The sequence below is a fragment of the Bradyrhizobium sp. P3_C3 genome, assembly GCF_056402655.1.
The window spans coordinates 165,085-218,225 of the sequence record NZ_JBFUGY010000008.1 but is presented as its reverse complement, the minus strand read 5'-3'; the positions used below and the strand labels follow the sequence as shown (position 1 = coordinate 218,225).

Genomic DNA, 53,141 nt, shown 5'->3' with positions numbered 1-53,141 from the left:
CGGCACGAATGTAGTGATGGAGCGACGAGTATGGCCAATCAGCCGGCGACGCGACGAGCCTATGCTTGACCGGATTGAAATGGATGTAGTCCGTGCAGCGCTCGAAATCGGCTTCGTCTCGAACGGTGTGCTCCCAAAATCGCCTCTGCCATAGCGCAAACTCGCCGCGGTGATTGCGAGCGATCGATGCATCGGAGGCGGCCAACCGACGTGTAAAGAGACTCTTGATGCGTCGCCACCGGCCGGGAAAATCCGAGTCATCTTCCGGCAGTGTCATGATGACGTGAAGGTGGTCGGGCAGGATGACGATGGCATCGACCGTGAATGGTCTTTCGGCGCGTGCAACACGAAATGCGGCGCGCAGCTTGTCGACATGATCGACTAACGCAGATGACCTGCGATCATCCAGTGTCACGGTGAAGAAGAAGGTCCCGCCGGGAACGAAATTTCTCCGATAGCGCACCATGCGATAGGTTTCCCGGATTTCGCTTCGCTCCATCCGGGCTACGGGAACGCGGTGAGGGTTCGTAGCCCGGATGGAGCGCGGCGCAATCCGGGGTTGGTGCCGCACGGAAGCTTGTGCGATGCGGATGGTCTGGCCCCGGATTACGCTTCGGTTCATCCGGGCTACAACTAAATCGAGAGAGTTGCAATGAACTCGCGGGATGGGCGCGACCGGCGCTCATCCGTTGTGGCCCTCAATCGCTATCGCAAAATCTCGCGTAGCACCTCGCCATCGACCTGGTGCGGTCTGACGCCCAGAATCTGCATGATGGTCGGCGCGACGTCGAGATTGTGCATGCGTCGGATCGTGGTGTTGTTGCGGATCTGCGGGCCGGCGGCGATGAAGGTCGCGCTCATCACCGGCAGCTTGGGATCGTGGCCGTGGGCACCGTAGAAATTGGGCATCGACAGCGTGGTCGTCGCCGCATTGAACGGAGCATCGCCGAGCCGGGCGACGCCGGGGCTCTGGATGCCGTCGAAATTGTACCCCGCGGCCATCAGCGCGAATACGTCGCCAAAGTCCTGACCGATGGTCTTGCTGGTGCACTGTCCGAGCCCGGCCTCGCATTGTAGCGGGCGGGTCTCGACCACCGTGAACAGCCGCCCGTCCTCGAGCGAAGCGTTGAATTTGGGGTTGGGATCGACGGCATTCCTCACGGCCTCGGTGATCTGCGTCACCAGCGACTTGTAGGTGGCAGGATCGACGGTGCCACCCTGTTCGCGCTGTTGCAGGTTGACGTAGATGTTGGCCGCCGGACCGGAGGTGCGGATAGCCACCTTGGTGGTGTCGATGCCGGCGTTCTTCAGGATATTGGCCATGCTGACCGAGGTGTGGAACGGCGCAAAGCCGTGGTCCGACACGACGATGACGTTGCTGTCCGGCCCTGCGGCATCGGCGATCCGCTTCACCGCCCTGTCCGCGGTCTGATAGGCGAAGCGAATGTAGGACTTGTAGCGGGCGACCTTGGCTGCATCCTGGTTGGCCCCGATCGAGTTCGGGTCCTTCGGGTTGGTGCCCTGGCGCGGGTCGGTGAGCAGGAACTGATGCTCGGAGCCGTCGGGCTGCTCGATATAGACCATCACGAGATCGGCGTCGGGATTGTTCAGGATGGCGCGCTCGCCGATATCGGCCTGATAGCGCACGAAGGTCTTGACCATGTCCTCGAACATCGCCTCGATCTCGATGTCCGGGAAATTGGTGAAGCCCGGGCTCAGCCGTTCCGGAATGCGGAAGTCGGCCTGCGGACGCCAGAAGCCGATAGTGTTGTTGATGTCGTCGACGTCGGTCAGGACCGGTGCGTTGCGCGGAATGAAGTTGGCGCCGTAACGGGCGAAGCGCACCACCGAGAGATCGGGCGCGAGCTGCGAGACGAAGTAGGCCGCACCGACCTTGGCGCCGCTGCCGTCGAAGAAGAACGGCGCGTTCTCGCCACCGAACTTCGCATAGGCCGGTCCGGTCGCCGGGGGCTTGAACGGTCCAGCCGTAATGCCGCGCGTGGCGTCGAAGAACACAAGCGTGTCGTAGTTCACCCTGCTGTCATTGGTGGTGTCGAGCGCCGCTACCCGGATCGCGTATTTAATGTCCTGGGTAGCCGCGTTGGCGCAGGTTGCGGTCGGAGCGGATGCGCATGAGAACGTCTCGATCGGCGCGGAGGTTGCCAGCACCGGGCTGAAAGAGAAGCGGCCAGCCGCCTGGAGGGCCGCGGCCACGGCCGGATCGGCGGCGAAGTCCGCCGATGTGAGCGAAAAGCCCTGGGCGCCGATACCGCCGAATGCGCCGAACGGCACGGTGTAGTCGGTGATGCGGATCGGCTGGGCCGGTTGCACCACCGTGCCGTTGATCGAGATGTCGGCGCCGTCGCCGCCCGGCCACGTCGCAGTGACGACTTTCCTGCCCTGCTGGCGCAGTTGCACCCACAGCGGCAATGCCGTCGGACGCGGCGAGGGCCCGAGCGGGCTCTCGCGATAGCCGCCGATCGGCGCGGCGAAACCGCTGAGGCTCGACGTAGCCGGCCCGACGATCGCCTGGAAGGTGTTCGAGGGAATGTCGTTGTGGACGGCGGTCGAGCCGGTGGCGATCTCGATATGCGAGACGGCGGTAAGCGACGGCGACGCCGTGATGTTTTGCTGCGCCACCGCGCCATGGCGGCTCAGCCGCGCCAGCGCGCCGTCGCGCGGCAGTACGCCTTCGTCGATAAATTGCTGGATGAAATCGGGCTTTGCACCGTCGAGCGAGATGACGACTACCGGCGGCGAGCGGTGTCCGTGATGATGGTCGCGATCGTGGTCGCGATCCCTGGAATTGTCGAAGCCGCGGTCGCGGCCGTTGTCGTCCTGATCGGCGTGCGCCGGAATTGCGGTGCCGGCCAGCGATGCGGCGAGCGATATCGACGAGATCAGGGAGAAGAACGCTTTCATGTCCACGTGGTGCCCCATGTTTCTTGCTGCGCAACCTGCGCGGGTTTGACCTGGAATGACGCGGGGATTATCGGGCGTGGCCCACGACGCGCGTGTGACGCCTCGGCGACGTGTGTGCGTCGTTGAGATAACGCGGCGTAGCTGTGGTCACGTCACACCGAGATCAAGGTCCCGGCCGCACAGGCATGCGCAAGCCTCGCGCAACCCTCACGGGCGATGGTCCGTTCGAGAGCGAAGGTTGCGGAACGGGGCATGATCACCAAACTGAAAGAGATTTCCGCGGCGCCTCTGCCGTGCAAGATCTGCAGCGCAGAGGCCGCACTGTTCGGCGTGGTCGACTTCGCCAAACACTGCAATGAAGCGCGCGGCAGGCGGCTGCCGCTGTTGGGGAAGCCGGTCTATTACCACCGCTGCCAAGGCTGCGGGTTCCTGTTCACCGATGCATTCGACGACTGGAGCGAGGCGAACTTCAAGACCGAGATCTATAACGACGATTATATCGAGGTCGATCCCGACTACAGGGAGGCCCGGCCGGCCAGCTGCGCAAAACTGGTGCAGGATCTGTTTGGAGCCAGCAAGGCCGAGTTGCGCGTGCTTGATTATGGCGGCGGTGGCGGCCTGCTGAGCACGACATTGCGCAGCTCCGGATTCCTGGAGGCGGAGACCTTCGATCCCTTCGTGGCCGATTTCTCGCGGCCGCCGCAGGGGAAATTCGATATCGTCACCTGCTTCGAGACGCTGGAGCACATGCCCGATCCGACGGCTGGCATCGCCGCCATCGTCTCGAGCACAAAGGAGACCGGACTCGTGCTGTTCTCCACGCTGCTGCAGCCGCCTGATTTCGAGGCGCACGGCGTCAATTGGTGGTATGTCGGCCCGCGCAACGGTCACGTCTCGATCTTCAGCCGTGCAGCGCTTGTCCGTGCCTGGCAGAACCACGGCTATCTGACCGCCTCCTTCAACGACAATCTGCACATGGCCTTCCGCTCGCTGCCCGGATTTGCCCAGCATCTGCTGAAGCAGGCCTGAGCGGCGGCCGGCGCGTCTTGAACGCGGTGGTCTTGCCCGCTACGTTTCCTCCCAAAAAGGGAGCGAACAACCATGAAGCAACTCCGGATCGGCGACATCACCATCGATGCGGTGATCGAGCGGGAAGGGCCGTGGCGGCGGCCGCAGGATTTCTTCCCGGCCTATGACGAGGGCGTGTTCGCCCGTCATCTGCCGACGATGGAGCCGGAGGTGTTCGATGCCGCGCGCGGCATGATGGTCATCACCTACCAGACGTTTGTCGTGCGCACGCCGCGCTACACCATCCTCGTCGACACCTGCACCGGCGAGGACAAGGGCCATCCGCCGCCGTTCGACTTTCCCGGCAAGGAGCGCTGGCGCAACGAATTGTTCGCGCTCGGCATCTCTTTCGAGCAGATCGACTACGTCTTCTGCACGCATCTGCACATCGATCACACCGGCTGGAATACGACCTTGCGCGACGGGCGCTGGGTGCCGACGTTTCCGAATGCGAAGTACGTCTTTCACAAGGGCGAGTACGCGGCCTGGGAGGCAGAGAATGCCAAAGGCAACAACCCGCCCGGCACCGTCTTCCGCGACAATTGCCTGCCGATCGTCGAGGCCGGGCAGGCGCTGCTGGTGGACGACGACTACGCGCTCGATGACACCGTCACGCTGACGCCGACGCCGGGGCACTCACCCTGTCATTGCTGCGTGAATATCTTTTCGAGGGGTAGCCGCGCGGTGGTGGCGGGCGATCTCATGCATCACCAGATTCAGTGCCGCGAGCCGGACTGGTCGGCGAAGCCGGATTGGGATGCCAGGCAGTCGGCGGTCTCGCGGCGAAAGTTCTTCGCCTCCGTTGCGGACACCGACACGCTGATCCTGCCGATCCATTTTCCGGCGCCGACGGTCGGGCTGATCAAGCCGCTGGATGGGGCGTTCGACTATCGGTTCAAGCGGGATTAGGCCTGTACGCCCAAATCAGTCCTTTCCCGCCGTATTGATCACGGCCCGGCCGCCGTCGATATATGAAATTGGCGACCATTATCGAACGATTTCAAGCGTGACATTGACCACGCCGATCTTGATCATTCCAAGGGCTTGGGCCGCACCCGATGTAACGTCGATGATGCGTCCATGAACAAATGGACCACGGTCATTGACTCTCACGATCACGGACTTTTTGTTCAAGACATTAGTCACGCGCAGGCGCGTTCCGAAAGGCAAGGACGGATGCGCCGCATGCAGCGCATGCTTGTTGAACCTCTCGCCGCTCGCGGTCATCTGATCTTCCGAGTAGAAACTCGCAAGCCCGAACAGTGGGGTTTCCCTTCTGGGATGTTTTTTATGAAATGCATGCTGATGGTTGCTCTTCCGATGCGTTGCTCGCCGAATGTCGCCGTGAGCTTTCGGGCCTTGCCCCGCTGCGCGCTGACGCCGTCGCGGTGATTTCGTGGCAGGCGAGGGGAGGTCGTTGGCGTTTGGCGAACCATTTGCGTCGCGGGTGTGGTCATGCACTTCCCGCGGCGTTGCGCCAGGGACAATCGCCGACTTCGTCATTCGACTGAACTTCGCATGTGCAGCTTCAATTCCACCATCGAATGCGATGCATGATGCAGCAATCGCGGTAGCAGCGAGCAGTGCAGGTTGACCGCTCCATCGTTTCATGATGGCCCCCCCCAGCGCCTCAGCTGGTTGGAGTAGTTCGGTTCCAGGAATTGCCGGCTTTGACATATGTCAACGTTGCCGTGGAAGGCAGCGGAGTTGCCATTTCGGTCAGCGCCCAGCCGACGCGCAACGAGAATTTGCCCAACTGCCCGCACATCGCCGCAAAGAACAGCCGCTGGCCTTGGGGAAGCCAGCGGCTCTGGCATCCCGCAAACCAATGGTGCAGGGCGCGTAGAGGTGGGCCGTGCGGCCCACCGAGATCAGATGCCAAGCGCGCTGGAGATTTCGCCGAGGGTTGCTTTCTCGGCGTCGCTGACCTGAACACCCCCGCCGAACCACCCTCCGCCTTCCGATGCAGCCTCAGCCGTCTTTTGACTAATCTGACGCAGCCAGCCCTTGAAAGCCGCGGCATCATCCGGAGCTTTCGCAGCAAGCAGCGCCGTGACTTCATGCAACGATGCGATTGTCTTGGTCTTGATCTCGGCCGGCGTGCTCTTGCCGAGCTCTGCCTTCAACCCGTCATGAGCCGCGGCCCGGCCGTCGCTCGTCTGGAAGTCGGCGACCACAGCCTTTACCAAGGGGTTGGCATTGGGATCGGTGGCCGCCTGGGCGAGCGCGGTGCCGCCAGCAAATGATTCCTTCAGAAGGCCAAACAATCCGCTCGGTTCGGCAGCCGTAATGGCCATTCCAGCATTCATCGGGCTTCTCAGGAGGAGCGCCCATTCATCCTTGGTGAAACTGGTCTTGTCGGCCATGGAGTCTTCTCCTTTCATCTTGCAGGACGGGAGGCTGGGAAACACGTCCCGTCCTGAAGTGTGGCGAGTTTATTGCGTGTGACGTCTCTGGCTTTCAGGCTTTCGCCAACTGGTCGAGCTTGGCACGAAGATTGTCGATCACTGGCTTTGCGATCGTGCCGGCCGGTGTCGCCGAGACCTTGTCGCACATCTGATTGATGGCCGGCGCCGCCGCGACGATCAGCTTGGCAAGCGCGCGTCGTGCTTCCGGAGAAAGCTTGGCGGCTCGCGCCGTAACGCCATCCAGCTGTGAGATGGCGTCGTTGATCTTCGGCAGGGCCGCCTGCGCGCTAGCTTCATCGGTGATGGTCGGCAGTTGAGCCTGCAGCGTACCAAGGGACGAATTGACCTGGTTCGCCAGATTCACGCCGTCAACGGTCAAATCCGCGGGCGCCATGCCCACAGTTCCGGCTGAGGGCCGCGTAACGTTTGTACTCTGAGCGACCGTCTGCTCGGTCGGACGCTGAAGCGCATATATGGCAAGTCCGGCAACGATAACGAGCGCGGCGAGCCAATATGGCCATTGCGTCCGGCCGGCGGCCATGGCGGCCTGGCTCGCGCCAGTAGCGCCGGAAACGCCGGCGATCCGGCTCCCTGTGGCGGCGGCCGTGGCCATTCCACTGCGTGCCTTGTCGATCAGGCCCGCGGCGCCGAGTTGATCACTGAGGCCCGATGGAATCGCCGCCATGATCTGATCTTTCTGCGAGCGCAGAAGCGACGCCAGTCCGTTTGCATCCATCCCGGCGTCATTCTGCTGCTTGCCGAGCATACCCAGGACCAGCGGCCCGACCACGGCGAGTAACGACTTGCCGCCGCCAGCGCCCATTCCCGCGAAACTGCCGATCGCCTGGGCCATGGTATCCATGGTTCGGCCTCCAAGCAGTCCGGACAACATGCTTGAACCCGTCTGAGCCAGGTCCGGGGCGCCGGCGTTGCGCAACATATCCAAGGGATTGCTGCCTTGCTGTTGTGACAGCAGTTTTGACAGTTGATTGGCGCCGGCCGGGGTTCCGACCAGATCCGACAGGCTGGCCAGTATTGTCGGGATGGCCGCTATTGCGGCCTTCTGCGTCGCGCTTCGGTCCATCCCAAGAAAGGAGGAAATCTGCGCAATGACTTCAGGGGTCAGGAGCTGTTGTGCAGCTGAAATGAGATTGACGGCCATGGCGGTCTCTCCACTACGTTGCAGGTCTGTTGGTTGCCCCCTAATTCGCGAATTTGATGTGACAGGCGTCGATGGTTCCGAACGTCGCCTATCGCCCAAGTTGAGATTGCATCGATAGTTCGACTCCTTGATCCAGATCAAAGGTCTTCGGTACAGGGCAAATGCGAAGAGTTCGGCGCGAGATATCCAGTGCGCTGCGGCCCATCAGGCGGACCTGGTTGAGAGGCATCGATGTTTCGCTGACGGGCCAGGATTGGCTATCGGCTCCGAGCACCGCAATGCCCGCTAGCGGGCATGATGACGCGCAGTGGGATTGTACCAGAAGACAATTGTTCGTCGCGCGGACATCCACGTTACTGGCAGTGCGCGGGTGGGCTGCGGTCCGCGCCTCGATGACGGTCCCGGAACCTCACACTCAACCCAAGTCCGGGGCCGTCGTTTGGATCATCCAAATTGATCAGAAGGATCGTCGACCGCGTATCGAACTTCGCCAGTTTCTTGCTCGCAAGCCCTGGATGCGGGCGCGCGGCGCTAGCTTGCCCGCGCTGCGGATGTGAAGCCTCCCGCGAGAACGTTCAGCGGGGACGAGCTAGGGGATGCTCTCACCTGATTTGCGAGCAATGCGGAAAGACCAGTGATATTGCAGGATGGCGGCTGCAGGGGCTTTCCGAGCAAGGCTCAGGGCCACTTATCGGATGAGCTATGTCCGCCGGCCCGGGGCGAGCGCTGAGGTGCCGATATGGGCGCGACGGAATCGTTCCCCGCTTTCGTCGAGCGACGACGCAGGAGCTATGAAGCGTCGCAAGGCGTCTCCTGTCTCCACATGAGCGGCGGTCGAACCGGAAAGCTTGGATGATCCATTTGGAGGAGACGGCGATGCGGATGCTCCGTTGGCTAATTCTGGGCAGTGCGGCGATCCTGGCGATCGCCTCGGCTACAGCCCAAACTTACGATCCCAGCCACCCCGTCTGCCTTCAGAGATGGGAGTGGGGTGGCAGCACCTATTTCGAATGCGCTTATACGTCATGGGATCAGTGCCGAGCGTCGGCGATCGGACTTTCCGCGATGTGCGTGGAGAACCCGTATTGGCAGCAACCGCAGGCGAGGCGATCAGGCGGCCGCTTGCGTTCATCAACCCCATACTGATGCGCCCGACGACAGTCTGCCAAGCGCAATTTTCGCGCGCAGCATTTCCGTTGCTATTCGATCACCTCGTCGGCTCGGGCGGACAGCGTCATGGGAATGTCGAGACCGAGGGCCTTGGCGGTCTTGAGGTTGATATTCAGGGTCACATCCGTCGTCTGCTGGACGGGAAGCTCCGCCGGACGGGCCCCTTTCAGAATGCGATCAACATAGCCTGCAGCGCGTTGCCATAGTTTGAAAAGGTTGGCCGAGTACGACATCAGTCCTCCTCTCTGAGCCGAGTCGCGGAATGGATAGATCGCCGGCAAGCGCCGCTCTGCAGTGAACTCGATCAGGCGGGGAACGAGGGGTATCAGCGATGGATCGTCGGTGACGACGAGACCATCGAAGCCTCTCTCCCCAAGCGCGGCGAAGCTGTTGTCGATGTCCGCGCGCCGTATCGAGAGAGCCGTCAGCTCGATACCGAGACCGGGCGCCGCTTTCTGCATGAGTTCGACTTGGTTGGCGGTCGTCGGATTGTCAGGATTCCACAACACTGCGACACGGTGCACTTTCGGTGCCGCCTCCTTCAGCAGTTCCACCCACTTGACACCGTATTCGCCCGAGAGCTGCGACAGCCCGGTGATATTGCCGCCTGGTCGGGCAAGGCTTGCCACAAGACCGGCTCTGACCGGATCTCCGCTCATGCAGACGATCGGCACCGTGGACGTTGCACGTTGCGCAGCCTGCGAAATTGGTGTGCCTGGAGTCACGAGAACATCGACGTTGAGTGTGAGGAGTTCAGCGATCAATGCGGGAACGCGCTCCGGCTCTCCGTCGGCGTAGCGTTCTTCGAGCAGCAGGTTGCGCCCCACGACATATCCCAGGTCCGCAAGTCCCTGACGGAAGCCGGTCTGGTAGTACAAGTCCGTCCCGCGAACGCCACCCCAGACATAGCCAACGCGCGGCACCGCGGGTTGCTGCGCGTGGGCCGCGAGGGGCATGACGGTCACCGCAGCGCCGAGAAGCGCGACAAAATTGCGGCGTTTCATTCGGTCACCTCGCGACGCCCTACCGCTGCAATATGCACCCGCGCGGGCGAGGAGTCAGGTCGATACTTCCGGGCTAAAGACCCCGCCGCGGCACACGAGGCGGCGATCAAGTCGCACCACATTTGCGGGCGCGCCGGAATCGTTCGCTGCCTTTGGCGCGCGACGACGCAGGAGGAATAAAACGCCGCAGAGCGTCTCCTTTTTCCATACGACGCGGCAGTAGAAAATTCCGGAATGGCCGTCGAACGACAACACAAACTCGTCGGCAAATATGTAGTACGGCGTGGAAATGCGGGCACCCAAGGCGTTGATATCGCGCACCAGGCACGGATGAGTCCCGTGAATTTCACCAAACGATAGCCGCGCGGCCCGGTTGATCGGTATGCGCTTCATTGCACGACGTTCGATCATGGCGAGATGCTCCCAATGAAAGACGATCGCACTCGACGAAGTCACTTTCCCGGTCCCGCCGATATCCGGAAAACGGCAATTCCCGCACGTTGATCTGTGCGGCTCACGCTAACAAGCAGCGTTGTTGTCTTATTAAAATTGGATCGAATTGGTGGTTAATTCGAACGGCTTGGCGACGATGTTACTAGAGGACGTTCGTGCTTTCGACTTGGCCCGGCCATCTGATCTGTGCCGCACGGACACACATATGTGGATGCCCGGGACAGGCCCGGGCACGACGGAGTTGCAGAGTGTCCGTGCAGCAAGCAGTGGCGAACCAGCGGCGATCAGGCGCCGACCTCGCACTTCTTCATGAAGCTGTTCTTGGCGGCACCGGCGAGTGGCTTGCCGTCGGCGCTGACGGCCTTGGGCGTGCAAGCGTCGGCCTTGCACTTCTTCATGAACGAGGTCTTGGCGGCGCCGGCGAGCGCCTTGCCGTCCTTGCCGACCGCCTTGCTCTCGCAGGTGTCGTCCGCGAGGGCCGAGCCCGCTGCAAAGGTGGCGACGATCGCTGCGAGAAAAATCCGCTTCATCATGGGTGTCTCCCTAGGACAAAATTACCGAGTGGATTGGAGCCGCGAATCGTGGCGCAATCAAGCAGGATCGATGCGCGCCACGACCGATGTCGCGGATTTTTCCATTCATCTGCGGTTCAGATTCCGCGCGCGAGCAGTGTCTTGAAATCGGCCCGTGCGCGTTGCGCCTCGGCCTTCGCGGCCGCGGAAGCATCGCCAAGGCCGAAATAGCCGTGGATCAGGCCGGGGCCCTCATGGTGCTTGACGCGGACGCCGGCGGCCTCCAGCGCCCGTGCATAGGCCGCGCCTTCGTCGCGCAACGGATCGAACCATGCGGTGGTCACGATCGCGGGCGCGAGCCCTTTGAGCGAAGCGGCGCGGAGCGGCGAGACCCGCCAGTCGGCGGCATCCTTGGGATCGGCGAGATAGTGGCCGCAAAACCATTCCATCGTCGCGCGTGTCAGAAAATAGCCGTCGGCATTCTCGGTGCGTGACGGATAGGGCGCGTTCTCGCGCGCATCCGCGTAGCCCCCGACGACGTCGGTCACGGGATAGACCAGCAGTTGGGCCGCGAGCGTGATGCCGGCGTCGCGGCAGGCGATCGCGGTGGCGGCTGCGAGATTGCCGCCGGCGCTGTCGCCGGCAACGCCGAGACCCTTTGCATCGCCGCCAAATTCCGCGACGCGGTTGAAGATGTCACTTGCGGCGGCGAACGCGTCCTCGAAGGCGCCGGGAAAGCGCGTTTCCGGCGGGCGCCGATAATCGACGGAGACGACGACCGCGCCGGTTTCGATCGCGAGATTGCGCGCCTGCCGGTCGTGGGTTTCGAGATCGCCCGCGACCCAGCCGCCGCCGTGGAAGAAGACCACGGTTGGCGCAGGATTGGGGCCGACGCGATAGACACGTGCATCGAGCGGCCCGGCGCCGCCTTTCACCTTGATATCCTGCACCGTGTCGACGGGGGGCGGCGGCACATCCGCACGCGAGGCAGCCAGTGCGCGCAAGGCATCGCGCGCGCTCTGTGGCGTCATCGTGGTGGGATCGCGCAGCGGCAGCAGCGGAATGATCTGGGCGATGACGGGATCGAGCGGTGCGGGCATTTGCGGGTCCTCGTTGGGTTCTTGGTCTTGCTTGCGGGGTAGCATAGATTTGGCGTACCGCATCGGCAACCGGTTACGCGTTACAATTGCAATGCCGCGGAATGAACGGTCAGGGAGGTCAAGAGTTGGAATTCGAAACGCTGGTCCAGTCGCGCCGCAGCGTGCGCGGTTTCAAGCAGCAGCCGGTGCCGCGCGCGGTGATCGAGGCGATCATCGGGAGCGCCAAGCGCGCGCCGTCGTCGATGAACACCCAGCCCTGGCATGTGCATGTGCTCACAGGCCCTCCGCTTGAAGAGCTGCGCCGCCGCAACATGGAGGAGATGGTCGGCGGCGCCAAGGTCAAGCGCGACATCATCAGCCACGGCGAATACCAGGGCATTCATCGCACCCGGCAGGTCGACATCGCCAAGAAGCTGTTCGGCGCGATGGGGATCGCGCGCGACGACAAGCCGATGCGGCAGGACTGGGTACTGCGCGGCTTCCGCCAGTTCGACGCGCCGGTCTCGCTGGTGCTGACCTATGACCGCGTGCTGGATCCCGGCGCGGTCTGCCATTTCGATCTCGGTGCGCTCTGCTACGGCATCGTGCTCGCGGCCTGGGACCGCGGTCTCGGTTCGGTGATCAACGGGCAGGGCATCATGCGCTCCGACATCGTGCGCGAGGTCGCGAAGATTCCGGAGGACGAGGTCATCATGACATGTGTGGCGATGGGGTATCCCGACGACAGCTTCGCCGCGAACGCCGTTCGCTCCGATCGCGAGGGCAACGACGATTTCGTGCGTTATGTCGGCTTTGCCGACTAGTGCGGGAAGTCACTGATGCGCACAGCCGGCTGACGCTGCGAGCCGACTAACGCGGAGAGCCGGCTGAGGTGGAGGAGAGGAGATTATTCTCTCGTCGATTTTTTTGATGCTGAGCCGTTGGTGGCCTCTTGCAATCTCGATCGCGCGGGAGGAACAATACGCGGAGTGAAAGGTTTGTTGCTGGCGCGAGGGAATCGACATGCGGCGGCTGGCTAGCCTGGTTCGACGGTTCTTCGGTCCGCGACCGCGGTATCCGATCGATGATGATCCAAATCTTCCCTTCACACCCGATGAGCTCGGCAAGCTGATCCGGAGTGGCAGACGCGAGGACATGAAGCTGCTTGCGGAAGGACTGGCCTCCCGGTCGGTTCCGCACCGCGCCAAATACCGGGCCACGCACTAAGCGCGGTTCGTGACGAGGTCCTCTCTGCGGGATCGCCCAGCCTGCGCGGTCATCGCGTGAGCGCAACCTCCTTGAACGAGGTTACGAGAGCCTTCTCCAGCTTTCCGGTCATCCCGCAAAGAATGTTGTAGGCCTCGGTGCGCGGCATCGTCGGCTTGTAGTGCCGGTGTTCGATTAGTGCTGCGAAGATGTCCGAGATCGTCAGAATGCGGACGATGTCGTTGATGCTCTCGCCGCACAGCGCGTCGGGATAACCGCTTCCGTCGAGATATTCGTGATGATGCCGCACGGCGTCGAGAATCTCGGGCGAGATTTTCTCGTGATCCTTCAGAAACTCGTAACCCGCCGCCGGATGCTTCTCGATCATGGCGCGTTCGTCGGCGTCGAGGCGGCCGGGCTTGTCCAGGATCGCAAGCGGAATCTGCGCCTTGCCGATGTCGTGGAACATGGCCGCGGAATACAGCCGCTCGAGATCGGCTCGCCCGACGCCGAGGCTCAGTCCGAAGTCGATCGCCACGCCGGTCACGAGCAGGCAATGCTGGTAGGTTCCCTCATGGTGACGCCGCACCGTGGCAAGCCATTCGGACAGGCCGTGCTCGGTGATGCGGTCGGCGATCCTGCGGCCCGCTTCCTTCGTGCCGTCGACGTCGAGGGGCTCGCCGAGCGTGACGGCCGTGAACATCGAAGCGATGGCGGTCGCCGCGGTCTCGACGGCGTTGTCCGGTTGGGCTGCGTCGCTTGAGCCAGCAGAGGCCGGCTCGGCCGGGTCAGCCAGCGCTGCCAGCAGCTTGCTCTTGTTGAGAGCCCCGGGAAGAACGAGGGTTGCGCCGAGTGCGTAGGCCTGCGAAATGCCGACGTGAGACGAGTGCTCGACGAGGAAGATGCGCTTCGTGGCTTTCGCCAGCTTGCCGGCGCGCTTCTTGATGGCCGCGATGTTGCCGACGTCACGCAGCTCCGCGCGAACGACGACCGCGAATGGCACTTGTGACAGCCTGGCTTCCGCATCGAGTCGTTCGCCAGCGACGGTAAATTGCCGTTCGAGGGCCGAGCAGACGCCCGCCAGCTTGTCGGACGAATCGGCCAGCACATGCACAAACGGGCGAACCGCTTCCGTCGTTCGGACGCCGCCGTCATTTTTGGCGGGGCTGGATATGGTTCGGGCACTCTGCACGGCGGACCGGACTATGATGACATTGAATGAGCTCGATGAATTCTGGAGCCTATTTGCTCGGCGTGGAGTTTGGCGCGGCAGCCGTCTTTGCGCTCGCCGGCTTCTTCTTGCCGTCTGCGGTGATGAAGTGCACGCCGGCCATGGTGCCGTCGATCCACACCAGTTCGCACCGCCGGTAGGCAAGACCCGTCGATGACAGCAGCATGAAGAATTCCTTGGCCTGGAGCACGTCGAGCGTCCCTTCGACCTCGATCTTGGCGCCACTTTGCGACACGTCGAGCAGGAAGCAACTGCGTCGCCAGGTGCCGTCGGAGCCCATCAGATTGACGGCCTGCTTGTGATCCATCCGTACGCGAAGCGCCTTTCGACCGTCGAACCTCATCGGCTAACCCCCATTTTTGTGCCGCGATGTCCCGCATCGCTTGGGTTGGCACTCGCTGCAATTTCCCCCCAGCGCACTGTCCATTGGCTGGTCGACAAGAGAAGCGTTTCGAAAATCTGCTGCGCCCGTTCGCGCTCGACGAAGGAGAGCCGTGAGCCGCTGCGGTTGCTCAGGATCGCAAGCGTAGTGGCCCAGTTCAGCCGTGCGGCCCGGCAGGCCATGACGAGGCCCTCGCAATCGTCATCGGTCATGACATGCTCCACGATCTCGATCGGAGCGCCGGAGAGCACCGAGAGCGCCGTGAACAGATTGGCCGTCTCGCCGCGGATCGTGAAGCGGTTGACGGTGGAATCGTTGAGCTTGCCGACGCGGCTGAGGGCGACGATCTCCGGCCTCGCGCTCGCATAGTCGGCCGGGCAGGGCAGCTTGGGCGGAACCGGCGCGGCGCGTTGCGCGGGCGGAATGGTGGATGCGTTGGCCTTGGCCGGCGCCTTCGGGGCCGGCGCCTTCTGGGAGAGCAGCTTCCGGACGACCAGGTCGGGCGTGCCGGGCCGCAGCACCAGCGCCTTTGCAATCTCGCCGTCCGGATCGGCCCTGGCGATCAGCGCGGCGTAAGCTGCCTCGGAGAATTGGGTTCCAGGGTTCTTGATCAGCGCAAGGCAGATCGGGCCGCCGCGCTTGATCAGCGCCTCGGCCAGTTCAGGCTCGATCGAGTTGCGCGCGGCGATCGCGCGTTGATGCCGCTCGCCGCACGAGGCCGCGATCGTCGCGAGATAGGTGGCGGAGACTGCCTGCGATTTGAGGAGGACTGGACAGGCCACGTCCGGGTCGTCGTGCGAGGCAAGGCGCTGCAATGTCTCGGGCGGGGCCACCTTGAGCTCGGCAAGCGCCGTGCTGAGTTGAACGAGCGCCTTGGCCTCGACGCGTTCCGCCAAGCGCAGTAGAACGCCGTCAACCACCCCGGCGAGCAATTCCTGAGGCCGGTCGCGGCTACCGGTGAGCAACTGCACAATGCCGGATAGGATGCGAGCACAGCGGTCCGGCGGGCAACTAGCGACCGCCTGTTCCAGCTCAACCAGAATATCAGCAGGCAAATTTGCCATCATGGCAGGGGCCTGACTCAAAAAAATCGCGACTATCCAATGACCTTCATTCCGCCTGAGAGGCGTTAATTTGAAATTTAGAGCTTGATCGACGGGGTATCAGCGCACCGCTGGCGGCGCTGGAAACGCTATCGAAATTCGGCGAGACTCGATGCGGCGACTTGTCCTTTGAACGGGACCCTCGCCAATTGAACGAGACGAATTAGGATGATTCTTTCGGTCGAACGGGACAACCGAAAGGGGGAAACTCGGGCCGGCATCGCCGCCGGACGCGCGTTGGTTACGACGCGACGTTTCACATTGCCATGAACGATATTGCGCCCAAGGTATTTCGCTTCTCCGACGTCGATGAATTTCGGAATGCCATACGAGGCCTGAATTTCGAGTTCACGCCCTTCGTACGGAGGATTTCGGCCGAGCAGACCATTCTGTCGCTGCCCGGTTGCGACGTGAATTTCACGCGGGCATTTCCCCGCGTCGTCGACGCGCAGCTCGTCGAGAATTGCACCGCCATCGGATTCACGATGGATGAGCTCAACGTGCCCATCCGCTTCAACGGCTCGCAGCGGGCACGACCTGTCATCGTGATCGGCAGCGGCGGCGCCGCCTACACCACCATCGAGGAGGTGGAGCGGCAAATTGCCTCGGTGGTGTTCAGGCCGGAGGTGACGGATCGCGGCTGGCCGCACGCGACATCCAGCTTCAAGATATTTGAAACGACGGCCGCGAGCCTGAACCGGCTGCGCAGCCTGGTTCGGGAGGTGCTGGCTGCCGCGTCGGAGCCGATCGGAGCCGCGGACGTGCCGCTGAAGGCTGCAGCCATGAAGGAGTCCCTGCTTGGCGCCGTCGATGACGCATTCGAAAGCGTCGTTGCCGCGCGATGGACCCTGCGTCCCAATGACGAGCGCAACTTCAGGATATTCCGGGAGATCCGCGCGCTTCTGTCCGACGACCTCTCGCAGCCGATCTACAGCGAGGAGATCGCGCGCAAGCTCAACCTGTCCGTTCGCACCCTGCACGACGTCGTCCGTCGCTATCGCGGCATGAGCCTGCATCGCTATTTGCGCCTGCGCCGGTTGTGGCTGGTGCGTCAGCGCCTGCTCGCCGGTGCCGACAGCGTCAAGGCTGTCGCACTGGCGTTCGGCTTCTGGCATCTCAGCGACTTCTCCAGAAGCTATCGCGACCAGTTCGGCGAGACGCCGTCGCAAACGCTGGAGCTCGGACGACAACGGTAGCGCGGCAAATCGGTTAAGGCCGTACCGCTGTTTCGTGCTAGCGTGCCGGCCATGAGCAACCGCATCCTCGTCCTCTACGGCTCCTACCGTTCCGACCGCATGGGCGTCCGCCTTGCGAATTTCGTCATCGATCGCCTGCGCCAGCGCGGCGAGGAGGTCGAGTTCATCGACGCCAAGGCGATCGGGCTGCCGATGCTCGATCGCATGTACAAGGAATATCCCAAGGGGGCGGCACCCGAGGCGCTCGAGAAGCTGGCGGGGCAGATCCGCAGCGCCGACGGTTTTGTCTTCGTCACCGGCGAATACAATTGGGGCATCCAGCCCGGCCTGAAGAACCTCACCGATCACTTCCTGGAAGAGTGGTTCTGGCGCCCGGCCGCGATCGTGAGCTACTCCGCCGGCCGACTGTCCGGCGCACGCGCCTCGACCGCCTGGCATGGCACGCTGTCGGAGATGGGCATGGTCGTGGTGTCGAGCACCATCGGCGTCGGACCGATCGCGCAGACGCTGTCGGCCGAGAGCGAGCCGATCGGCGAGGGCGGCAAGGCACTGGAGCGCTCATTCCCGCGCTTTGCCGACGACCTGCTGTGGTGGATCGAGGCCGCCAAGGCGCAGCGGGCGCGCAAGGCGCCGCCTTATTAAGCTGACTAAGCCGCCCTGACCTCGCCGAGGAAGCGGTCGAACTGGCCGGCGAGGTCGCGCGACTGGGTCGAGAGCTGCTCGGCCGCGCCCAGCACTTCCCTTGCGGCTGCACCGGTGTCGTCGGCGGCACGCTGCACGCCCGATATGTTGGTGTTGACCTCCTGGGTGCCGCGCGCGGCCTCCTGCACGCTGCGGGAGATCTCCCGGGTCGCCGAGCCCTGTTCTTCGATCGCAGCCGCGATCGCGGTGCCGATCTGGTCGATCTCGGCGATGACGTCGGCGACGTTGCGGATCGCGTTCACGGTCTCGTCGCTTGCGGACTGGATCGCGGTGATCTGCTCGGAGATTTCGGTGGTGGCCTTGGCGGTCTGGCCCGCCAGCGACTTCACTTCGGAGGCGACGACCGCAAAGCCGCGGCCGGCGTCGCCGGCGCGGGCGGCTTCGATGGTCGCGTTGAGCGCCAGCAGATTGGTCTGCTCGGCGATGCTCTGGATCAGCGTGACGACGTCGCCGATCTTCTGGGCGCCCTCGGCGAGCGCGCGCGCCGTGTCGCCGGTGCGGCGGGCGTTGTCGACGGCGCGGGCCGCGATCTCGGTGCTTTGTGCCACCTGCCGGCCGATCTCGGAGATCGAGGAGGTCAGCTCTTCGGTCGCGCTCGCGACCGTCTGCACGTTGGTCGAGGTCTGCTGCGAGGCGGCGGCGACGACCGCGGCCTGGCTGTTGGTCTGGGCCGCCGTCGAGGTCATCGACTGCGCCGTGCTTTCCATGGTGGAGGAGGCGCGGGAGAGGCCACCGACGAGCTCGGTGACCTTGGCTTCGAATGCGCGGGTGAGCCCGTCGAGCGCCTGGGCGCGGCGCATCTTGCCGTCGTTCTCGGCCTGCTTCTCGGCCGCGAGCCGGTCGGCCCGGATCATGTTGTCCTTGAACACCTGGACGGCGGAGGCCATCGCCCCGATCTCGTCGGAACGCTCGGCGCCGGGGATCTCGTCCGCAACGTCGCCGTCGGCAAGGCGCGACATCCGCGTCGTCAGGCTGACGATCGGGGCGCAGACGCGGCGGCGGACCATCACGATCAGGCCGGCGCTGGCGATCAGCACGGCTAGGAGGCCAGCGAGGGCGATGGTGAAGCTGGTGCGCGCGGCGGAGGAAGCGCCGGCGAGGATCTGTTCGGCATTGTCGTAGAAGGCGTCGCGGACGCCGATGATGGACCCGAGGCCCTTCTGGGACGCCACGTAGAAGGTTTCGACATCGTGCTCGTATTTGCCGCTGACGGCGCCGTCCTTGACGAGCTTCATCTCGCGGCCGAATTCCTCGACATAGTTCGAGTTCATCGTCTCCAGCGCCGCGGCGACGTTAGCCGGAGTTGCCGCATTGCCACGCAATTCCATCAGCGACATCACGATCTGGTCGTTGCGGCCCTGCATGCGGGCCATGTCGGCCTTCTCGGCGTCGTTGGCCACTTTCTTCGCGCCGACGAGGTTCTTGTGCACGCTGGAATTGAGGCCGCCGACGTCGCGCAGCGTCATGGCGATGTTGGCGTAGTTGGACTGGCGGTAGGCGTCCCCGTTCAGGATCGCCATGCGGCGGACCTGCTCGTTGAGCAGCGCGGTGACGCCGGCATTGAGCACGGCATTGTCGGCGACGACCTTTTTGGCGGCGTCCTTGCGGGCATCCGCAGGTCCTGCGATCGCCTTGTCGATGGCCTCGCGGAGCGCGGTGAATTTCGAGTTGATCGCGTCGATGTTGCTGCCGATGGTGGCACCGTCGTCGAACGGGCCGGGCAGCTCCTTGCGCAGCGCGTTCATCCTGTCGCGGGCGCCGTCGGTCTGCTTGCGCAGCTTGTCGTGCTCGGTGAGCTGCGCCGGATCGACGGTCGCGGGCCCGTAGAGGATGTTGGTTGCGAAGCCGCGCTCGGGGTTGAGGTAGCGCGGGATGTCGCTGGCGGCGCGGACGATCGCGAGTCGTCCCTGCGCTTCGGCGATCCTGTCCATCGTCTGGTACTTCGTCACGGCGACGTAGACGGCGAGGCCGCCGCCGACTGTCGAGAGCGAGACGATGGCGGTGGTCAGCAGCGTACCGATTTTCATGATCTGTCCGGCAATTGGCGCGGGGAAGAAAATTATTCTGCGCAAACGATAGGCAGCCGGTGTTAATCCGGAGTTTACGCTGCCGGCCGCCATGCCCCGCCTGCATGCGTCCATTCGTCTAGGCGTAGGTCGCGCTAGCGCGCCGGCAGATCGAGCCTGGCGAGCATCTCCAGCGTCGCGCCGTCGCGCTCGCCTGCGAAATATCGGGCGAGCGCCTGGTCGAAGACGAGTTCGTCGGAGACCGCGCCGAACAACGTCATCGACGAGCGGAATTTGGCGTCATCGGGCGCGCCGAGGATCGCGTTGATGGTTCGTCCCTCGACGGCAAGCACGAGTGTGGTGCATTCAACGAGTCGCGGACCGAGTACGGGGTGGGCGAGGTAGGCTCTGGCCTCCGCGCGCGAGCCGATGGCGTAGCGCTGCGACATGGCGCTGAAGCCGAGGCCGGCGATCTGCGGGAAGACGAACCACATCCAGTGAGTCTGTTTCCGGCCCCGGGCTAGCTCCCCCTGGACGTCGCGAAAAACCGGGTCCTGGGCCCTGACAAAGCGCTCTAGGTCGAAAGGATCGGTCATTGGATACCTCAAAGGGGGCTTGCCGGCCGCGATTATGCCTAAGTTTTGGCTCCCAATGCGATAGCTGGTATAGAGTCTCCGGACGGGGGTTGGGCCCCTCCGGGGGTTGATTTGGGGATCTGATGGTTTCCGACCGCGCAAGCGCCGAAAGGCTGTTGTCGCGCCGCCGTATTGGGCGAGCGGAGACGATACTGCTGTCTTTGGCAGCCGTCGCGCTGGCACTGGGAGCGGCCGCCTGGGTCGCGGACATGGGCGATTCGACGCCGCTGGTGACCGCCTCACTGCCTCCGGCTACCGCACTGCCTCCGGCCAATGGCCCTTCGTTTGACGACCGTTTCGCTTCGGTATCCAGCAGCCCGCCCGCCCGTGACCTCGGCCTGCGGACGCTGGAGCGCTCCGCGGTGAGCGCGGTCCAGCTCAAGCTGCGCGACGCCAAGGCGATGCTGGCCCAAAAACTCCAGGGCGACGACTGGCGCTCGACCCTGACCGGCTCGACCCTGACCGATGACGACCGGCACGTGGTTGACGAGACCAGGCCGTCGCAGCGCGCCGACGCCATCCCGGTGCCGCGCTCGCGCCCGGCCCAGGCAGACCTCGCGTCCCAGATCGCCTCGAGCCAAGCCTATGCCGAGACCAACCCCAGGGTCGACAACCGCAATTTCTTCGAGAAGTTCACCGACAAGATCAAGCTGGCCTCGCTGACTCCCGGCGACGGCCTGCTCAGCAGGGCGCCTGATCTCGCCGCGCTCGGCTACGATTCACGCACGGCGGTCTATGACATCAAGGCCAAGGCCCTTTACCTCCCGAGCGGCGTCGCGCTGGAGGCGCATTCAGGCATGGGCGCGCTGATGGACGACCCCGACCATGTCGACCAGCGTATGGTTGGCGCGACCCCGCCGGCGACCTATGATTTGAAGCCGCGCGAAAAGCTGTTCCACGGTGTCCGTGCCCTGCGCTTGACGCCCACTGACGGCACCAGTGCGCTCGGCCGCGTCGGCCTGCTCACCCACAACTACATGCTCGGGCCGCGCGGCGACTCCAATGGCTGTGTCTCGATCAAGGACTATGATCGCTTCCTGAAGGCCTGGGACAATGGCGAGTTCAACCGCCTGGTCGTCGTGCCTAACCTGCGCGGATCGGCGACCGCCTCGCAGCGCGCGAGCACCGACTCCTGATATTTGCTGGACGGCGGGGCTGCCGTTTCCCCTTCGTTAAGCCGACCTCGTCCAGAAGCAGCCCATGAGTGATCCCCAGACTTCCGAGACCCCGCTGCGTACGACGTTCAAGATCAAGCTGAACGGCGACACGCTGGCGATTGCGACCGTCGGCCAGGCCTATCAATTCCTCACCAACTTCAAATCGGTCGAGTGGATGGAATTCCGCTCGCTCCATGAAGAGGCGGTCGCGGCGCTCGAAGGCGCCGCCGACAACGCCATGCTCGCGGTGCAAGCGACCAACGCCGTGCGCGCGCTGTTCGTGAGCGCGAAGCTGCTCTGAGCGGCCTTTCGACGCGCTCTCGTCGCCCGGATTGCGCTGCGCTCCATCCGGGCTACGGACGCCAGCAGGCCTTCCGCTCCCAGCTTGAACTCCGCTATAGGAACGGGCAAACGGTCCGCGAAGACCGTGGCCAGACCCCGATATGTTTGAAACTTACTTCCAGGGAGAGACCCCAACATGAAACGCCGTACATTCCTCAAGGGCGGCGCGGTCGCCGGCGCGACGACGCTGGTTGCTGCACCTGCGATTGCGCAAGGCGCGCCCGAGATCAAATGGCGCCTGACCTCGAGCTTCCCCAAGTCGCTCGACACCATCTACGGCACGGCGCAGACCTTTGCGAAATACGTCGCGGAAGCCACCGACAACAAATTCCAGATCCAGACCTTTGCGGCCGGCGAGCTCGTCCCCGGCCTCCAGGCGCTCGATGCCGTCAGCGTCGCGTCCGTCGAGATGGCGCAGACGCCGCTGTATTTCTACATCGGCAAGGAGCCGGCGCTGGCCTACGCCACCGGCGCGCCGTTCGGCATGAACCATCGCCACCAGGAGTCCTGGTGGTATTTCGGCGGCGGCGCCGACCTCACCAACGAGGCGCTGAAGCCGTTCAAGACGCACGCCATCCTCTGCGGCAATTCCGGCACCCAGATGGGTGGCTGGTTCCGCAAGGAGATCAAGACCGTCGACGATCTCAAGGGGCTCAAATTCCGCATCGCCGGCATGGGCGGTCATGTGCTGGCCAGACTCGGCATCGTGCCGCAGCAGCTCGCCGGCGGCGACGTTTATGCGGCGCTGGAGAAGGGCTCGATCGACGCCGCTGAATTCGTCGGTCCCTATGACGACGAGAAGCTCGGTTTCCAGAAGGTCGCCAAGTACTATTACTTCCCCGGCTGGTGGGAGGGCGGCGCGATGCTGCACATGATCGTCAATGACGAGAAGTGGGCGAGCTTGCCGAAGCAGTATCAGGCGATCGTCAATCAGGCTGCCTCGGCGGCCGGCGCCTGGATGCTGGAGAAATACGACAGCGTGAATCCGGCGGCCCTGAAGCGGCTCATCGCCAACGGCGCGGAGCTGAAGGCGTTCCCGCAGCCTGTGCTGGAAGCCTGCTACAACGCGACCCAGGAGCACCTGAACGAGCTCGCCGCCAAGAGCGACCTGTTCAAGCGCACCAAGGAAAGCCACGACGCCTATATGAAGGAGCTGCTGTTCTACACGCAGATCGCGGAGAATTTCTACGACAACTATCTGCTCAGCAAGATGCGGAATAAGACTTGATGACGAGCAGGGCGCGGTGACTACGCCGCGCCCCGCTCTCGTAGGGTGGGCAAAGGCGCACTTGCGCCGTGCCCACGTTCTTTGCGTCACGTGCAATGGTGGGCACGCTTCCGCCTTCGCTCTTCGAGCTACGGCGGACAAGTCGCTTTGCCCACCCTACGGCACCTTTCGTGTGGCCGTCTTACGCCGCCCCCAACCCCAGCTTCGCATAGATGCGCCGCGCATAGGCGCCGAACGCGTCGGTCGTCTTGAGCGGAAGGTCGCGCGGGAAGGGCAGGTCGATCGGGAAGTAGTCGGCCATCTTCGCCGGTCCCGCCGTCAGCACGGCGCAGTGCGAGGACAGGAACACGGCTTCCTGGATCGAATGCGTGACGAAGATGATGGTCTTGCCGCTCTCGCGCCAGATCCGCAGCATCTCCAGATTCATCTGCTCGCGCGTCAAGGCGTCCAGCGCCCCGAACGGCTCGTCCATCAGGATCAGTTTTGGATCGTGAATGAAGGCCCGCGCGATCGCGGTGCGCTGCTGCATGCCGCCCGAGAGCTCTCGCGGATATTTCTGCTCGTAGCCGGCAAGCCCAACCAGGTTGATCAGATCGCGCGCCCGCTCGCGCGCGGCCTTGATCGGCAGGCCAACGATCTCGGCCGGCAACAGCACGTTGTCCAGGATGGTGCGCCACTTCAGCAGCAGCGCCTGCTGGAACACCATGCCGATATCGCGGGTCGGATCGAACGGGCTTTTGGCGTTGCCAATTCTGACGGTGCCGCCGTCGGCGCCGTGCAAGCCGGCCAGGATMTTCATCACTGTGGTCTTGCCGCAGCCGGAGGGGCCGACCAGCGAGACGAGCTCACCTTCCTGCACGTCCATCGTGACGTCGGACACCGCCAGGAACTCGGCGCCGCCGCTGCGATAGATCTTTCGGACGCCGCTCAGGCTGATGAAGGGCTCGGCGCTCATGCCAGCCATTTGCTCAGATTGGAGGCGACGAACGCATCGTCGCCGAGGTCGGCGTGCTCGCGATAGACGCGGTCGATCTCCTGCTTCTGGCCGGGGCTGAGGCCCTCGTTCGGGTCGAGGCACCACAGGCCCTGCATCAGGCCCTGACGCCGCAGCACTTCGTGGCAACCGGCGATGCAGCCGTGAAAATTGTTGGCGACGTCGAAGAACGCGCTGTTGCAGTCGGTGACGCGGGCATCGAGGGCGAGCAGATCGGCCGGCACGGTCTCCTTGTGCCGCGCCGCCTTGCAGCGCTCGAACTGTTTGATGGCGCTCGCGGTCCACACCGACCAATGGCCGAGCAGACCGCCTTTGAAGTAGGTGCGCGTGGTGATGCCGTTGTCGCGCAGATCGAACGGCAGCATCAGGTCGAGCAGGATGTGGTCGTCGTTGCCGGTGTAGAGCGCGACGCGGTCGAGCGCACCGGCGGCTGCGACGCCGCGCAGCACGTCGAGCGTGCGATAGCGGTTGAACGGCGCGATCTTGATCGCGATCACATTGTCGATCGCGGCGAAGCGCTGCCAGAACCGGCTCGACAGGATGACGCCGCCGACGGCCGGCTGGAGATAGAAGCCGACCAGCGGGATCTCGGCGGCGACCGCCGTGCAATGCGCAATGATCTCATCCTCGGAGGCGCTCTTCATCGCGGCGAGGCTGAGGAGCCCCGCGTGATAGCCGATATCGCGCGCGGTGCGGGCCTCAGCCGCTGCCTGCCGGGTCGGGCCGGCGAGGCCCGCGACCATCGCCAGCGGACGCTTGGTCCAGTTCGCAGCGGTCTCGGCGGCGAGCTCGAGCACGGGACGGTAGAGGCCGACGTCCCGGATCGCAAATTGCGTGGTGTGGACGCCGACCGCAAGGCCGCCCGAGCCGGCGTCGATGTAGTAGCGCGTCAGCGCGCGCTGATGCTTCTTGTCGAGCTGGCGCTCCGCCGTGAGCGCGAGGGGGTGAGCCGGCAGCACGGTGCCGTCGGCGATCAGCTTGCGGACGTCGCTGTTGATCTGGCTGTGGTGCATGATGTCCTATCCGAATTCAGGGCCGGCGACGGCGAATGGCGTATCCTTGGCAGCGGTGGTGGCGGGGCCGAACCGCATGCGCTGGAACGGCCGCTCGATGGTCCAGCCCGAGGCGGTCAATCCGTCCAGGAATGCGGCTTGCGACGCAACGGCATCGATCAGAATCGGGCCGGTCTCGGAGCGCGTGATCGCATGAACCAGGGCCAGCGCCGGCGCGGCATTGTTGGCAAGCAACGGCCCGATATGGCGCGCGGTTCGGCCGTCGCGAACCAGCGCGATGGCGCCATGCGCGGCGACGATACGTGAGCCGGAGCGCAGGGCGATGGCGGAGAGGAGCGCGGTGCGGTCGAAACCGGTGGTGCGCCGGTCCCGCGCCCGCAGCGCATCGATGGTCGCCGATGAAGGCGGTGGGGCTTCGGCTCGCCCGGATTTCACCAGCTTCAGCCGGCGCAATTGCAGCGTCGGCGTGAAGCCGAGCGGGCCGTAGACGGCGGCGCCGTCGGGCGTCGCGTCGAGCCAGCTCGTCAGCCCGTTCTTGCGCGCGGTTTCCAGGCAGGCATCGACGAGACGGGTGGCGAGGCCGCGGCGGCGATGCGTGCCCGATACCAGCACCATGCTGATCCAGGCGTTGTTGCCGGAATAGGGCAGCAGCGCCGCGGTCGCGACCAGCCGTAGGCCGTCGCGAATACCGAACACCACGCCCTCGTGCAGGAAGATTCGCCAGTCCTCCTCGGTCTGGTTCCAGTGCGCTTCCGTCGACAGCACCAGCCCGGCGATCGCGTCGTCGACGCCGAGCTTGAGGATGGGCGAACCGTCAGTAGCGTCCATCGCGCACCTCGTATTTGGTGGGCTTGCCGAGGCTTGGCATGGCGCGGGACACCCAGTCCGCGGTCCAGGCGATCAACTGCTCGGTGTCGACCACGGGCAGGCCGAACAGCTCGACCGCCCTGGACGTGTCGGTGAGCCAAGCCGTCGGCTCTTCCTTGCCTGTCAGCACCGGCGCGCGGCCGAAGCGCGCGCCGAATTTTGCTGCGAGATCTCGCACCGCCAAAATCTCGTGGCCGCTGACATTGATCGGCGAGGTCGGCGCGGTGCAATGCGCAAGGCACCGCAGCGCCTGCGCGGACGCATCGCCCTGCCAGATGAAATTGACGTGGCCGAGACCGACGTCGATCGGGGTGCCCGTGAGCACCTTTGTCGCGATGTCGTGCAGCACGCCATAGCGCATGTCGATCGCGTAATTGAGCCGGAACAGTCGGCCCGGCGTCGTAAACTTGCGCGAAAAATATTCGAACATGCGCTCGCGGCCGACGCAGGACTGGGCGTATTCGCCGGGCGGATTCGGCGCCATGTCCTCGGTCGCGCCTTTGTCGTCGACGGGGACGAAGGGATAGATGCAGCCGGTCGAGAACGCCACGATACGCGACGCCGGGAAGGCCTGCGCGACGAGGGCCGGCACATGCGCGTTCATCGCCCAGGTCAGCGACAGGTCGCCCTCGGCGCCGAACTTGCGGCCGGCCATGAAGACGATGTTCGGCGCCTTCGGCAATGCCTGAATTGCGGTCTCGTCCATCAGATCGCAATTGATCGTCTCGACGCCGCGCGCGTGCAGCCAGTCCTTGACGCTCGCGTCGCTGAAGCGGGCGACGCCGATGACGCGGCGATCGGGTGCTGCGGCTTTCGCGAGCCCCGCCAGCGTCGGTCCCATCTTGCCGGCGACGCCGAGGATCATGATGTCGCCCTCGACCTTCTTGAGGTCGTCGATCAGCGCCTGGGTCGGCCGGCACAGGAGATCGTCGAGGGCTGCGATATCCGGGATGGTCTTCGGCAGTGTCTGGCGGGTGAGCAGCATGGATCGGTCCTTGTCGTTCGTTCTGCCGTTTCAAGTTTGCCTGGCATCGCCGACCACGAACATGCGTTCGAGGGCGAGGACCAGGCCGTAGAGAGCGACGCCGAGCAGGGTTAGCAGCACGACGGCCATCACCATCGCGGGCGTGTCGAGCGACGACTGAACCTGGATCATGAGATAGCCGAGCCCGCGCTCGGAGGCGATGAACTCGCCGACGATGGCGCCGGCCACCGCGAGGATGGCGCCGACCTTCATGCCGGAGAACACGTAAGGCAGCGATCCCGGCAACTGGATCTTGCGGAACAGCGTCCAGCGCGAGCCGCGCAGCGATTTGACGAGGTCGAGCAGGTCCGGCTCGACCTCGCGCAGGCCGCGCGCGGTGGTCAGCAGGATCGGGAAGAAGCAGATGCTGAAGGCGATCAAAATGTTCGGCACGATGCCGTAGGAGAACCAGACGATGAAGAGCGGGCCGAGCGCGACCTTCGGGATCATGTTCATCGTCACGAACAGCGGCAGCAGCACGAGGCTCAGCAGCGGTGCCCAGCTGAAAATCACCGCCAGCGCGACGCCGACGAACGCGCCGAGCGCGAAGCCGCCGAGGATCTCGATCGCCGTGACCAGCGTGTTGGCGCCCCAGGCATAGTTCGCGGTGCCCAGCGTCTGCACCGTCGCCAGCGGGGAAGGCAGGATGAATTTCGGCACGTGGAAGGCATCGACCGCGACCTGCCAGAGCACGAGCACGGCGAGATGCACGATCAGGATGATCGCAAAGCTGCGCGAGGTGCGTGCGCCGTCTCCGGTCACCGGTTGCTCCCTGTTGCCAGCGGCCACCTTGCCGCTGTTCGTCAGCCTAACCGGCCTTGCGGGAAGTTTCAACCAGTTGGTTGATTAGGGCCGGAGCGAATGCAGCAAGAGGTCGACGACATGCCTGCGGCGGGCGCGCCTTGCCGCCCGGCTCGACAGGTCCTTGCCGAAGATMGCCGACAGCGTCGGCGTGTTGGAGAGGTAGAAATAGCTGAGGCCCGCGATCGAGATATAGAGCTGGATCGGGTCGATCCCCTTGCGGAACACGCCGGTGCGAACGCCCTCGTGGAGGATGTGGGAGACGCTCTTCACCAGCGGCGAATGCATCGCCTCCAGCCGGGTCGAGCCGCGGACGTGGCGGGCGCCACCGCGGTTCTCGTCGTTCAGAAGCACGATGAAATCGGGGTTTGTTGCGAGGTAATCGAACGAGGCCTCGATCAGCTTCCGGATCGCCTTTTCCGGCGGCAGGCCTTCGAGGTTGAGCTGACGCTCCTGCTCGCGGATGTCGGCGTAGACCCATTCGAGAACGGCGAGATAGAGCGCGTCCTTGTCGCCGAAGTAGTGGTAGACGAGCTGCTTGTTGACCCCGGCGCGCTCGGCGATCTCGTCGACGCGGGCGCCGGCAAAGCCGTGCCGGGCGAACTCCAGGCGCGCCGCCGTGAGCAGCTTCTTGCGGGTGGCGACGGGATCGCGCCGCTGCGGCACGGTGTCGCCTGAACGTTTTGCGGGCATTTCCAACCAGACAGTTGACAAGTCGAGGGCGGGCTTGTTGCATTGGTATCCTCACACGGGGAGAGCGACAAGCCGGGTCGCGGCAATGAGGAGGGATGCGATGAAGCGTTTGCAGGCTGCGGGCTCGGCTTTGGCTTTGGCCCTGATGCTCGGTGTGCCGGCGGTGCCGGCGAGCGCGGGCGAGGCGGTCAACCTGATCCTGAACTGGACGCCGACGGCCGACCATTCGCCGTTCTATTACGCCAAGGCGCAGGGCTGGTACGAGAAGGCCGGCATCGACCTGACCATCGAGGTCGGCAAGGGCTCCGGCGTCTCCGCTGCCAAGGTCGGCTCCGGCGGCTCGCCGTTCGGCATCGCCGATCTCGCCACCATGCTGGTCGCCAAGAGCAAGGGCGCGGACGACGTCGCGCTGATGAGCATCTACGCCAACACCGGCCAGACGTTTTATTGGCTGAAGAGCTACGGCGTGAATGGCGTCAAGGATTTTCCGAGCCACAAGATCGGCAACCCGCCCGGCGACGCCTCGCGCGTGATGTGGCCGGCCTTTGCCAAGGCCGCAGGCATCGCGCCTGATGCCGTCAGCTTCGTCAATATCGGCCCGACCGCGAAGATCGCCGCGCTGAAGAGCCATACCGTCGACATCATCAGCGATTTCTACAACGAGCACGATCTGAAGGTGACGGAGTTCGGAAGCGATCTCGGCTTCGTCAACTGGAAGGACATCGGGCTCAACCCCTACGGCAATTCGCTGATCGTCAATGGCGCCTATCTGCAGAAGAACCCGAAGCTGGTCGAGGAGTTCGTCCGCATCTCGCAGAAGGCCTTTGCGGCCTGCGTCGCCGACGTCACGCCGTGCCTGAAGGCGCTGCTCGACCAGGTCTCCGGCCACGACAAGGAGAACCAGGAGCGGCAGTGGGAGCGCATCAAGTATTTGATGACCGACGAGTTCACGACCACCAAGGGTCTCGGCTGGATCGACGGCGAGCGGATGAAGAAGGACTATGAGCTGGTCCAGACCTATCTCGGTATGGAGAAGCCGTTCGACGTGACGACGGCGTTCACGACGAAGATGCTCGATCCCGCCGTCAAGATGGATGCGAGCAAGGTGAAGAAGTAGGGCACCCGTAACCCGGTGGCGGAGGTCGCGGCCCAGGGTGCGCCGTGACCTCGCGCGATCTCATTTCACCTTGACGACGTCGTCCGGTTTCCAGGTCTGGTCGTAGAACTCGACCCCAGTGCCGTAGAGGCGTAACGCGACGAGGAAATTTCGAGCGCTGACGGTCTGGATGAAGTTCGACGCCGGCGCGTCAGCGGGCTTTTCCGTCGCGAACCACAGGTCGATCGAGCCATCGCTGTTGGTTGCCACCTTGTTGTAGCCGTTGATCGACGGCATCAGCTGTGGTGCCTCGACCATGGTGCCATCGGTGATGTTGTAGGCGGTCACGGCCCAGAACAATGCGGCCGGCGGGTTCGGCGGCAGATGCAGTTTATAGGTGTTCGACCCGTTCAGGAATTCGCCATTCGCGTCCCTGACCGCGAACGGATATTTGGAGCCGCTGTTGATCGTCCGCATCACCATCGCCGAGGCCGTCGAATAGGCGATCTGGAAGTAGCTCGCTCGCTGCGCCACATCGAGATAGCCGTCCTGGAGCCATTCGGCGGTGCCGGCTGCCCAGGTGTTCAGATATTGCCGGTCGTTGTAGTAGAGATCGCGTTTGTCCGGCCGGCCAAGCTGGCGCTGCGCCATGATCATCTTCGGCGCCGTCGTGACGGCCTTTTGCAGCAGCTCCTGCTCCTTCGCGGTCGGGTTGAACGGCTGCCCCTTGATGATGCCGATCGCAGCCAGCGTGCCGCGCGACTCCGGATCGATCGCCGAGACCGGCTCATAATCCACAAACGCCTTGAGCTTGGTCCAGTACGTATTGTCGACCGGATACATCATGTTGATGCGCTTGCCGCTGGCGTCTGGAAATTGCATCGGCTTGACGTTCTTTTCCGGGGTCCACAGCGGGTAGACGCGCGTCTGTTCGGCAAGCGCTACTGCGGGTTTCGGATCCGGACCGTTGTCGCCCTTCGCCATAATGGTGCGGAAGAACAGGAACACGTTGTTGGTCTTCGACTTGAACGCGAAGTAGCCCTGCGGAATTTCGCCCTCGTAATCCGGCGGGAGCAAGAGATAGAGGCCGCCCCGCGCTCGATCGGGGCCAACCGCGCCGACGTCGGTGAGAGTGCGCTGGAAGAAATCGGTGAACATGCCGATGACGTTGGGCGGCGCGGCGACGACCAGCGGGCCGGTCTCCTTGAGATCGAGATAGCTCATGGAATAGATAACGTCGGCATTAGGTGTCGGGACCCAGGTCCGCGCATCCATCCGCTGTTTCCAGATCGGCAGCACATTATAGCCCTTGCCGAACATCGCCTCCGACCCATCGCGCATGCCGATCGTGTTGAGAGCGGGCAGCATGCTCATGTAAACCTGCACGGCGCGCTGATAATACAGCTCGTCGCGCATCGCCTCGGCTTCGCTTTGTGGGAGCCAGTTGCCATTGTTGATCTGGTTGACGAGGGGAGGCGCTTTGGAGTCCTGGCCGCAGCCGGGACTTGTCGATGTGATGATGGTGAGGAGGGTTGAGGCCACGAGGGAGGTCGCCGGCATCTTCGGCATCGTTTTCTCTCCGCAACAGCCGAATATTCTGCGTCACGCGGGCATCACGCGCGCAGCGGTAAGACCTTGCAGTGAGAGTAGAACGATGCCGCGATGCCGGCTATGCAGTTTGTGCCAGAACGCGTGAGGTAGTTGCGCTGCGATTTCAAGCAGTGCGTATCTCGGCTTGTCGCGAGCAGCCCTCGACCGCTTGCCGCATATCGTCAGCTTTTCTTCATCTCGTAGACGTGTTCGGGCCCGGGAAAGGCGCGTGACCGCACGTCGGCGGCATAGCCTTCGATCGCCGCTTCGATGGCCGGACCAAGATTGCCGTACCGCCGGACGAATTTCGGGGTGCGTGGCGACAGCCCGAGCATATCCTCGAGCACGAGCACCTGACCGTCGCAGGCAGCGCTCGCACCGATGCCGATGGTGGGAATGGCAATCGTCTCCGTAATCTTGCGCGCCAACGGTTCGGCCACGGCCTCGACGACGACCGAGAATGCACCGGCATCGGCGACGGCCTTCGCATCGTCCTCGATCGGGGCCCAGTCCACCTCGTTGCGGCCCTGGGCACGAAACGAACCGAGCGTGTTGATGGATTGCGGCGTGAGGCCAATATGACCCATTACCGGGATGCCGCGCCCGGTCAGGAATGCAATCGTCTCGGCCATGCGGACGCCGCCTTCGAGCTTCACTGCGCCGCATTGCGTTTCCTTCATGATCCGCACCGCGGAGTTGAACGCCTGCTCCCTGGAAGCTTCATACGAGCCGAACGGCATGTCGACGACGACCAGCGCCTGCTTCGAGCCGCGCATCACCGCGGCGCCCTGAAGGATCATCATGTCGAGCGTAACCGGCACCGTTGTCTCGAAGCCGTGCATGACGTTGCCAAGGGAATCGCCGACCAGGATGACGTCGCAATGCCGATCCACCAGTGCGGCCGTATGCGCGTGATAGGACGTCAGCATCACGATCGGTTCGCCCCGCTTGCGTGCACGGATGTCCGGCGCGGTCTTGCGCCTGATGGAAGACTGAATTGGCATGCTCGGGCTCCATATCCGGGGGACGCGGATCGAAGCCAGATGCCATGGGCATGTCAATGCGGGATGATTGGGGCTGCGATCAAAATCGACGCGAGCAGAGGTGAAGAAGGAGGGGCGGGGCGCAGTCATTGCGAGGAGCGCAGCGACGAATCAATCCAGAGTCTTTCGGCATCGGCAGTCTGGATTGCTTCGCTGCGTTCGCAATGACGACGTGGTGAGAGCCAGCGCCAATCCACCACCAACCCACGTAACCCATGGAGAAATTAACCCGTCATTAACCAAATCCGCCGCATCGTTAACCATTCAATAACAGGGATCGAGTCGGCCGCTATGGAGGCTGCAGCAAAAGTCCAACGCCAAATGGTTCGCCTGCGCGGGCGCTCCTACGTGGCCTTCGTGTTCGTGCCGACGGTTCCGATCCAGGACTGGCTGCAGGAGATCGACGCCACGATCGCGCGCTCGCCGGGCTTCTTCGCCGGCCGGCCCGTGGTGATCGATCTGTCCTCGGTCGATCTCAGCCAGTCCGGCATCGCCCATCTGCTCACGAGCCTCCAGGATCGCAACATCCGGGTGCTCGGGATCGAGGGGGTGGAGGAGGGCCGGCTGACGCCGACGATGCCGCCGCTGCTCTCGGGAGGGCGCAGCTGCGTGGTCGAGCCGAGCGCGCCGAAGAAGGCCGAGGCGAAGGCCGTAACCAAGCCGACCTCGCTCCTGCTCGATAGCCCGGTGCGCTCGGGCCAGACCGTGATCTTCCCGGAAGGCGACGTCACCATTCTGGGCTCGGTCGGCTCCGGCGCCGAAGTCGTCGCCGGCGGTTCCATCCACATCTACGGCGCGCTCCGCGGCCGTGCCATGGCGGGGGTCAATGGGCACACGAGCGCCCGCATCTATTGTCAGAAGATCGAGGCTGAACTGCTTGCAATTGATGGATTTTACCAGACTGCGGACGACATCGACGCCGCTTTGCGCGGCAAGCCGGCGCAGGCCTGGCTGCAGGGGAATACCATGCGAATTACAGCACTGAACTGACCAGCAAAGGAGACATTTCAGATGAGTAAGGTACTGGTCGTGACATCAGGCAAGGGCGGGGTCGGCAAGACAACGACGACCGCCGCGTTGGGGGCTGCGCTGGCGCAGCGCGGCGACAAGGTCGTCGTCGTCGATTTCGACGTCGGCCTGCGCAACCTCGACCTCGTCATGGGCGCCGAACGCCGCGTCGTGTTCGATCTCATCAACGTGGTGCAGGGTGTCGCAAAGCTGCCGCAGGCGCTGATCCGCGACAAGCGGCTGGAGAATCTCTGGCTGCTGCCGGCCTCGCAAACCCGCGACAAGGACGCGTTGACGGAAGAGGGCGTCGGCAAGGTCATCGACGATTTGCGCGACCGCTTCGACTGGGTGATCTGCGACAGCCCGGCCGGCATCGAGCGCGGCGCCTCCATGGCGATGCGCTTTGCGGACGAGGCCGTGATCGTCACCAATCCGGAAGTCTCCTCGGTGCGCGATTCCGACCGCATCATCGGCATGCTCGATTCCAAGACGGTGCGGGCCGAGAAGGGCGAGCACGTCCAGAAGCACATTCTCATCACCCGCTACGATGCCTCGCGCGCCGCGCGCGGCGAGATGCTGACCATCGACGACATCCTCGAAATCCTCGCAACGCCCTTGCTCGGCATCATCCCCGAGAGCCAGGACGTGTTGAAGGCCTCCAATGTCGGCACGCCGGTGACGCTGTCGAACGTGGACGGCGCACCCGCACGGGCCTATATCGACGCGGCGCGGCGGCTGTGCGGCGACACCGTGGCGATGCAGGTTCCGGCCGAGCGCAGGCGCTTCATGGATCGTCTGCTGCGACGGAGGGCTGCATGAGCATGGGTCTGCTTCGGCTTCTCCGCGGCAAGAAGGCCTCGGCACCCGTCGCACGCGAACGGCTGCAGATCCTGCTTGCCCATGAACGCGGATTGCGCGGCCAGCCCGATCTGCTCGGCGTGCTGCGCGAGGAAATTCTTGCTGTCGTGTCCAGGCACGTCACGCTGGACCCGACCAAGGTCATCGTCCGGCTCGAGCGCGGCGACGAGGTATCGACCCTGGAGGTCGATATCGAGGTGCCGAACGATTTGGAGCGCAAGCGCGCGGCGGTCGGGTAGGGGATCCGGCCGGTACACTGCAAATTTGGGGTGGGTGAGAAGGCGGTCCGCTGGGCATAGCGGACCGCCTTTGTCTTGCTTGCTCGTCACGTCAAATTCCAGGCCTGCCGATGTGATCGGTCGTGGGCGGAACGGGACCTGCGGCGAAATCGTTGTCAGAGGCCGCGGAGCGCCAAGCCAGGCGCTGCGGTTTCCTGAACAGGAGAGCGCCCATGATATCCGAGATCCAGGTCCACACCATCGCGCGCCAGATGCTGGAAAAACATGGTTTCGCTGCGATTGCGAAGGCCGCCGAGCAGGCGCAGGCCTGTGAGGGCCGCGGCGAGGCCGATGAGGCCAAGGAGTGGCGTCACATCGAGGACGCCATGAAGATCATCCGCGGCCCGCACCAGAGCTGATCCGCGGCCAGCGCGCTCAGCGCTCCCCGCGGTCGGCGCCCGGCTGCGTAGTGCGATTTTGTGTCTGCGGCTGGGGACGCTCGCCTGTCTCTTTGCAGGGCAGCGGTTCCCACGAGCCGTCGGGTGCCTGCTGGTAAGCACTGCAGGATGACGAGGTGGATTTTTCCTCGCCTTTCTGGGCATCGGAGTTCTTCGCCAGGGCGGGCGCGGTCAGCACAGCGGCGGCCGCAAATGCGCCGGCGAAAACAAAGTGGATACTCCGCATGTGGGCTCTCCTGTTCGAATTCGAAGAGGCCGCATGGTGTCGAGGATTATGACGATAGTTGGCCGCCGCGACGGTTCCGCCACGGCGTGCTTAGCGCCGCGAGAGAGCGCCTAGCCGCCCTTGCTGCGGATCAGGCCGGCGAGGTTGGTCTTCTGGGCCTCGCACCAGCCGGGCATGCCGAGGCGGCGCTGGTCCATGTCGGTCGCCTGCGTCGCGACCGCGACCTCGGCCATCAAATCATCGTCCTGCTTCTCACCCATCTTGCCGCCGGTGTGCATCCAGGCGATCGCCTTGCGCACCTTCTCGGTGGTGCCGTCCGGCAGCTGCATCTGCTGCGCCTTCTGCACGAGGTCCTGATAGACGAGATCGGTGTTCGGACATTCCACCTTGGCGGCGAAGGCCTGCAAGACCATCGTCACATAGGTCGAGCGTGCACGGTCCGCCGCTTGGGCCGGCGCGGTGAGCAGTAACAGACCTGCGATCAGGAAACCGGTGCGCATCCTTGGTATCTCCTCCGTTTTTTTGGGAGGCTAGCGTCCGGCAAGCCACTCCGCAATGGTGCCAGGACGTATTTGTCGCTCCCCGGTACGGTGCGCTATCGTCAGCCCGTCCTGGCCACGGAGAGCGACATGAGCCTGTTGAGCACGCCGTTCGACCCCGCACGCGACACGGCCCTCGTCACCGGCGCAGGCAACGGCATCGGCCGCGCGATTGCGCAGGCGCTGGTCGGCGAGGGCGTTCGGACCGTGTTCGCCGATGTGAGCCTGGAACGGGTGAGCGCGGCGATCAGCGCGAGCGGCAGGCCTGAACTGGCGGTGCCGTGGGTCGGCGATCTCGCCAGGTCAGACGCTTGCGATGCCCTGCTGGCCGCCGCAGAGGCGCTCGGCGAGGTCTCACATTTCGTGCACAGCGCATCGCCGCCGCGGCGTGAGGCCGATCATGCGCTCGCGGTCGATCGCAAGACCTGGCAGGAGATGCATGCCGTCAATCTCGATGCCGGCTTCCATCTGGCGCGCGGGCTGGCAAAACGGTTGATCGCTGCGAAACGGCCGGGCTCGTTCCTGTTTCTCACCTCGCTGCACGCGGGCACGCCGCGCAACCTGCCGCATTATTCGACGGCGAAGGCGGGGATGGCGATGCTGGTGAAGGAGCTCGCGAAGACGCTCGGGCGTCACGGCATCCGCGTCAACGCGCTGGTGCCCGGCGCGATCGCGGCGGGCGGGTTCGTTGCCGATGCCTCGCTGGCGAAGCACATTCCGCTCGGGCGTCTCGGCGAGGCCAAGGACCTCGCGCCGATGGCGCTTGCGGTGCTGTCGAACAAGCTCTCGGGTTACGTCACCGGCGCAGCCTTCGTCGTCGACGGCGGATTGTCGCTGACGAACTGGTTCGAGCCGCCGGTGCTGGACGACTAAGGCCCCGTTCCGGTGACTCGGAACGATGCTTTTGAGTCACGGTTCGACGCGCTTTTTGCGCGAACCGGTTTCCAAATCGCTCGAAAACGCTGTGGCCTAGCGTCGCCAGGCCGGCACGGGATCGAGCGGCGTGCGATAGACCTCGTTGTGATCGCGATCGGTGACGCGCACCGCGCAACCCTTCCGTTGCAGCTCCGGCTTCACTTGCGACAGCTCGGTAGCCAATTGAACGGCGCGATCGGAAGCGACCTCGATGTCTTCGAGGATGATTCCACCCTGGTTCTTGAACTCTTCACCAACCACGAGATCGAAGGAATAGTAGGGCATTCGATTTCCCCGGTGTGACGACGTGAGCTTCAGTGGAAGTCTCAACACATCTCGGATGATACCACTGAGTCGATATTTTCGAATGAACAGGTCGCGCAATCTCTGTGCTTATGGCGCAGAAATCATGTGCAGCATTCGTGTGCGTTAAGATTTTATTAAATATGTCGACGTGATCATAAGGCATGGAATTGCAGCAGAACCGGGCTCCGGGAACCGGCAGCTGCAAGAGAAGGCCGGCGGCATAAATCCCGACGGCCTTTTCTCTTGACGGAAGACGATCGAAATATCGGTCTCCGTAATTGCCCGGACTCAACGCACCGCATCGACTCGGACAGCTTGATAATGTCGCGACAGCGACGCTGTCGCCCGCGCCTGGTCTAGCGCAGCGGCATCGGCGGACGCACGACAGGTCCGTCGTCATCGGCAACGGCTTGCGTCGTGGCGACCGGTGCTGCCGTCGGCGCGACCGCGGCAGCCTGCGAAGGTGCAGGCGGCGCGGGCGAATAGGCCGGCATGTAGGTTTGCGACACGACCGGCTTCGGCTTGCGAACCGGAGGCGCCGGAGATCGCGGCGGGAGCGTGGACACGCGCGCGCGCGGATCGACCGGCTTGGCCTCAGCCACCGGCTTTGGCGCGGGTGGTTTTGCCATCTCGCGCGCCATCTGCTCCTGCCCGGCCTTCAGCTCGGCGATGTTGGCCTTGAGCGCTTCGATCTGCTGCGCCATCGCTGCGAGATCGCGCGTCATCGATTGGACCGACTGCGCGGGATCGGGCTGTGTTGCGACAGGTGCGGCTGCTGCAACCTGAACCGGAGGCGGCGTCGCAGGTTGAGCAGCTTGATCCGCCGCTTGATCCGTTGCGACTGGCTCCGCGGGCGGCGCGGCCTGCGCAGCGGTGACCGGCGCGGCGGTCACCGGTGCCGCCGTTCGCGATGTCGAAGGCAACAGCGAAGTCAACGCAGTCAATGCAGGTGTCCATTCGGCGAGCATCTGCCTGGCCGTGTCGCCATGTTTCTCCCAGGCGACAGTGGCGGCCGCGCTTCCGCCCGCAAACAAGATCATGACGAACGCGCCGCRCAGCCATTTGCCGGCGGAGGATCGCTTCTGCCGGCGACCATCGCTGGCGGCGACGCGCACGGCGGTGTCGACCGAAGGCGCTGCCGTCTGCGGCTCCAGGACGGGACTGAATTTCGGCTCCGGATTAATGGTGCGCTCCGGCGCGAACTTCGGATCTATTTTCGGCTCTGGACGGGTTGCGATCTCAGGGGCTAACGCGGGCGCACCACTGATGGGGCGCGAAGCCAGCACCATGTCGGGTGAAATCTCAACGGCGTCGTGCGGATCGTTGTCCTTGACCGTGTCCTTCACGATCTCATCGACGATTTGCCTAGAGTTCAGCGTCGCGAGCATCGCAGCTCCTTTGAAGTCCGAGTGTTTAAAGTATGGGCGTCCGCATTGGCGCGAGCCGATCTGTCGAGGTGAACCCATCCCAAATCCGATGAGTCCGCACGATGACCCACGAGTCCAGCCGGGTTTGACCAAAGCAAGGCGAGGGGATGGAGACTGTGCGACGGTTCTTCGCCGTTTGTGGTGATGGAACCATGCCAGTCGAACACGGGCACGTGTTCCGCATTGCCTTGTTTTCAGCACGATTTGGGCAGCATCTGGCGTCGCTGGGAGCGCAACTATCCGCTATCGGGGGGCCGGTGGTGCCAAAATTTCTAATCGTATTGTTCGTCATGGCCATGCTTCCGCTCGCCGGCTGCATGCAGACGACGCTTTCTCCATCGACGGACGCGAGCATGACGCCGCGCGACCGGCAGTTGCTTGCGCACACGCCCTACGCGCAGGCGAACGTGCCTGAGCAATATCTCCGTCATATCGTCGACTACCCGCGCAAGGAGCAGCCGGGCACGATCCTGGTCGATACCGATGCGCGCTACCTCTATTTCGTGCTGCCCGAAGGCAAGGCGATCCGCTACGGCGTCGCGGTCGGCGAGGAAGCCATGGCCTTCTCCGGCGTCGCGCGCGTCGGCCGTCTGGCGGAATGGCCCGACTGGGTTCCGACAGCGGAGATCCAGGCGCGGCTCGGACCGTATCCAGCGCGCGTCGCCGGTGGCCCCGCCAATCCGCTGGGCGCGCGGGGCATCTATCTCTACCTCGGCAACAAGGACACGCTCTACCGTATCCACGGCACCAACCAGCCGGAATATATCGGGCAGGCGATCTCGTCCGGCTGCATCCGGATGCGCAACGAGGACGTGATCGATCTGTTCGACCGGGTGAAGCTGAATGCCACGGTGGTGGTGTTGCCGCCCGGGCAGAATGCACGGGTCGACGCAGGGTCTAGCTGGCGCGGCTAAGCGCAGTGCGATCGGTCATTCCACTGCTCACGAGGCTTTCGTCGTGGGCAGGGGTGCCGGTTGAGACCTAGTTCTCAGGCCGGGCAACGCGCCATTGCAGCGTCGTGGCATTGCCGTTGGCATCGCCTGGCGCCTTGTCGGCCGGCGAGGTGTAGAGCGGACGATAGCGGTACGCCCACATCTTGCTGCCGTCGTTGCGGCTGATCACGGTGAAGTCGCCGATGGCCTTGGCGTCGACCGTAGCGGATAACGGTACCCAGCTCTCGGTGCACTTGCCGTTGCAGTTCGACGTCTTGCCGGTGGTGTCGCGCTCGTAAGTGTAGAGCGTCATGCCCTTGAGGTCGACGAGCGTGGGACCCTGCTTGGTCAGGATCACCTTCGCCGGTGCGGTCGTGGCCTCGGGCTTCGGCGGAGCAGGGTCGCCACCGCCATGGCCGTTGGCAAGCGCAGGACCGGCCGAGAGCGCGATGGCCGTCGCCGCAATGAGGAACCTGAACATCCGAAACTCCCGAGCGGCAAAGTAAATCGCGCGTTAAACGCCGAATGTTGCCGACCCTAGCAGCCGAAGGTTAGTTCCAGGTTTCGCGGCACTGCGACAATTACGGATGGAAATACGGGGTTCATGCCTCCAGCTCGCGCAGCGGGGCGCGGCTGAGCTCGTTGCCGGCGGCAATGGCCTTGCGCAGCAGCCGCATCAGCTCTTCACTTTCCTTCGCGCTGAGACCGCGCAGCATGACGCGCTGGGCGGACTCCACCGCCGGAGTGATCTTGCGCAGCGTGCGTCGGCCCTCGTCGGTGATTTCGAGCTCGCGGGCGCGGCGGTCGCGGCTGGAGGCGCGGCGCTCGGCAAGGCCTTTCTGGACGAGGCGGTCGATGACCCCGGTGATGGTGGTGCGGTCGTAGGCGATCAATCCTGCCAGCGTCACCTGGTCGAGCCCCGGATTGGCCTTGATGGTCGCAAGGGCCGCGTATTGCACCGGCGTGAGGTCGAAGCCGGCTTCGCCGACCTCGGCCAGAAACACCGCCACCGCGATCTGCTGGAACCGGCGCGCCAGATGCCCGGGCATGTCGTTGTTGTCTTTCACCGAATTCTCCGTTGCGGCAGGGAAGGCGCGGATCGTTGACAAGTATACTGATAGTCAGCATACTGAGCAATATCGAAGAAGACGTTGACGGGAGAGGTGCTCATGCAATTCCATCTCAATGGATTTCAGCCGGGCGATCCTGAAATCGCCGATCCCGCCGATCGCATTCAGGCTTCGGGCGCAGCCGGGGCCGTGCCTGAAGAGGTCGATGTCCTCATCGTCGGCTGCGGCCCAGCGGGCCTGACGCTCGCGGCCCAGCTTGCGCAATTCGGCGACATCAAGACCTGCATCGTCGAGCAGAAGCCGGGCCGTTTGCTGGTCGGGCAGGCCGACGGCATCGCCTGCCGCACCATGGAGATGTTCCACGCCTATGGCTTCAGCGCGCGCGTGCTGAAGGAAGCCTATTGGGTCAACGAGACCACGTTCTGGAAGCCGGACGAACGGAAGCCCGAGACGATCGTCCGCAGCGGGCGTGTGCAGGATGTCGAGGACGGGCTGTCTGAATTCCCGCATGTCATCCTCAACCAGGCGCGCATCCATGACGGCTTTCTCGATGTCATGCGCAAATCGCCGGCCAAGCTCGAGCCCTATTACAGCCGCCGCCTGCTCGATCTCGTGGTTGATCCGGCGGCGGGTCCCGCCGACCATGCCGTGACGGTGCGCCTCGAACGTGTCGATGCCGGCAATGAGGGGAAGGTGGAGACGATCAGGGCGCGCTACGTCGTCGGCTGCGACGGCGCGCGCAGCGCGGTGCGCAAGTCGATCGGCCGCGAGCTGCATGGCGATTCCGCCAACCACGCCTGGGGCGTGATGGACGTGCTGGCGGTGACCGATTTTCCCGACATCCGCTTCAAGGCCCTGATCCAGTCGGCGAAGGACGGCAGCCTGCTGATCATTCCGCGCGAAGGCGGCTACATGGTCCGCCTCTATGTCGAGCTCGCAAAACTCGATGTCGGCGAGCGCGTCGCCAATCGCAACATCACCGCCGATGACGTGATTGCGAAAGCGCAGCGGATCCTGAACCCGCACACGCTGGATGTGAAGGAGATCGCCTGGTGGTCGGTCTACGAGATCGGCCAGCGCCTGACCGACAAGTTCGACGACGTGCCGGAGACCGGGATCGCCTCACGCCTGCCGCGCATCTTCATCGCCGGCGATGCCTGCCATACCCACAGCCCGAAGGCGGGGCAGGGCATGAACGTCTCGATGCAGGACGCTTTCAATCTCGGCTGGAAACTCGCCGCCGTCCTCCGGGGGCAGTGTGCACCGGGCCTCTTGCATTCCTATTCGGCCGAGCGCCAGGCGGTGGCGAAGGAGCTGATCGATTTCGATCGCGAATGGGCAGGAATTCTCGCCTCCGCCGCCAAGGCCGGTGGCGCCGACGCGGCGAAGACGCAGGATTACTTTGTGAGGCACGGGCGCTACACCGCCGGCACGGCGACGCATTACCGCTCTTCGCTTCTCACGGGCGCGACATCACACCAGCATCTTGCCGAAGGCCTCGTCATCGGCACGCGCTTCCATTCCGCGCCGGTTATTCGGCTCGGGGATGCCAAGCCTGTCCATCTCGGCCATGCCGCGCAGGCCGATGGCCGCTTCCGCATCTACGCGTTTTCGCCCGCGGAGGATCCCGCCGTCGCGGGATCGGCGATCCGCGCGCTGTGTTATTTTCTCGCAGAGGCCCGTGAATCGCCGGTCCGTCGCCATACGCCCGCTGGAGCCGACATCGACAGCGTGATCGACCTGCGTGCCGTCTTCCAGCAGGATTATCGCGCGCTCGCCGTGGAGGCGATGCCGGCGCTGCTGCTGCCGCGCAAGGGGCGACACGGCTTGATCGACTACGAGAAGATGTTCTGTCCGGACCTCAAGAGCGGCCAGGACGTTTTCACCATGCGCGGTATCGATCGGAGGGCTGGCTGCATCGTCGTGGTGCGCCCCGACCAATATGTCGCGCAGGTTCTTCCGATCGACGCTTTTTCTGCGCTCGCGGCGTACTTCGACGCGTTCATGCTGCAAGCGAGCTGACGCTCAAACAGCCCTGGCGTTGCCAACGAAAGCCCGGTCCTCGCGCCGGGCTTTCCGTTTGGTTCGAGTCAGGTTCCCGGCTTGTCCAATTTAAGAAAGTTCTTCGCGGGCAGATTTCATCGATCGTAATATGTGTACTCAAAGCTGTAAGCATCCACTCGGGGCAGCGGGGCAACGGGAGGATGACGATGAGACAGAGCCAGGCGGAGACGCGCCGCCAAAATGTCGCGAAGCGGTCGATGACCAAGGAGGCCAAACAGCTGTCCAGCCTGATCGCCGGGCTGCGCAAATCCCTCGACGGTATTCACAAGGAGCGGACGAGCACGAAGCTCACCGGTGCCGAGATGGGCATGCTCGACGAGCGCCGCAACAACCTGCTGCTGACCATCGCAGCGTTGGACGACCGTCTCTCGGCGGTGCAGGGGCTGATCGATCTCGGCCGTCCCCATATCATCCGCGTCCACTGAGCGGATCGCAATATCCTAACGGTTCCGTCGCGGCGGCGATGGACCCGGGCCCGGTGGCCGGCTCCGCAGGGCATAAGGGTTGGCGTAGCACTGGGCGGACTGCCCGGAAGCAGTCGCGGCGCACTGCGCGATCGACGTGAAGCTGCAATCGATGCTGCTGCCGTCGATGGTGTAGATCTCGATGCAGACGGGATAGCGCGGATCGTAGGTCTGCGCCCGCGCAGGTGCGGTGGCAAGCAGCGCCACGCCAGGCAAGCCAGCGACAAGCAGAATCGCATTTTTGATGCTGCGCACGATCAATCTCCGTCGTTCAGTTGGAACCAGGGCACAATGCTGCCGTCGATGGCACCAAATTGCCACGCTCCCGGCGAATTGCCGCCAAAGCCCGCTGCCACGAGGGAGCGGGTGCAGAGCGACGCAAGGGGATGCGCATTGGCCTATAAAATGGTCGCAGAACGCGACAATGAGAAGTGCAGTTTTGCCCGCGAGAGCCGGTTGCTCATCGTGGCGAAGGCAAAAGTATGGGCGAGCGAGGGATGGAAGGTCGTCATCACCGACCCGGACGGCAAAGCCTACACTCCGCCCGAATTCGATCAGCTATCGGCGGCGTGACCGCGCGACGGGGCCGATTCTTCTTTTGACGCGTTTTCTTTACGCGAACCGGAATCCACTTCGCTCGAAAACGCTCTAGGGGACGACATTGATTTCGCTGTTTCGACCGGGGCGCGACGTGATCGCGCCCCTGGTGACTCTCGCAGCCGCGGCGCTGACGGTGACGGTCGCGTCCGCGCAAAATCTCGATGCCGGCAAGCCGGCCGCAAAGCTCTTCGCGGACGGCTGCGCGACCTGCCATCGCAGCCCGCGGGGATTGGCGAAAGGGCGCTTCAGCCTGACGCTCGCCTGGTTCCTGAAGGACCATTACGTAACCAGCGCCGACTCCGCCAAGGCGCTCGCCGCCTATCTGGTGTCCGTCGACGAACCGCCGCCGCGCGCGGCGGCCAAGTCCGGTGCAAAGCCGGCCAAATCCGCGCCGCGTCCGCCCAAGGCAGTGCAGAGCCAATAGCTGTCGTTCCGGTTATCCGCGCCGATAGGTCTGTGCGATCAGGCGGTCGTGCACGGCACGCAACTCCGCGCCCATGCGCGTCTGTCCCGTCGTGATGCAGGACAGCCAGGCGCCGTCGGCGGCGAGGCGCACGACGTGGAGTTCGGGCGCCGCGTCGGTCGTACGGTGACGCTTCAGGCGCGCCTTCATCCAGTCGTTCCAGAGCCGGCGCAGGGACGGATCTGTGACCACGACCATGCTCAGCGCCGCCCAGGGCGTCGCAAAGCCGAAGGCCTTGCCGGTGAAGACCGCATTGACATAGGCCCGCGTAAAGCTGCCGCGCGGCTTCGGGTCGGCTTCGATAGCGGCGTCGATCTCGGCATCGACGCGGCCGAGGAGATCGGCGAACAGGCCCTCGATCAGCGCCTGCTTGCTGCCGAAATGATGGAACAGCCCGCCCTTGGTGACGCCGGCCGCCGCCGCCACCGCCTGCACCGTGATCCCCGATACGCCGTGATCCATGGCGATCGCCGCGGCATGGTCGAGCAGGGCGCGCCGGACCTGCTCGGGCTGCTTGGCGCGGGTGTAGGCGCTGGCCGGCATCAACGCGCCGTCGTCTGCGAGAACAAGTTGATGACCACGACCCCTGACACGATCAGCCCGATGCCGACGAAGGCCGCGGCGTCCAGCATCTGGCGGAACAGCACGAAGGAGACGGTCGCGGTCAGAATAATGCCGACGCCGCCCCAGATCGCGTAGGCGATGCTGAGCGGAATGACCCGGATCGCCACCGACAGCGCGTAGAAGGAGGCGACGTAGAACAGCACCATGGCCAGCGTCGGCCATGGCCGCGTGAACTGCGCGGACTGCTGCAGGAAGGCGGACGCGGTCACCTCGAAGACGATGGCGAGGGCAAGCGCTGCGTAGGCATTGAAGGCGGAGGTCATGGCCGGCTCGGAATGGGGCGCGAAAGATACCGCGCGGTAGGTATGTTTAGCACGCGGAACATGGCTTTTGGCGGGTGAAGGTATCACGTGTGAGTGACGAGCCTGCGACAGGGCGGAGCCTGTTGGCGGCGGTTTGCCGGAGTTTTGGCTGTTTCGCCGAGGAGACGAAGCCGCCGCGCGACAGATCGCACGACGGCCCAGAGTGCCCATTTTATGCAGCGCTAGCTGATCCGCACGGAGAGCTCGACGTCTTCGGCGAAGGGCGTGGACATGTAGCCGCTTGCGGGCCTGCGTACGCGCGCGAGATAGTCGGGGCTGTCGTCGGCATTGTCGGCGACGATGATCGCGCCCGGCTTGAGATGGCCTTCGACCAGATCCAGGATCTCCGGGTAGAGCGCCTTGGCGCCGTCGAGCAGCACGAGGTCGATCGTGTCGGGCAGATCGGCGCTGAGCGTCTTCAGCGCGTCGCCCTCGCGGATTTCGACGAGATCGATCAGCCCGCCGGCCGAAAGATTGTCCCGTGCCCGTGCCGCCTTGGACGGCTCGAACTCGCTGGTGATGAGGCGGCCGCCGCCATTGTCGCGCAAGCCTGCGGCAAGGTGCAGGGTCGAGATGCCGAACGAGGTGCCGAACTCGACGATCGCCTTGGCGCGCGAACTGCGCGCCAGCATGTAGAGCAGGTGACCCGTCTCGCGAGAGACCGCGAGCGGTGCGTCCTTCAAGCGTCCGTAGAGGTCGCGGTAGTCGGTCTTGCTCCGCATCATCCGCGCGCGGTCGGCGTCGGACAAATCGGCGACGGCGGCATGCGTTGCGCCCCTGGTTGTGTCGGCCTCGTCAAACAGGCGATCCAGCAGCGGCGCAAGCGTTGTGATGGTCGGGGTGGTCATTTGGTGTCTCCGGAGTTCGCGAAGAAGCGCGTGCTTGCGCAGGGATTGAAATACGACTAATTCGTCGCGTTTCCTATTCGCATTGCTCGAGCACGCCATGGCCGACCGTCGAAGCCGTTCAATTTCCTCACGAAAACAGCCGCAACAGGCCCGATCGAGCGGGCTGGTGGCCGCGATTCTGGATGCCGCTGTTCAGGTCCTGGCAAAGGAAGGGGCGCAGCGTTTCACCACGGCACGGGTCGCGGAGCGGGCCGGTGTGAGCGTCGGATCGCTCTACCAATATTTTCCGAACAAGGCGGCGATCCTGTTCCGCCTTCAGAGCGACGAGTGGCGGCGCACGAGCGAGCTTTTGCGCGGGATCCTCGCGGATCCGGAGAAGCCGCCACCGGCGCGGCTGCGTGCGCTGGTCCACGCCTTCATTCGTTCCGAGTGCGAGGAGGCCGCGATCCGCGTCGCGCTCAGTGACGCTGCACCGCTGTATCGCGACGCGCCCGAAGCGCAGGACGCCCGGGCAGCCGGCGAGGGGATCGTCGCCGCGTTCATGCGGGAGGCGCTACCGAAAGCCTCGGATGCGACGCGTATCCTCGCCGGCGAGCTCATCACGGCGACGCTGAGCGACGTCGGCAAGAGTTTTTCGGAAGAGACGCGGAGCGAGACGGAGATCGCAGCCTATGCCGATGCCATGGCCGACATGTTCTGCGCCTATCTTGCGACGCTGGCGCGGCGCTGAGGCATTGCTGATATCGGCGTTTGCGGGCCGATTATTCTTCAGATTTTGCAGGGTCATGGGTTAGCCTTCGCTCGCCGTTCCCTATTCGAGCCATCGAGCGCCGCGCCATGCATCTGCTTCGTCCCCAGTTTCGCATCGAGGAGCAGTGGGCGCTGGAATTTGCGGGGCAGCGTGGCTTCGGCATGATCGTCGCGGCGGACGAGCACGGTCCGCGCGCCTCGCATGTGCCGTTCGTGCTGGTCGAGCGCAACGGGCAGGTGATCGTGCAGATCCATTTCACCGCCAAGAATCCGCTCGTGTCGCTCGCAGACGGCACGCGGCGCTTCCTGCTGATCGTTGCCGGCGACGACGCCTACATCTCCAACGACTGGTACTCTTCGCGCGACAATGTCTCGACCTGGCTCTACGAGGCCGTGCACCTGTCGGGCGTGGCGCATCTGCGCGAACTGGACGAGAACCGCGGGCATGGCGATGCGCTGCTTGCGGTGTCCGAGGCGCGGTTGCCGAAGCAGCCCTGGGACCTCGCGCAAATGGAGCCGGGCAAGCGCGAGAGCATGCTGGCTGCGATCCGGGTCGTCGATCTCGTGGTCGACACCGTCGAGGGGCAGGCCAAGCTCAATCAGCACAAGAGCGATGCGGACCATGTCGCGATCGCCGACCGGTTGGCGCGGTCGGAGGAGACGGGGCACCGGCGGCTGGCGCGGAAGATGCGGGCGCTGCGGCCGGGGCTGGGGTATGAGATGCTCTAAACTTGTAGCCCGGATGGAGCGCAGCGTAATCCGGGATTCATGCCGCGATCTGAGAACCCCGGATTGCGCTTCGCTCCATCCGGGCTACGCCAGCCGTTCCTGCTACGCTTGCTTCGCTCAGCATTTGATCTTACGGACCTCTCAATGCTCGTCATCTCCATTCAAAGCCAGGTGGTCCACGGCCATGTCGGCAACAGCGCGGCCGCCTATGCCATGCAAGCGGAGGGCGTGAACGTCGCGGCGGTGCCGACGACGCTGCTGTCGAACCATCCGCGTTATCCGACGTTGCGCGGGCGGGTGCTGGAGACCGAGCTCGTCGCCGATCTCCTGAAAGGCGTCGAGGAGCGCGACCTCGTCGACGAGGCCGCGGTGCTGGTCACCGGCTATCTCGGCTCGCCGGGCAACGCGGCTGTGATCGCCGACTTCGTCGAGCGGGCGCTGACGCGGAATTCGAAGCTGGTCTATCTCTGCGATCCCGTGATCGGCGATGACGGCCGCGTCTATGTTGCCGACGGCATTCTGGACGTGGTGCAGCACCGGCTGCTGCCGGCCGCCAACCTGACCACGCCGAACCAGTTCGAGCTCGAGCTGCTGTCGGGCGTCACGATCGCGGACACGCAGAGCCTGCGCACGGCCTGCGCGGCGCTGGCGGGGCAGCGTCGCATCGATGTCGTCGCAACCGGCTGCACGCTCGCTGACACGGCAGAAGGGCAGGTGGAGACGATCCTGTGCGCCGACGGCCAGCTGTCGCGCTTTGCGACGCCGCGGTTGCCGATCCGCCCCTCAGGCACCGGCGATCTCCTTGCCGGCCTGATTGCGGCGCATCTGGCCAAGGGCAAGGCGATGCAGGCGGCAGTGCGGCTTGCGGTCGAAACCATCTTTGCGGTGCTGGTGCGCACGCAAGACGCAGGCACCGCCGAGATGCGCCTCGTACCGCTGCCGATCCTCGGGCGGAAGCCGTAACAGGGTCAGGTCGCGCGCTTGCCGGCCGATTGCGCCGACTTCTGCGGCTTGGCCAAACTCTTCTGCTCGCGCGCGGCGTGTGTCTTTCGCAGCTTTGCGTGGGCCGCGGCCCGCATCACCTTCTTGGACCTCACGTTGGTCGCTTCCTTGCGGTCTCCCGTGCCACGCTTCGAGATGTATTCCTGGCCGTCGACCGGGCCGACATGCGGCGGATCGCGGCCGAGATAGGGCCGGCCAATGCCGAATGCCTTGCCGTTGGCGTCGACCCACTTCCACAGGATTTCGGTCGAGACCCAGCGCTGCGCGCGGTTGTTGCCCTGGGTGCTGACGATGTCGGCCGCCATGCCGTGGCCGTAGCCACCGCGCGTGCTGCCGCCATGATAGGAGCGGTCGGAAGCGGCCTTCAGGCCGCTCGCGATCGACTGGCGGTAGTCGTCGCGGAACGCGCTGGTGATGCCCGGCGACAGGCCGGCGGACTCGGCTGCGAGCAGCATGCGAAACAGCTTTCGCTTGAAGCTCTTGTCCATGCCGCCGATGACGTAGTCCATCATCGGCATGCTGGCGCGCTCGGCCGCTTTCGGATCCTTCCAGCCAAAATCCTGATCGACCAGCTTTGTGAAGCTGCGCATCACCGTGACCATCTTGCCCCTGCGCTTGATGGTGACGGGGCGGCGGTCCTCGACCTTGATCGAATCCTCCTTCGCGGTGCGCTGATAGAGCGTCCACAGATAGCGGTCGATGCAGGCGTCCATGACAAAGCACTCATCGAGCACGGCGACGGTGTCGGCCGGCGGCGACGGCTTGCTCGCGGCGGGCGCTGGGCCGGTCGCGATCGCCGCGGGCGACAGCGCATCCGTCGTCACAATCTCGGTGGGATCGGCGGATGCGAGCTTGATGACGGGCTCCGGTGCGGGTGCGGATTCCGCCGGCGCAGCCTCGCTGAGGACGGGCGCCGGTTCAGGCGAAATCTGTAGCGCCGGCGGCGCTTCCGCCGGCAAGATCAGCGCCGGATCGGCCGAGGCGAGCTTGATGACGGCGGCGGGCATCTCGGCTGTCGCGGCCTCGGGGGCCGGATCCGGATTCGGCGTCGCAGCGACAGCGGCTGCGATATCGGCGGTCAGGGCGATGCCATCCTCGATGGCCGCAGCATGCGGGACGTCGGCGAGCTCGAGCCGGCCAAGATCTTTCGCGCGCGACGCGGCGGAAGCATTGGCACTGCTTTTCTCGATGAGGGCCGGAGCGTAGGCGGACAGGGAGAGCGCCAGCCAGCCGGCGAGAACGGCCGAGGGGCACGAGACCGCCACCAGAAGAGACCGCCGATCATTCATGATCCCTGCCTCCAAACGGTTCTGTTCGAACCAATCTTGCATAGCCATGCACGCGACGCGTCGATTGTTCGGAGGATGGTGTGGCGGCGCAATGGCGCAAATGGGCGAAATGGGGCTTTTCGGGCGGGTGTTGCCGAGGTGCAACGCGAGTTCCCTGCGGTTTAGGGCGGCAAGTGGCTGAAAAGCGGCAGCCATTCATTGTCATCAAATTGAAGGGATTGAATTTACTCAATCTTGGATTGCGGCTTGGTATCTCTCCCGTGCCGGCAACGTGCGGTAGAGTTGGAAGGATGCGAGTTGTGAAATTGAAATGCCTGCTGACCGAATTTGCCGCCGATGAATCCGGCGCCACCGCGATCGAATACGGTCTGATTGCAGCCGGTATCGCGTTGGCGATCATCGAGATCATCTATGCGCTCGGCACCAATCTCGTCGCAAAGCTGCAATCGCTGGCGACGGCGTTGAAATAAGCCGCGTGGACGCGGGGGCATGTGCTCGGTGGCTGACCGCCGCCCATAAAAGTGTCATGTCGCGTCCGGCGGGGCTTCGACCAAGCGCTTGTGCGCATTGCACATATTGCCATGCAGTGGGCGCGCTATTGCAATGCAACATAGCATGTCGCAATGCAGCAAAACGCGCTTAAATGTGCTCCGAACCTTCCACTCAGGAGCATCACCAATGAACAAGAAGACTCTGTCGATCGCCGCCGCCATCCTGACGATCGCGGGCAGCACTGCGGCCTTCGCCGCCGAGCTGCCGACCTATGAGGCCAACGGTTTCCCGGTCTCCCCCCTGCAGGTGCGCGTGCTCGGTGCAGCGCATGTCGAGCAGCAGGCAACCGTGCCGACCACGGTCGCTTCGGTCCACCAGGCCCGCGTGCTGACGCCGCGCAAGGTCAAGACCGCGGACGTCACGACGGGCACGGCCCGCTGATCTCAATCGCTTGAAGACATGAAACAGGCTCGTCTCCTCCCGAGCCTGCATGGACCGCGTTCCCTTTCCGGAGCGCGGTCTTATTTTTGAGACGCGAGCCACGTTCTGGCGCGGCCGTGCGCGGGTTGAGAAAGCTGCGGCAAGAAAAATCGCCGTCGCGCGCCGATTGTGGACGGCCGTTCAAGACGCGTGTGATCTCTTTAATAGTTGCTTTGCAGATCGCGGCGCCTGATGCGGGCGCCGCTTAGTGGCGGCCAAAAACCGTTTTCATAATGGAGCCGTCATGCCCGTTGCGCAAAAAGCAGTTATTGCCACCACCTCGCCGCGCGCGTTTATTCTCAGGCATCTTGCATTGTTCGCAGCCGCCGCGCTGTTCGTGTTCGTGCTGAGCCTGACCTATGGGCTCGATCTCAGCCCCGGATTTTTCTGAGCGAACTTGCGCAGCTCGATTCGGGCTACGCATGTTTCGATGAGCGCAGATTGGACGGCGATCTTCCATAGAGCTCGGCGAACGCGGCGTTGTATCTCCGCAGGCTGCCGAAGCCGGCCTGAAACGCGATGTCGGTCATGGTGTGTTCGCCGCCATCGAGCAGGCGTTTTGCGCGCTGGACGCGCAGCGTCTTGGCAAGCTGCTGCGGCGTCGCGCCGACATGACGTTCGAACAAGCGCGCCAGGTGACGCGAGGAGATGCCGAGCCGCATCGCGAGCGTCACCACCGAATCTTCATCGAGCGCGCCCTCGTTGATCAGCTTCACCGCGCGTGCGACCGTCGAACGCGTGCCGTTCCAGGCCGGGCAGAACGGCGCGGTTTCAGGGCGGCAGCGCAGGCAGGGCCGGAACCCCGAGGCTTCGGCCGCGGCTGCCGTCGGGTAATAGACGACGTTGCGCGTCAGCGGCTGCTTGGCCGGACAGACCGGGCGGCAATAGATGCCCGTGGTCTTCACCGCCGTGAAGAAGCGGCCGTCATAGCGGGGATCCCTGCGCAGGCGCGCGGCGTTGCAATCGTCAAAACTCAGCATAGCCGGATGATAGCGCATGCCCGCGCGGGCGGAAGGGCCGCGGGATGACCGAGTCCGATTGTGGCGAGCCGCAACGCGCATGGCGGCCTAGAAGGCGGCCCTCGATGCAAGCCCCCTCAATGCCAGTTCTGGAGCGCGCCGTGACCAGCCCGAAAGACATCGTCCTCAACGCCTGGAAGACCTTTTCGTCGCGCGATGCCGGCCGCATCGCCGCACTGTTCACCGACGATGCAGAATGGATCGCGCCGAAGGGCAACGCCACCGCCGTCGCGCTCGATCACACCGATTACATGGTGGGCGCGCAAGCGATCGCGCGCTTCATCGCGCAGGAGATGCACAGGATGTTTTCCGAGATCGATATCGCCTTCCGCGGCGTCTACGCCGACGGCGATGTCGTGATCGTGGAGGAGCGGATGCGTGCCACGCTTGCGGGCGGCAAGCCCTACGAGAACGACTATTGCTTCGTGTTCACGGTGGCCGGGGACCGTATTCGCGAAGTGCGGGAATACATGGACACGCGCAAGGGATGGCGGATGGTGTTCGGCGAGGAGGCATGACGGTTGGGCTACGCTGCGTGCCAGACCTGCAACGGCGTGGGTTGAGGCGGCTCACGCACTGACATAAGGCTTGCCCATGGATCAGCGAACGAGCGGCGCTGACGCTCTCATTCAGAAGAACGATGCGGCGCCGGCGTTACTCGGCGTCGTCTGCGGCCTGTCGGCTGCGCTGTTCTGGGCGCTGGGCTTTGCCGGCACGCGGCACGGGCTCAAGGTCGGTTTCACCCCGGTCGATCTGCTCGTGCATCGCTATGTCTGGTCGGGCATCGCGTTCCTGCCGCTGGTCGCACGCGCCGGCATCGGTGATCTCTGCGGCATCGGTTGGGGCAGGGGCCTTGTGCTGATGGTGCTCGGCGGTCCCGTGATGTCGCTGATCTCCTACACCGGATTCCTGTTCGTGCCGCTCGGCCACGGCAGCGTCATCCAGCCTTCCTGCGCGACGCTCGGCGGCCTCCTGCTCGCGGCGGTCGTGCTGAAGGAGCACATCTCCGCGTCGCGCCTTGCCGGCGCCCTGGTTATCGTCGGCGGCCTCTGCGTGATCGGCGCGGAATCGATCGGCCATATCGGAGCCGACGGCGTGGTCGGCGATCTGACCTTCGTGCTCACCGGATTCATGTTCGCCGGTTTTGGCGCGCTGCTGCGGCACTGGCGCGTCTCCGCCGTGTCGGCCGCGCTCGTCATCAACGTGCTGTCGCTGCTGCTGTTGCCGATCTATCTCGCCACCGTCGGTCTCGCCCATGTCGCGGCGATCGGTGTGACCGAGAATGCCATTCAGGCGCTGGCGCAGGGCGTGCTCGCCGGCCCCGCCGCGCTTTATCTGTTCGCCGTCTCGGTTCAGCGCCTCGGCGTCGCCCGCGCCGCCGTGATCCCGGCCTGCGTGCCGGCGCTGACGCTCCTGGTCGGCTGGCTGCTGCTCGGCGAGCCGCCGACGATGTTGCAGGTGGCGGGCCTGGTCACGGTGCTGTGCGGGTTCTATCTGGCGCAGCGGCAGCGGTGATCGACTAGCCTGGAGCGGAACCGAAGTCCGGGACCGAAAGGTGCGGCAACATTCCGGATTATGCGTCCACTCCGTCCGGGTTACGCTGCCCGTCATGACCATCCTGCTCAACATCGACGTTCCCGACGCAGCGCAAGCGACCACCTTCTACACCGCCGCCTTCGGCCTCACGGTCGGCCGCCGCTTCGGCACCGACTTCGTCGAGCTGCTCGGCTGGCCGGCGCCGGTGTATCTTCTGACCAAGCAGGCCGGCACGCCGGGCGCGGGCAGCGACCGCCGCCGCTACGAGCGGCACTGGACGCCGCTGCATATCGACGTCGTCGTCGATGACGTCGATGCCGCCGTCGCGCGCGCACTTGCCGCCGGTGCGATCCTCGAGGCGCCCGCGCGCGATGCGCCGTATGGACGGATCGCGATGCTGGCCGATCCGTTCGGGCACGGGTTTTGTCTGCTCGC

63 protein-coding genes (2 of these 63 only partly in view) are annotated in these 53,141 nt (G+C 64.3%); 29 read left to right on the top strand and 34 right to left on the bottom strand.

The genetic code is table 11. The features are described 5' to 3' along the window. Positions 1–466, bottom strand: the 5' portion of a protein-coding gene (locus AC1DW2_RS12330) for an REP-associated tyrosine transposase (RefSeq protein ID WP_477006135.1). Its footprint begins 68 nt before the window's first position; 466 of the gene's 534 nt are visible here — the first part of the coding sequence; the start codon lies at positions 464–466; its stop codon lies beyond the left edge, outside the window. Between the two features lie 239 nt (positions 467–705). Next, on the bottom strand, positions 706–2,922 hold the full coding sequence (locus tag AC1DW2_RS12325; RefSeq protein ID WP_477006145.1) for an alkaline phosphatase family protein: 2,217 nt from the start codon (positions 2,920–2,922) through the stop codon (positions 706–708). Between the two features lie 252 nt (positions 2,923–3,174). Here AC1DW2_RS12325 and AC1DW2_RS12320 point away from each other — a divergent pair, with 252 nt between their 5' ends. After that, the gene (locus AC1DW2_RS12320) at positions 3,175–3,951 is read left to right on the top strand and encodes a class I SAM-dependent methyltransferase (protein WP_354238112.1); all 777 of its coding nucleotides are present in this window, start codon (positions 3,175–3,177) and stop codon (positions 3,949–3,951) included. Between the two features lie 72 nt (positions 3,952–4,023). Continuing rightward, positions 4,024–4,899, top strand: coding sequence for an MBL fold metallo-hydrolase (locus AC1DW2_RS12315; protein WP_247311178.1), 876 nt, complete (start codon positions 4,024–4,026; stop codon positions 4,897–4,899). A 78-nt stretch (positions 4,900–4,977) separates the two neighbouring features. On the opposite strand, the gene AC1DW2_RS12310 is transcribed toward AC1DW2_RS12315, so the two are convergent. The 3 genes from AC1DW2_RS12310 to AC1DW2_RS12300 form a co-directional block, all read right to left on the bottom strand. Further along, entirely contained in the window at positions 4,978–5,601 is a 624-nt protein-coding gene (locus AC1DW2_RS12310) for a septal ring lytic transglycosylase RlpA family protein (protein ID WP_477006134.1), read from the bottom strand. Between the two features lie 260 nt (positions 5,602–5,861). Continuing rightward, a complete protein-coding gene (locus AC1DW2_RS12305) occupies positions 5,862–6,356 on the bottom strand; it encodes an alpha/beta hydrolase family protein (RefSeq protein WP_063983612.1) in 495 nt (164 codons plus the stop codon). Positions 6,357–6,450: 94 nt separating this feature from the next. Next, complete coding sequence (locus AC1DW2_RS12300) at positions 6,451–7,560, bottom strand: DUF937 domain-containing protein (protein ID WP_477006133.1); 1,110 nt, start codon at positions 7,558–7,560, stop codon at positions 6,451–6,453. A gap of 852 nt (positions 7,561–8,412) precedes the next feature. Here AC1DW2_RS12300 and AC1DW2_RS12295 point away from each other — a divergent pair. Further along, positions 8,413–8,706: a DUF3551 domain-containing protein gene (locus AC1DW2_RS12295; RefSeq protein ID WP_441268162.1), complete on the top strand. Its 294-nt coding sequence runs from the start codon at positions 8,413–8,415 to the stop codon at positions 8,704–8,706. Between the two features lie 53 nt (positions 8,707–8,759). On the opposite strand, the gene AC1DW2_RS12290 is transcribed toward AC1DW2_RS12295, so the two are convergent. The 4 genes from AC1DW2_RS12290 to AC1DW2_RS12275 all read right to left on the bottom strand — a co-directional run bounded on the left by AC1DW2_RS12290 (position 8,760) and on the right by AC1DW2_RS12275 (position 11,799). After that, on the bottom strand, positions 8,760–9,734 hold the full coding sequence (locus AC1DW2_RS12290) for an ABC transporter substrate-binding protein (protein WP_354179661.1): 975 nt from the start codon (positions 9,732–9,734) through the stop codon (positions 8,760–8,762). Between the two features lie 54 nt (positions 9,735–9,788). Next, positions 9,789–10,145 (bottom strand): PilZ domain-containing protein, encoded by a 357-nt coding sequence (locus AC1DW2_RS12285; protein ID WP_085399213.1) that lies wholly within the window; start codon positions 10,143–10,145, stop codon positions 9,789–9,791. 326 nt (positions 10,146–10,471) lie between these two features. Beyond that, entirely contained in the window at positions 10,472–10,720 is a 249-nt protein-coding gene (locus AC1DW2_RS12280) for a hypothetical protein (RefSeq protein ID WP_135216116.1), read from the bottom strand. Positions 10,721–10,836: 116 nt separating this feature from the next. Beyond that, positions 10,837–11,799 (bottom strand): alpha/beta hydrolase, encoded by a 963-nt coding sequence (locus AC1DW2_RS12275; protein WP_477006132.1) that lies wholly within the window; start codon positions 11,797–11,799, stop codon positions 10,837–10,839. Positions 11,800–11,924: 125 nt separating this feature from the next. On the opposite strand from AC1DW2_RS12275, the gene AC1DW2_RS12270 reads away from it, so the two are divergent. After that, positions 11,925–12,602 (top strand): nitroreductase, encoded by a 678-nt coding sequence (locus tag AC1DW2_RS12270; RefSeq protein WP_208086504.1) that lies wholly within the window; start codon positions 11,925–11,927, stop codon positions 12,600–12,602. Between the two features lie 452 nt (positions 12,603–13,054). Here the strand turns inward: AC1DW2_RS12270 and AC1DW2_RS12265 are convergent, their stop codons facing one another. From AC1DW2_RS12265 to AC1DW2_RS12255, 3 genes are read right to left on the bottom strand one after another with little or no spacing between them, the layout of a single operon-like run. Beyond that, on the bottom strand, positions 13,055–14,176 hold the full coding sequence (locus AC1DW2_RS12265; RefSeq protein ID WP_477006131.1) for an HD-GYP domain-containing protein: 1,122 nt from the start codon (positions 14,174–14,176) through the stop codon (positions 13,055–13,057). A gap of 49 nt (positions 14,177–14,225) precedes the next feature. Then, positions 14,226–14,558 carry a PilZ domain-containing protein gene (locus AC1DW2_RS12260; RefSeq protein ID WP_477006130.1) on the bottom strand — a complete coding sequence of 111 codons (333 nt, stop codon included), beginning with the start codon at positions 14,556–14,558 and terminating at the stop codon, positions 14,226–14,228. Then, the gene (locus AC1DW2_RS12255) at positions 14,555–15,664 is read right to left on the bottom strand and encodes a DUF2336 domain-containing protein (protein WP_477006129.1); all 1,110 of its coding nucleotides are present in this window, start codon (positions 15,662–15,664) and stop codon (positions 14,555–14,557) included. The genes AC1DW2_RS12260 and AC1DW2_RS12255 overlap by 4 nt, the downstream gene beginning before the upstream one ends. A gap of 302 nt (positions 15,665–15,966) precedes the next feature. On the opposite strand from AC1DW2_RS12255, the gene AC1DW2_RS12250 reads away from it, so the two are divergent. Continuing rightward, entirely contained in the window at positions 15,967–16,896 is a 930-nt protein-coding gene (locus tag AC1DW2_RS12250) for an AraC family transcriptional regulator (protein ID WP_208086508.1), read from the top strand. A gap of 51 nt (positions 16,897–16,947) precedes the next feature. Then, positions 16,948–17,538: an NADPH-dependent FMN reductase gene (locus AC1DW2_RS12245; protein ID WP_477006128.1), complete on the top strand. Its 591-nt coding sequence runs from the start codon at positions 16,948–16,950 to the stop codon at positions 17,536–17,538. Positions 17,539–17,543: 5 nt separating this feature from the next. Here AC1DW2_RS12245 and AC1DW2_RS12240 read toward each other — a convergent pair whose 3' ends face one another. Then, positions 17,544–19,625 (bottom strand): methyl-accepting chemotaxis protein, encoded by a 2,082-nt coding sequence (locus AC1DW2_RS12240; protein ID WP_231144926.1) that lies wholly within the window; start codon positions 19,623–19,625, stop codon positions 17,544–17,546. A 134-nt stretch (positions 19,626–19,759) separates the two neighbouring features. After that, on the bottom strand, positions 19,760–20,200 hold the full coding sequence (locus tag AC1DW2_RS12235; protein WP_477006127.1) for a DUF1810 domain-containing protein: 441 nt from the start codon (positions 20,198–20,200) through the stop codon (positions 19,760–19,762). A gap of 191 nt (positions 20,201–20,391) precedes the next feature. Here AC1DW2_RS12235 and AC1DW2_RS12230 point away from each other — a divergent pair, with 191 nt between their 5' ends. The 3 genes from AC1DW2_RS12230 (at position 20,392) to AC1DW2_RS12220 (ending at position 22,966) form a co-directional block, all read left to right on the top strand. Then, positions 20,392–21,375, top strand: a complete 984-nt coding sequence (locus AC1DW2_RS12230; RefSeq protein WP_477006144.1) for a DUF2778 domain-containing protein — start codon at positions 20,392–20,394, stop codon at positions 21,373–21,375. Positions 21,376–21,439: 64 nt separating this feature from the next. Then, positions 21,440–21,697: a hypothetical protein gene (locus AC1DW2_RS12225; RefSeq protein WP_477006126.1), complete on the top strand. Its 258-nt coding sequence runs from the start codon at positions 21,440–21,442 to the stop codon at positions 21,695–21,697. A gap of 177 nt (positions 21,698–21,874) precedes the next feature. Beyond that, a complete protein-coding gene (locus tag AC1DW2_RS12220) occupies positions 21,875–22,966 on the top strand; it encodes a TRAP transporter substrate-binding protein (protein ID WP_028151794.1) in 1,092 nt (363 codons plus the stop codon). A gap of 181 nt (positions 22,967–23,147) precedes the next feature. On the opposite strand, the gene AC1DW2_RS12215 is transcribed toward AC1DW2_RS12220, so the two are convergent. From AC1DW2_RS12215 to AC1DW2_RS12190, 6 genes are all read right to left on the bottom strand, one after another. Continuing rightward, a complete protein-coding gene (locus tag AC1DW2_RS12215; RefSeq protein WP_477006125.1) occupies positions 23,148–23,930 on the bottom strand; it encodes an ABC transporter ATP-binding protein in 783 nt (260 codons plus the stop codon). Then, complete coding sequence (locus AC1DW2_RS12210; RefSeq protein WP_477006124.1) at positions 23,918–24,973, bottom strand: dihydrodipicolinate synthase family protein; 1,056 nt, start codon at positions 24,971–24,973, stop codon at positions 23,918–23,920. The genes AC1DW2_RS12215 and AC1DW2_RS12210 overlap by 13 nt, the downstream gene beginning before the upstream one ends. Before the next feature lie 6 nt (positions 24,974–24,979). Further along, positions 24,980–25,801 carry a GNAT family N-acetyltransferase gene (locus AC1DW2_RS12205; RefSeq protein WP_477006123.1) on the bottom strand — a complete coding sequence of 274 codons (822 nt, stop codon included), beginning with the start codon at positions 25,799–25,801 and terminating at the stop codon, positions 24,980–24,982. After that, a complete protein-coding gene (locus tag AC1DW2_RS12200; RefSeq protein ID WP_477006122.1) occupies positions 25,788–26,825 on the bottom strand; it encodes an NAD-dependent epimerase/dehydratase family protein in 1,038 nt (345 codons plus the stop codon). Before AC1DW2_RS12200 ends, AC1DW2_RS12205 begins: the two co-directional genes overlap by 14 nt. Positions 26,826–26,855: 30 nt before the next feature. Continuing rightward, positions 26,856–27,626 (bottom strand): ABC transporter permease, encoded by a 771-nt coding sequence (locus tag AC1DW2_RS12195; RefSeq protein WP_208086548.1) that lies wholly within the window; start codon positions 27,624–27,626, stop codon positions 26,856–26,858. Between the two features lie 84 nt (positions 27,627–27,710). Beyond that, positions 27,711–28,358, bottom strand: coding sequence for a TetR/AcrR family transcriptional regulator (locus AC1DW2_RS12190; protein ID WP_063983595.1), 648 nt, complete (start codon positions 28,356–28,358; stop codon positions 27,711–27,713). Positions 28,359–28,458: 100 nt separating this feature from the next. Here AC1DW2_RS12190 and AC1DW2_RS12185 point away from each other — a divergent pair, with 100 nt between their 5' ends. Next, a complete protein-coding gene (locus tag AC1DW2_RS12185; protein WP_477006121.1) occupies positions 28,459–29,475 on the top strand; it encodes an ABC transporter substrate-binding protein in 1,017 nt (338 codons plus the stop codon). Positions 29,476–29,535: 60 nt separating this feature from the next. Here AC1DW2_RS12185 and AC1DW2_RS12180 read toward each other — a convergent pair whose 3' ends face one another. Then, the gene (locus AC1DW2_RS12180) at positions 29,536–31,023 is read right to left on the bottom strand and encodes a DUF1254 domain-containing protein (protein WP_477006120.1); all 1,488 of its coding nucleotides are present in this window, start codon (positions 31,021–31,023) and stop codon (positions 29,536–29,538) included. 203 nt (positions 31,024–31,226) lie between these two features. Beyond that, positions 31,227–32,048 carry a 3-methyl-2-oxobutanoate hydroxymethyltransferase gene (gene panB / locus AC1DW2_RS12175; protein WP_477006119.1) on the bottom strand — a complete coding sequence of 274 codons (822 nt, stop codon included), beginning with the start codon at positions 32,046–32,048 and terminating at the stop codon, positions 31,227–31,229. Between the two features lie 330 nt (positions 32,049–32,378). Between panB and minC the strand changes: the two genes are divergently transcribed. From minC to AC1DW2_RS12155, 4 genes are all read left to right on the top strand, one after another. Next, positions 32,379–33,077, top strand: coding sequence for a septum site-determining protein MinC (gene minC / locus AC1DW2_RS12170; RefSeq protein ID WP_063983592.1), 699 nt, complete (start codon positions 32,379–32,381; stop codon positions 33,075–33,077). 21 nt (positions 33,078–33,098) lie between these two features. Continuing rightward, positions 33,099–33,914: a septum site-determining protein MinD gene (minD, locus tag AC1DW2_RS12165; RefSeq protein WP_063983591.1), complete on the top strand. Its 816-nt coding sequence runs from the start codon at positions 33,099–33,101 to the stop codon at positions 33,912–33,914. Then, complete coding sequence (minE, locus tag AC1DW2_RS12160; protein WP_063983590.1) at positions 33,911–34,192, top strand: cell division topological specificity factor MinE; 282 nt, start codon at positions 33,911–33,913, stop codon at positions 34,190–34,192. The genes minD and minE overlap by 4 nt, the downstream gene beginning before the upstream one ends. A gap of 212 nt (positions 34,193–34,404) precedes the next feature. Then, positions 34,405–34,590: a hypothetical protein gene (locus AC1DW2_RS12155; RefSeq protein WP_028161169.1), complete on the top strand. Its 186-nt coding sequence runs from the start codon at positions 34,405–34,407 to the stop codon at positions 34,588–34,590. A gap of 16 nt (positions 34,591–34,606) precedes the next feature. Here AC1DW2_RS12155 and AC1DW2_RS12150 read toward each other — a convergent pair whose 3' ends face one another. Further along, positions 34,607–34,855 carry a hypothetical protein gene (locus AC1DW2_RS12150; protein ID WP_231144930.1) on the bottom strand — a complete coding sequence of 83 codons (249 nt, stop codon included), beginning with the start codon at positions 34,853–34,855 and terminating at the stop codon, positions 34,607–34,609. A gap of 110 nt (positions 34,856–34,965) precedes the next feature. Further along, the gene (locus tag AC1DW2_RS12145; protein WP_283018709.1) at positions 34,966–35,355 is read right to left on the bottom strand and encodes a hypothetical protein; all 390 of its coding nucleotides are present in this window, start codon (positions 35,353–35,355) and stop codon (positions 34,966–34,968) included. 129 nt (positions 35,356–35,484) lie between these two features. On the opposite strand from AC1DW2_RS12145, the gene AC1DW2_RS12140 reads away from it, so the two are divergent. Next, positions 35,485–36,267, top strand: coding sequence for an SDR family NAD(P)-dependent oxidoreductase (locus tag AC1DW2_RS12140; protein WP_477006118.1), 783 nt, complete (start codon positions 35,485–35,487; stop codon positions 36,265–36,267). 96 nt (positions 36,268–36,363) lie between these two features. On the opposite strand, the gene AC1DW2_RS12135 is transcribed toward AC1DW2_RS12140, so the two are convergent. Beyond that, the gene (locus tag AC1DW2_RS12135; protein ID WP_027530842.1) at positions 36,364–36,594 is read right to left on the bottom strand and encodes a DUF6894 family protein; all 231 of its coding nucleotides are present in this window, start codon (positions 36,592–36,594) and stop codon (positions 36,364–36,366) included. Between the two features lie 377 nt (positions 36,595–36,971). Next, positions 36,972–38,003 (bottom strand): hypothetical protein, encoded by a 1,032-nt coding sequence (locus AC1DW2_RS12130; protein WP_477006117.1) that lies wholly within the window; start codon positions 38,001–38,003, stop codon positions 36,972–36,974. A 335-nt stretch (positions 38,004–38,338) separates the two neighbouring features. On the opposite strand from AC1DW2_RS12130, the gene AC1DW2_RS12125 reads away from it, so the two are divergent. After that, positions 38,339–38,956 carry a L,D-transpeptidase gene (locus AC1DW2_RS12125; protein WP_166105773.1) on the top strand — a complete coding sequence of 206 codons (618 nt, stop codon included), beginning with the start codon at positions 38,339–38,341 and terminating at the stop codon, positions 38,954–38,956. Between the two features lie 67 nt (positions 38,957–39,023). On the opposite strand, the gene AC1DW2_RS12120 is transcribed toward AC1DW2_RS12125, so the two are convergent. Beyond that, positions 39,024–39,455 (bottom strand): COG4315 family predicted lipoprotein, encoded by a 432-nt coding sequence (locus AC1DW2_RS12120; protein ID WP_283018712.1) that lies wholly within the window; start codon positions 39,453–39,455, stop codon positions 39,024–39,026. Positions 39,456–39,576: 121 nt separating this feature from the next. Further along, the gene (locus AC1DW2_RS12115; protein WP_071917490.1) at positions 39,577–40,041 is read right to left on the bottom strand and encodes a MarR family winged helix-turn-helix transcriptional regulator; all 465 of its coding nucleotides are present in this window, start codon (positions 40,039–40,041) and stop codon (positions 39,577–39,579) included. A 102-nt stretch (positions 40,042–40,143) separates the two neighbouring features. Between AC1DW2_RS12115 and AC1DW2_RS12110 the strand changes: the two genes are divergently transcribed. Together AC1DW2_RS12110 and AC1DW2_RS12105 are read left to right on the top strand one after the other, a co-directional pair. Further along, positions 40,144–42,066 (top strand): FAD-binding monooxygenase, encoded by a 1,923-nt coding sequence (locus AC1DW2_RS12110; RefSeq protein ID WP_477006116.1) that lies wholly within the window; start codon positions 40,144–40,146, stop codon positions 42,064–42,066. A 239-nt stretch (positions 42,067–42,305) separates the two neighbouring features. Then, positions 42,306–42,533, top strand: coding sequence for a hypothetical protein (locus tag AC1DW2_RS12105; RefSeq protein ID WP_224580733.1), 228 nt, complete (start codon positions 42,306–42,308; stop codon positions 42,531–42,533). A 15-nt stretch (positions 42,534–42,548) separates the two neighbouring features. Here the strand turns inward: AC1DW2_RS12105 and AC1DW2_RS12100 are convergent, their stop codons facing one another. Continuing rightward, positions 42,549–42,827, bottom strand: coding sequence for a DUF3551 domain-containing protein (locus AC1DW2_RS12100; RefSeq protein ID WP_247310934.1), 279 nt, complete (start codon positions 42,825–42,827; stop codon positions 42,549–42,551). A gap of 36 nt (positions 42,828–42,863) precedes the next feature. Between AC1DW2_RS12100 and AC1DW2_RS12095 the strand changes: the two genes are divergently transcribed. Further along, positions 42,864–43,145: a hypothetical protein gene (locus AC1DW2_RS12095; protein WP_354131240.1), complete on the top strand. Its 282-nt coding sequence runs from the start codon at positions 42,864–42,866 to the stop codon at positions 43,143–43,145. A gap of 88 nt (positions 43,146–43,233) precedes the next feature. After that, a complete protein-coding gene (locus tag AC1DW2_RS12090; protein WP_166096364.1) occupies positions 43,234–43,596 on the top strand; it encodes a hypothetical protein in 363 nt (120 codons plus the stop codon). A gap of 12 nt (positions 43,597–43,608) precedes the next feature. Here AC1DW2_RS12090 and AC1DW2_RS12085 read toward each other — a convergent pair whose 3' ends face one another. The 3 genes from AC1DW2_RS12085 to AC1DW2_RS12075 all read right to left on the bottom strand — a co-directional run bounded on the left by AC1DW2_RS12085 (position 43,609) and on the right by AC1DW2_RS12075 (position 45,409). Further along, the gene (locus AC1DW2_RS12085; protein WP_477006115.1) at positions 43,609–44,178 is read right to left on the bottom strand and encodes a TetR/AcrR family transcriptional regulator; all 570 of its coding nucleotides are present in this window, start codon (positions 44,176–44,178) and stop codon (positions 43,609–43,611) included. After that, entirely contained in the window at positions 44,178–44,522 is a 345-nt protein-coding gene (locus AC1DW2_RS12080) for a DMT family transporter (RefSeq protein ID WP_477006114.1), read from the bottom strand. Before AC1DW2_RS12080 ends, AC1DW2_RS12085 begins: the two co-directional genes overlap by 1 nt. Positions 44,523–44,743: 221 nt before the next feature. Next, the gene (locus AC1DW2_RS12075; RefSeq protein ID WP_477006113.1) at positions 44,744–45,409 is read right to left on the bottom strand and encodes an O-methyltransferase; all 666 of its coding nucleotides are present in this window, start codon (positions 45,407–45,409) and stop codon (positions 44,744–44,746) included. 97 nt (positions 45,410–45,506) lie between these two features. Here AC1DW2_RS12075 and AC1DW2_RS12070 point away from each other — a divergent pair, with 97 nt between their 5' ends. The 3 genes from AC1DW2_RS12070 (at position 45,507) to pdxY (ending at position 47,851) form a co-directional block, all read left to right on the top strand. After that, a complete protein-coding gene (locus AC1DW2_RS12070) occupies positions 45,507–46,139 on the top strand; it encodes a TetR/AcrR family transcriptional regulator (protein WP_477006112.1) in 633 nt (210 codons plus the stop codon). Between the two features lie 107 nt (positions 46,140–46,246). Further along, positions 46,247–46,888 carry an FMN-binding negative transcriptional regulator gene (locus AC1DW2_RS12065; protein WP_477006111.1) on the top strand — a complete coding sequence of 214 codons (642 nt, stop codon included), beginning with the start codon at positions 46,247–46,249 and terminating at the stop codon, positions 46,886–46,888. 144 nt (positions 46,889–47,032) lie between these two features. Further along, positions 47,033–47,851, top strand: coding sequence for a pyridoxal kinase (gene pdxY / locus AC1DW2_RS12060; RefSeq protein WP_477006110.1), 819 nt, complete (start codon positions 47,033–47,035; stop codon positions 47,849–47,851). A gap of 5 nt (positions 47,852–47,856) precedes the next feature. Here the strand turns inward: pdxY and AC1DW2_RS12055 are convergent, their stop codons facing one another. Further along, on the bottom strand, positions 47,857–49,179 hold the full coding sequence (locus AC1DW2_RS12055) for a M15 family metallopeptidase domain-containing protein (RefSeq protein ID WP_477006109.1): 1,323 nt from the start codon (positions 49,177–49,179) through the stop codon (positions 47,857–47,859). Positions 49,180–49,484: 305 nt separating this feature from the next. On the opposite strand from AC1DW2_RS12055, the gene AC1DW2_RS12050 reads away from it, so the two are divergent. The 3 genes from AC1DW2_RS12050 (at position 49,485) to AC1DW2_RS12040 (ending at position 50,542) form a co-directional block, all read left to right on the top strand. Next, positions 49,485–49,649: a Flp family type IVb pilin gene (locus AC1DW2_RS12050; protein ID WP_028169565.1), complete on the top strand. Its 165-nt coding sequence runs from the start codon at positions 49,485–49,487 to the stop codon at positions 49,647–49,649. 208 nt (positions 49,650–49,857) lie between these two features. After that, positions 49,858–50,112 carry a hypothetical protein gene (locus tag AC1DW2_RS12045; protein ID WP_028161188.1) on the top strand — a complete coding sequence of 85 codons (255 nt, stop codon included), beginning with the start codon at positions 49,858–49,860 and terminating at the stop codon, positions 50,110–50,112. Between the two features lie 283 nt (positions 50,113–50,395). After that, positions 50,396–50,542 carry a hypothetical protein gene (locus tag AC1DW2_RS12040; RefSeq protein ID WP_167541704.1) on the top strand — a complete coding sequence of 49 codons (147 nt, stop codon included), beginning with the start codon at positions 50,396–50,398 and terminating at the stop codon, positions 50,540–50,542. A gap of 25 nt (positions 50,543–50,567) precedes the next feature. On the opposite strand, the gene AC1DW2_RS12035 is transcribed toward AC1DW2_RS12040, so the two are convergent. Next, the gene (locus tag AC1DW2_RS12035; RefSeq protein ID WP_477006108.1) at positions 50,568–51,131 is read right to left on the bottom strand and encodes a bifunctional transcriptional activator/DNA repair enzyme AdaA; all 564 of its coding nucleotides are present in this window, start codon (positions 51,129–51,131) and stop codon (positions 50,568–50,570) included. Between the two features lie 140 nt (positions 51,132–51,271). Here AC1DW2_RS12035 and AC1DW2_RS12030 point away from each other — a divergent pair, with 140 nt between their 5' ends. The 3 genes from AC1DW2_RS12030 to AC1DW2_RS12020 form a co-directional block, all read left to right on the top strand. Then, on the top strand, positions 51,272–51,688 hold the full coding sequence (locus AC1DW2_RS12030) for a nuclear transport factor 2 family protein (RefSeq protein ID WP_477006107.1): 417 nt from the start codon (positions 51,272–51,274) through the stop codon (positions 51,686–51,688). Between the two features lie 76 nt (positions 51,689–51,764). Then, entirely contained in the window at positions 51,765–52,685 is a 921-nt protein-coding gene (locus AC1DW2_RS12025) for a DMT family transporter (protein ID WP_477006106.1), read from the top strand. A 94-nt stretch (positions 52,686–52,779) separates the two neighbouring features. Further along, positions 52,780–53,141 carry the 5' portion of a VOC family protein gene (locus tag AC1DW2_RS12020; RefSeq protein WP_354238142.1) on the top strand. 40 nt of this gene lie beyond the right edge of the window, so 362 of the gene's 402 nt are visible here — the first part of the coding sequence; its start codon is at positions 52,780–52,782; the stop codon falls past the right edge of the window.

Excerpts from the sequence above, each read along its gene's own strand:
- AC1DW2_RS12035 (WP_477006108.1), bottom strand. The coding sequence starts at position 51,131 with ATGCTGAGTTTTGACGATTGCAACGCCGCGCGCCTGCGCAGGGATCCC.
- AC1DW2_RS12180 (WP_477006120.1), bottom strand. The coding sequence starts at position 31,023 with ATGCCGAAGATGCCGGCGACCTCCCTCGTGGCCTCAACCCTCCTCACC.
- AC1DW2_RS12280 (WP_135216116.1), bottom strand. The coding sequence starts at position 10,720 with ATGATGAAGCGGATTTTTCTCGCAGCGATCGTCGCCACCTTTGCAGCG.
- AC1DW2_RS12075 (WP_477006113.1), bottom strand. The coding sequence starts at position 45,409 with ATGACCACCCCGACCATCACAACGCTTGCGCCGCTGCTGGATCGCCTG.
- AC1DW2_RS12025 (WP_477006106.1), top strand. The coding sequence starts at position 51,765 with ATGGATCAGCGAACGAGCGGCGCTGACGCTCTCATTCAGAAGAACGAT.
- AC1DW2_RS12240 (WP_231144926.1), bottom strand. The coding sequence starts at position 19,625 with ATGAAAATCGGTACGCTGCTGACCACCGCCATCGTCTCGCTCTCGACA.
- AC1DW2_RS12105 (WP_224580733.1), top strand. The coding sequence starts at position 42,306 with ATGACCAAGGAGGCCAAACAGCTGTCCAGCCTGATCGCCGGGCTGCGC.
- AC1DW2_RS12245 (WP_477006128.1), top strand. The coding sequence starts at position 16,948 with ATGAGCAACCGCATCCTCGTCCTCTACGGCTCCTACCGTTCCGACCGC.
- AC1DW2_RS12095 (WP_354131240.1), top strand. The coding sequence starts at position 42,864 with ATGCTGCCGTCGATGGCACCAAATTGCCACGCTCCCGGCGAATTGCCG.
- minD (WP_063983591.1), top strand. The coding sequence starts at position 33,099 with ATGAGTAAGGTACTGGTCGTGACATCAGGCAAGGGCGGGGTCGGCAAG.
- AC1DW2_RS12285 (WP_085399213.1), bottom strand. The coding sequence starts at position 10,145 with ATGATCGAACGTCGTGCAATGAAGCGCATACCGATCAACCGGGCCGCG.
- AC1DW2_RS12295 (WP_441268162.1), top strand. The coding sequence starts at position 8,413 with ATGATCCATTTGGAGGAGACGGCGATGCGGATGCTCCGTTGGCTAATT.
- AC1DW2_RS12065 (WP_477006111.1), top strand. The coding sequence starts at position 46,247 with ATGCATCTGCTTCGTCCCCAGTTTCGCATCGAGGAGCAGTGGGCGCTG.
- AC1DW2_RS12210 (WP_477006124.1), bottom strand. The coding sequence starts at position 24,973 with ATGCACCACAGCCAGATCAACAGCGACGTCCGCAAGCTGATCGCCGAC.
- AC1DW2_RS12045 (WP_028161188.1), top strand. The coding sequence starts at position 49,858 with ATGAACAAGAAGACTCTGTCGATCGCCGCCGCCATCCTGACGATCGCG.
- AC1DW2_RS12320 (WP_354238112.1), top strand. The coding sequence starts at position 3,175 with ATGATCACCAAACTGAAAGAGATTTCCGCGGCGCCTCTGCCGTGCAAG.
- AC1DW2_RS12085 (WP_477006115.1), bottom strand. The coding sequence starts at position 44,178 with ATGCCGGCCAGCGCCTACACCCGCGCCAAGCAGCCCGAGCAGGTCCGG.
- AC1DW2_RS12250 (WP_208086508.1), top strand. The coding sequence starts at position 15,967 with ATGAACGATATTGCGCCCAAGGTATTTCGCTTCTCCGACGTCGATGAA.
- AC1DW2_RS12310 (WP_477006134.1), bottom strand. The coding sequence starts at position 5,601 with ATGAAACGATGGAGCGGTCAACCTGCACTGCTCGCTGCTACCGCGATT.
- AC1DW2_RS12110 (WP_477006116.1), top strand. The coding sequence starts at position 40,144 with ATGCAATTCCATCTCAATGGATTTCAGCCGGGCGATCCTGAAATCGCC.
- pdxY (WP_477006110.1), top strand. The coding sequence starts at position 47,033 with ATGCTCGTCATCTCCATTCAAAGCCAGGTGGTCCACGGCCATGTCGGC.
- AC1DW2_RS12300 (WP_477006133.1), bottom strand. The coding sequence starts at position 7,560 with ATGGCCGTCAATCTCATTTCAGCTGCACAACAGCTCCTGACCCCTGAA.
- minC (WP_063983592.1), top strand. The coding sequence starts at position 32,379 with ATGGAGGCTGCAGCAAAAGTCCAACGCCAAATGGTTCGCCTGCGCGGG.
- AC1DW2_RS12070 (WP_477006112.1), top strand. The coding sequence starts at position 45,507 with ATGGCCGACCGTCGAAGCCGTTCAATTTCCTCACGAAAACAGCCGCAA.
- AC1DW2_RS12135 (WP_027530842.1), bottom strand. The coding sequence starts at position 36,594 with ATGCCCTACTATTCCTTCGATCTCGTGGTTGGTGAAGAGTTCAAGAAC.
- AC1DW2_RS12290 (WP_354179661.1), bottom strand. The coding sequence starts at position 9,734 with ATGAAACGCCGCAATTTTGTCGCGCTTCTCGGCGCTGCGGTGACCGTC.
- AC1DW2_RS12125 (WP_166105773.1), top strand. The coding sequence starts at position 38,339 with ATGCTTCCGCTCGCCGGCTGCATGCAGACGACGCTTTCTCCATCGACG.
- AC1DW2_RS12120 (WP_283018712.1), bottom strand. The coding sequence starts at position 39,455 with ATGTTCAGGTTCCTCATTGCGGCGACGGCCATCGCGCTCTCGGCCGGT.
- AC1DW2_RS12315 (WP_247311178.1), top strand. The coding sequence starts at position 4,024 with ATGAAGCAACTCCGGATCGGCGACATCACCATCGATGCGGTGATCGAG.
- AC1DW2_RS12220 (WP_028151794.1), top strand. The coding sequence starts at position 21,875 with ATGAAACGCCGTACATTCCTCAAGGGCGGCGCGGTCGCCGGCGCGACG.
- AC1DW2_RS12205 (WP_477006123.1), bottom strand. The coding sequence starts at position 25,801 with ATGGACGCTACTGACGGTTCGCCCATCCTCAAGCTCGGCGTCGACGAC.
- AC1DW2_RS12260 (WP_477006130.1), bottom strand. The coding sequence starts at position 14,558 with ATGAGGTTCGACGGTCGAAAGGCGCTTCGCGTACGGATGGATCACAAG.
- AC1DW2_RS12235 (WP_477006127.1), bottom strand. The coding sequence starts at position 20,200 with ATGACCGATCCTTTCGACCTAGAGCGCTTTGTCAGGGCCCAGGACCCG.
- panB (WP_477006119.1), bottom strand. The coding sequence starts at position 32,048 with ATGCCAATTCAGTCTTCCATCAGGCGCAAGACCGCGCCGGACATCCGT.
- AC1DW2_RS12150 (WP_231144930.1), bottom strand. The coding sequence starts at position 34,855 with ATGCGGAGTATCCACTTTGTTTTCGCCGGCGCATTTGCGGCCGCCGCT.
- AC1DW2_RS12155 (WP_028161169.1), top strand. The coding sequence starts at position 34,405 with ATGATATCCGAGATCCAGGTCCACACCATCGCGCGCCAGATGCTGGAA.
- AC1DW2_RS12055 (WP_477006109.1), bottom strand. The coding sequence starts at position 49,179 with ATGAATGATCGGCGGTCTCTTCTGGTGGCGGTCTCGTGCCCCTCGGCC.
- AC1DW2_RS12325 (WP_477006145.1), bottom strand. The coding sequence starts at position 2,922 with ATGAAAGCGTTCTTCTCCCTGATCTCGTCGATATCGCTCGCCGCATCG.
- minE (WP_063983590.1), top strand. The coding sequence starts at position 33,911 with ATGAGCATGGGTCTGCTTCGGCTTCTCCGCGGCAAGAAGGCCTCGGCA.
- AC1DW2_RS12140 (WP_477006118.1), top strand. The coding sequence starts at position 35,485 with ATGAGCCTGTTGAGCACGCCGTTCGACCCCGCACGCGACACGGCCCTC.
- AC1DW2_RS12080 (WP_477006114.1), bottom strand. The coding sequence starts at position 44,522 with ATGACCTCCGCCTTCAATGCCTACGCAGCGCTTGCCCTCGCCATCGTC.
- AC1DW2_RS12275 (WP_477006132.1), bottom strand. The coding sequence starts at position 11,799 with ATGCCCGCACCGCTCGATCCCGTCATCGCCCAGATCATTCCGCTGCTG.
- AC1DW2_RS12200 (WP_477006122.1), bottom strand. The coding sequence starts at position 26,825 with ATGCTGCTCACCCGCCAGACACTGCCGAAGACCATCCCGGATATCGCA.
- AC1DW2_RS12145 (WP_283018709.1), bottom strand. The coding sequence starts at position 35,355 with ATGCGCACCGGTTTCCTGATCGCAGGTCTGTTACTGCTCACCGCGCCG.
- AC1DW2_RS12040 (WP_167541704.1), top strand. The coding sequence starts at position 50,396 with ATGCCCGTTGCGCAAAAAGCAGTTATTGCCACCACCTCGCCGCGCGCG.
- AC1DW2_RS12185 (WP_477006121.1), top strand. The coding sequence starts at position 28,459 with ATGAAGCGTTTGCAGGCTGCGGGCTCGGCTTTGGCTTTGGCCCTGATG.
- AC1DW2_RS12225 (WP_477006126.1), top strand. The coding sequence starts at position 21,440 with ATGAGTGATCCCCAGACTTCCGAGACCCCGCTGCGTACGACGTTCAAG.
- AC1DW2_RS12255 (WP_477006129.1), bottom strand. The coding sequence starts at position 15,664 with ATGATGGCAAATTTGCCTGCTGATATTCTGGTTGAGCTGGAACAGGCG.
- AC1DW2_RS12305 (WP_063983612.1), bottom strand. The coding sequence starts at position 6,356 with ATGGCCGACAAGACCAGTTTCACCAAGGATGAATGGGCGCTCCTCCTG.